The organism is Mesorhizobium sp. WSM4840, assembly GCF_055811755.1.
Map to the genome: position 1 here is coordinate 163,603 of NZ_JBVVQD010000001.1, position 53,131 is coordinate 216,733.

Below are 53,131 nucleotides of genomic sequence, written 5' to 3' on the forward strand. Positions count from 1 at the left end.
CTTGGTTGCAAACCCCTCCTCAGCCTCGAGCTGTTGGCGCTGCAAGCCGTGGTTTGCAGTGACGTGGCCCATCTCATGCGCGATGACCGCGGCGAGCTCGGCCGAATCGTTGGCCAGCGCCAACAGGCCGCGCGTGATGTAGAGATAGCCGCCCGGCAGCGCGAAAGCATTGACGTTGGGCGAATTGAGGATGGTGATGCGGTAGGTCTGGCTCGGGTTGGCCGACACCACGGTCAGGCTGCCGACGACCTTGGCGACCATGCGCTCGAGCTTGGGATCGGAATACTCGCCGCCATAGGTGGCGAGGATGCGCGGATGCTGCGCCTTCGCCATTTCGGCGAGCTTGCTGTTGGCGGCGACATTGTCGACCGTGATCGGTTTGCTGGAAGGTTGGAAGCCGGATTCCTGAACGTCCGGAGGCGTGAACATCTGGCAGCTTGCCAGCGCCATGGCAAAGCCGGCCAGCGCGAGGAAGCGCGCCAGCGGTTTCCTTCTCACTCTGTCGGTGCCGGTCGGCAGAACAGCTTCCTTTCGGGTCTCAGCACATGGCCCCGAAAATCGGGCATCGATTTTCAGAAAGGATCATGCGCACAATCAACTGCCACAGCGTCCTTCGCGGCCATGAGCACGCATGGCACACCGTAGTGGCAAATCACAACCTATGCCGGACCAGTATCGGAGGACCTAGTCACACTACTTTGACCATGGCAAGCAAGCACCACATCGCCTGAAGCCGGTTTGGCCGTAAATTATGTCCGCTTCCGGGCAACATCTCGTGATCCCGCGCCAAACGGACCTGCACCGATATAGCGTCGGAAGGCCTCCGGTCCAGCCTTGGTAAAAAAATCGGCGACAGTCCCGGTTGCGGCAACCGTGCCATTGTCCAGGAACACCATGTCCTGGCCGATACGGTGGGCATCCTCCGGCTGATGCGTGACGAACAGCACCGTCATGCGCCGCTCCGCATGGACGCCGGCTACCAGATCGAGCATGTCGTCGCGCAAGGCCGGTCCGAGCGAGGCGAACGGTTCGTCGAGCAAGAGCACCGGCCGGTCGCGCACCAGGACGCGGGCGAGCGCGACGCGCTGCCGCTCGCCACCGGAGAGTTCGCGCGGCAGGCGCTGTTGCTTGCCGGCAAGGCCGACGCGCTTGAGCGCCCCGGCGATTGCAGCGTGGTCGCCCTCGGCCAGCCTGAGCGACGGCGAGCGGCCAAGGCCGACATTTCGTTCGACCGAAAGATGGGCAAAGAGATTGTTTTCCTGGAACACCATCGACACTGGCCGCGCCGACGGCGGTTTGGCGCCGACATCGGCGCCGCCGATCAGCACGCGGCCCGATCGCGGCGTCTCGAAGCCGGCCACCAGATTGAGCAGCGTCGATTTTCCCGAACCGCTCGGCCCCATGATGGCGGTGATCTTCGAGGCGGCGAACTCGACATCGAATAAAAACGGCGCTTCGCGATAGCTGAACGAGACCTTTTCCAGCCGCACGGCCGTACCGCTTTCCGCGCTGTTGAGCATCATGATTTTTCTCCCTGCCCCAGCCAGTCAGCGGCCAGGACAAGCGCAAGACAAACCAGGCCGAGCAGCAACGCCAGGCCTGCCGCGTCCATCGTGCGGTAGCTGCCCATGCGCGCCAGCAAGAGGTAAGGCAGTGTCTGCAGGGAGTCGCTGCCGAACAGGGCAATGACGCCGAGATCGCCGAGCGACAAAGCCATGGCGAACGCGAAACCGGTGGCGAGCGGCCGCCGCAGCGACGGCCAGTCGACCAGCCGGAACCGGTTCCAGCCCGAAATGCCAAGCAGCAAACAGAGCCGTTCGTGGCGTTCGCTCGCCGCATCATAGCCGGGGCGAATGGCGCGGATGGCAAACGGCATCGCCATTACCGCATTGACGGTGACGACCATGACAGGGGCGATGGCAAAGACGTCGCTGACAGCACGCAGGAGCAGGAACCAGCCGGCGCCGATGACGATGGGCGGCACGACGAGGACGAAGCCGGCGCCGGTATCGGTGGCGTATTCGAGCAGCGTCCTGGCGCCGACGCGACGCCTCAAGGCCAGCGCCCGTCGTGCCATGACGAGCGACAGCGACAGCGCCACTGAAAGCAGCGCCGCCAGCAGGGCGAGCACGGCGCTGGTCAGCGTCGCCTGCCGCACCGCGATCTCGCCCGCCAGCCGGCCGAGATCGGCGCCAAGGCCTGACGTCACCATGGCAGCCATCGGCCCGGCGACGAACAGCAATGCGAGAGCGATCAATGCTGTATTCAGCACGGTCTCGGCCGGGCCGGCCGAAAGATAGCGGCGCGGTGCCACCGGCAGGTTGGCGTCGCCGACGATGTTGGCGCCAAGCCGCATCAATGCCAGCACAACGACGAAGGTCAGCGCGATCTGCAGCAGTGTCAGCGTCACCGCGCGGGCAGGATCGAAATCGAAACGCAGTGCCTGGTAGATGGCGACCTCCAATGTCGTCGCACGCGGCCCGCCGCCCAGCGTGAGCACGATGGTAAAGGATGTGATGCAGAGCATGAAGACAAGCCCAGCGACGCCCGGCAGCGCCGCACGCAGCGTCGGCCATTCAATCAGCCGGAAGGCGGGTCTGGCGCCCATGCCGAGCTGGCTCGCCAACCGCCACTGGTCGGCCGGCACTGTCGTCAGCGCTTCAAGGAACAGCCGCGTGGCCAGCGGCAGATTGAAGAAGACATGGGCGATGAGGATGCCGGACAGGCCGTATATGCCCGGCCAGCCCAGACCGCCAATCGCGGTGAGCACGCCGGCGAAATAGCCGGCACGGCCATAGAGAGCCAGAATGCCGAGTGCGGCGACGATGGCCGGCAGCGCAAGCGGCACGGCGAAGAGCTGCAGGATCAGGCCGCGACCAAAGAAGCGCGGATGCCGCGACAGCGCCCGCGCAACGAACAGCGCCGGCACGACGGAAAGCAGTGTCGACAGCAAAGCCTGCAACAGCGTGAAACGGGCGACCCGGAAGAGGTAGGAATCGAAGGTCGACGCGGCGCCGGACGGGTCGCGGGCGCCTTCGACGATGAGCCCGGCGAACGCTCCGCCGACCAGCAGCGCAACAGCGGCAAGCGCGATGGTGCCGGCGGTGACGCGGGGATCGGCAGGATATCCGGTATGCATGCCGCCCTGCCTAGTTCAACGATCGTCGAAGCAGAAAATATGGCTGAGGTCGAGTTCCCGGGCGCCGTAGAGTAATCATCTTTCAATCACAAGCTACTTGCTCATCACCGACAGCCATTCGTCGACCCAGGCCTTGCGATTGGCGGCGACCTCTTCCGGGCTGAAAAGCAAAGTCTTGGTCGGCTTGACGAGCTTGTCGAAAGCCGGATTGAGCGGCTTCTCGGTCTTGCCGGCCGGGAACATCCAGTTGGTCTCGGGAATGACATCCTGGAATTTCGGTCCGGTCATGAAAGTCAGGAACTGTTTCGCCAATGGGTTCTTCGCGCCTGACGTGGTGATGCCGGCAACCTCGATCTGCAGATACGCGCCCTCCTCGAAGGACGCCGCCTGATAGCGTTCGGTGTTTTCGGCGACCATGTGATAGGCCGGCGACGTGGTATAGGACAGCACCATCGGCGCCTCGCCCTTGGTGAACAGGCCATAGGCCTCGCTCCAGCCCGGCGTCACGGTGAGCACCTTTGCCCTAAGCTTGGCCCAGGCTTCCGGCGCCTTGTCGCCATAAACCGACCTCACCCACAACAACAAGCCGAGACCGGGCGTCGAGGTGCGCGGATCCTGGATGACGATCTTCTCATCGGCATTGCCCTCGACCAATTCCTTCAGGCTCTTCGGCGGCGTCTTCAGCTTTTCGGTGTCGTAGACGACGGCGAAATAGCCATAGTCGAACGGCACGAAAACATCGTCGCTCCAGCCGCCCGGCACATTGACATCGATGACGGCACCATGCGGCGAAAACAGGCCGGTGGCCTTGGCTTCCGCAGTCAGATTGGTGTCGAGGCCGAGCACGATGTCGGCCTTGGTCGCGGCCCCTTCCAGCTTGACGCGGTTGAGCAGGGCGACGCCGTCGGCGACCGCGACGAATTCGAGAGTACAGCCGCATTCGGCCTCGAAGGCCTTCTTCACCGCGGGGCCTGGACCCCAGTCGGCGGTGAAGCTCTCATAGGTATAGACGGTGAGTTTTTCCTGCGCGGATGCCGGCCCGATGCCGGCGGGAACAGTCGCCGCAAGCAGCACTGCCGAAACTAGAGTGTATAAAAACGTGCGCATCGGCGCCTCCTTCGTTCGCGTTGAAAGGAATTGAGGCGTCGGGCTGTCCGAAACGTCTAATCCCTCCGCCGGTACAAACCGGATCAGGTTCAGCGGGTTGGCATGGTCGCCTCTCAGCTGGTTCGCGAAGATCGCGTCCAGCACCCCGTTAGAGCGTTTCGACACATAGGCCCGGCCTGGTTGCGGCGCAAGCGGAAGTTTGCCGGGCATCTGGAACGCGGCCTTCCGTTTGGCAAGCAGGGCTGGTAAGGGCCACGCATATGAGCAAATTCACCATCCTGCTTGGCGGCGATCTAATCCGCACGCCGCTGCTCGACCGCCAGGTCGAAGGCTCCCGTGTCATCGCCGCCGACGCCGGCATGAGCCATGCCCGGACGCTGAACCTGACGCCGGAACTCTGGGTCGGCGACTTCGATTCGGTGCCGGCGGACTTGCCGGACGAGCTGGCCGCCGTGGCCCGCCAGGTGTTTCCGGCAGAAAAGGACAAGACCGACGGCGAACTGGCTATCGCCGCCGCGCTCGAACGCGGCGCGACCAGTCTCGTGCTCGCCGGCGCGTTCGGCGGCAAGCGCACCGACCACGCCTTCCTGCACCTGGCGCTCAGTGTCCGACTGGCCGAGGCAGGGACGGAGGTGCTTTTGACCAGCGGCGCACAGGAAGGCACTCCCTTGCTTCGCGGAAAGGCCGGCTTCGACTACGCCGATGGCACGCTGTTTTCGATTCTCGGCTTTTCCGACCTTACCGGCCTGACCGTGACCGGCGCCAAATGGCCGCTGAACCATATCGAGATGGCGTTCGGTTCGTCGCTGACCATTTCCAACGAGGTCAGGGGCCGGCTGGAAATTGCGCTGAGCAGTGGCCGCGCGCTGTTGCTCGCCCACCCATTCCCCTTACCTGGAAGCTGACATGGCGCCGCCACTTCTCAATCTCGACGGCATAAAACTGACCTTCGGTGGCACGCCGCTGCTCGACGGGGCGGAACTGACGGCGTCGGCGGGCGACAAGATCGCTTTGGTCGGCCGCAACGGCTCGGGCAAATCGACGTTGCTCAAGATCGCTGCGGGATTGATAGAGCCGCAGGACGGCGAGGTGTTCCGCCAGCCCTCGGCGACAGTGCGCTACCTGCCGCAAATGCCCGACTTGGATGGTTTCGCCAGCGTCCGCGCCTATGTCGAGGCGGGGCTCGGACCCGCCGACGATCCCTACCGCGCCACCTATCTGATGGAGCATCTCGGCCTGTCCGGCGACGAGCGGCCGAACGATCTCTCCGGCGGCGAGGCGCGCCGTGCCGCCCTTGCCCGCGTCATGGCGCCGGAGCCCGACATTCTCCTCCTCGATGAGCCGACCAACCATCTCGACCTGTCGGTCATTGAATGGCTGGAGGAGGAGCTTGCCCGCACCTCTTCGGCGCTGATCGTCATCTCGCATGACCGCCGCTTCCTCGAGCGCGTGTCGCGCGCCACCGTCTGGCTCGATCGCGGCCAGACCCGCAGGCTGGACAAGGGCTTTGGCCATTTCGAGGAATGGCGCGACACCGTTCTGGAAGAAGAAGAACGCGAGCAGCACAAGCTTGGCCGCCAGATCGTGCGCGAGGAGCACTGGCTGCGCTACGGCGTGACTGCAAGGCGCAAGCGCAACATGCGCCGGCTCGGCGAACTGCAGACCATGCGCCAGCGCTTTCGTGGCCATCGCGGCGCCGAGGGTGCGGCGACCATGGTGGCCAGCGACGCCGCCGAATCCGGCAAGCTGGTGATCGAGGCCAAGACCATCGAGAAGAGCTTTGGCGACCTCACTGTGGTCAAGGGCTTCTCGACCCGCATCCAGCGCGGCGACCGCGTCGGCCTGGTCGGCCCGAACGGTGCCGGCAAGACGACACTGCTGAAGATGCTGACCGGCGAATTGAAGCCGGACTCAGGCACGGTGCGGCTCGGCACCAATCTGGAGATCGCCACGCTCGACCAGAAACGCGACGCGGTCGATCCGCAAGAGACACTGGCGCAATACCTCACCGACGGGCGCGGCGAGAACCTCGTCATCAATGGCGAGCAGCGCCACGTCGTCTCCTACATGAAGGATTTCCTGTTCAAACCGGAACAGGCGCGCACGCCGGTGCGCGAGCTTTCGGGCGGCGAGCGGGCGCGGCTGCTGCTCGCCCGCGTGTTGGCGCGGCCGGCGAACCTGCTGGTGCTCGATGAGCCGACCAACGACCTCGACATGGAGACGCTGGAATTGCTGCAGGAACTGGTCGCCGGTTTTGCCGGTACGGTGATCCTGGTCAGCCACGACCGCGATTTCCTCGACCGCACCGTGACCAGCCTGATCGCGCCGGACGGCGGCGGCCGCTGGATCGAATATGCCGGCGGCTATTCCGACATGCTGGCGCAGCGCGGCGGCACCAGGCTGGACGACCGCAAGGCACGGCCAAAGGCCGAGACCAGCGAAGTGGTGGCGGCAGGCAGGAGCGAAGCACCCGCGCCGAAGGGCTCAAAAAAACTGTCGTTCAAACAAAAATTCGCGCTGGAATCGCTGCCGAAGAAGATCGAGGCGGTGAACGCCTCGATCTCACGGCTGGAGAACAACATCGCCGACCCAGCCTATTACGAGCGCGATCCGGCCTCGTTCCAGAAGACCATCGCCGCCCTCGACAAGGAGCGCGCCACGCTGGCAGCGCTCGAGGAGGAATGGCTGGAACTTGAAATGTTGCGCGAGGAGATGGAGGGGTAGGCATTGCATGCGTGCTTTTATGCGCCTATCTTATGCGCATAAATGGGAGCTGCTCCATGCTTCAGTCGACTCCAAAAGCCCAACGAAAATCGGTCAATACCTCGATCGACTCCAGATTGATCGAGGACGCCAAGGCGCTCGGTATTAATATATCTCGCGCCGCCGAGGAGGGTATCGCCAAGGCGATTTCAGCCGAAAAAACGCGCCGGTGGCAGGAGGAAAACAGGGAGGCGATCGAGAGCTCTAACGACTATGTCAGGCGCAACGGACTGCCACTGGCCAAGTACCGGCCGTTTTGATGGCGCGTTACGATTTCTACCGGAGAGCTGAAGGCGACGGCTATCTGCTCGACGTTCAGGCTGATCTTCTTGAAGGTCTAAACACAAGGATTGTTATCCCGTTGATGCCGCCCAACATGGCCCCGGTGCCGGGGCGCCGGCTAAACCCCACCTTCACGATCAACGGCAGTGACCATGTCATGGTCACTCAATTCATGTCAGCCTTGATGGCTTCTGAATTGCGTGCCGCCGAAGGAAATCTTTCCAGCCGCCACGACGACATCGTGGCCGCGCTCGACATGCTATTCCAGGGCTTCTGAGAGGGTTGAGGCTGGTGAGCCCCGGCCTCAGCCCGCCTCTTTTGTTTGCCAGGCCTTCAGCGCCTCGTCGAACACCTTCTCGCCGGGAATGCCCTTTTCCATGGTGAGCAGCGCCCGCCGTCCGGTCTTGTAGACGACCGGTACGTCGATCCATTTCTGGCCCCGGAGCAGGGTCAGATTGGCGTCTTCGTCCGCCTTGGTGTCGTTGAGAGCGACCAGGAAGAAGCCGTCCGCGATTTTCGCCGGGATGCCGATCAGCGGGCTGCCGGCATCCTGTTCAGAGCCCTTCATGGCGACGCGCAGGATATTGTCGACGCCGCCGCCGTCGAAACCATCGGGCGTCAGGAAAATCATCTCGATGATGTGGCTGGCCGGCAGCGTTTGGTCGGTGTTGCGGCGGATGGTCATGCGCAGCTGCACGTCCTTACCCGGAATGCTCGCCTCGGCGCGGATTGCCGGCTCGGGCGGCAGATTGCCGCCGGGCGATTCCTGTACCAGCGACCAGACGATGCTGCCGGGCTCGGCCGAGCCTTGGGCGGTGCTGGTGCGCTCCTCGTAGAAGATCGCCTTTTGGCCGACCGCCAGCGCGGTTTCCGCAGGCGCGGCTGTCGGCGCGGCCGGCGCAGCACCGGGGGCCGGCGCTGCCGGGGCGGCTGCGCTATCGGTCGGCGCCGCCGGCGCCGGCGTGGCGCCATCGGCAGGCGGCGTTGCGGGGGCAGCACCCGGCGTGGCGGGCGCAGTCGTGGCTGGCGTGTCGCCGGCCGGCGCGGCAGGCGCAGGTGCAGCCGGCGGCGGCGTGGTCAGTGCTGCGACGGATTCGCCCTCTCCGATACCGCTTTGTCCTGGAGCGGGGCCGGGATCGACCTCACCGCCCTCGGGCGTCAGCCGCTGGGTGAACTTTGTGCCCTCGGCATCCGTTGGAGCCGCAGCTGCCGGAGGCCTTGCCGCGGCATCGGTAGCCGGCTCGGCCGGGGTCGGCTTCACTAGCGGCTCTATGGTTGCGACCGTCGTGCTGTTGAGACCTAGCATATTGCTGAACGCGTCCTTGTTCAGCCAGATGCCATAGCCGCCGCCGGCGACGACGAGCAAAGCGACGACAGCGGCGATCAGCCCGCCAGAGCTGCGCCTCCGCTCGGCAGGACGCAGACGCTGAAAGGTGTCCGGCGCCGGCTCCTCGTCGTTGGGAAAGACATCGTCTCTAAAGGTATCGCTCTTCTCGTCCTCCGCTGGAAGATCCGCGACCGAAGGCACCGCATCGGTGTGCTCTGGAGGAGAAGCAACGGATGGCGGTTTTTGCCAATTCGGCGCGGCTTTGGCGGCAGGCGCCGGCTGCCTTGCCGGCTCAGTCTTTACCGGCTGCCATGCCGGCTCAGTCTCTGCCGGCTGCCATGCCGGCTCGGTCTTTGCCGGCTGCCGAACATGGCTGGGTTGGTTCTTGTTGCGGTCGATGGAGGAGAAGATGTCTTCCAGCTCCGACAGCGGATCGGATGCCGGCACGCTCCTGGTATAATCCCGCTCGACGCTGGCGATGGCGTCTTCCAGGGTGCGCTTATGCTGGGCAACGACCGAAGGCGCCAGCGGCGGTGTGATCTTGGCCAGCTTGTCCGCGATCGTTGAACGGGCCTTGTCATAGACCCTCGCGCGTACCTCCGGCGACGGCTCGCCGAGACCATTGAGCGTCTTTTTCAGAGCACCAACAAAATCTGCCATGCTTCAGTCGACCTGCATTTCGTTTCTGGGCCGGCCCCGCAAATCGGCCGCGATGCCCGGAACGGCTGAGAATCTAGTCTTGAAACGGATCGGTCACAAGTATTGTGTCGTCCCGTTCAGGGCTGGTGGAAAGGAGTGCGACCGGCGCGCCGATCAGCTCCTCGATGTGACGGACATATTTGACTGCCTGGGCTGGCAGATCGTTCCAGCTTCTGGCGCCCGCGGTGGTGCCTTTCCAGCCCTCCAGCGTCTCGTAGACCGGTTCGACGCGCGCCTGCGCACCTTGGCTGGCCGGCAGATAATCGATCGCCTCGCCATCGAGGCGGTAGCCGGTGCAGACCTTGATCTCGTCCAGCCCGTCGAGCACATCGAGCTTGGTCAGGGCGATGCCCTTGATGCCGTTGACGGCGACGGCCTGGCGGACCAGCACGGCATCGAACCAGCCGCAGCGGCGCTTGCGGCCGGTGACGACGCCGAACTCGTGGCCGCGCGTGCCCAGGAACTCGCCGATCTCGTTCTTCTGTTCGGTCGGGAACGGACCTTCGCCGACACGCGTCGTATAGGCCTTGGTGATGCCGAGCACATAACCGATGGCGCCCGGACCGACACCGGATCCGGCGGCCGCTTGACCGGCGACCGTGTTCGACGAGGTGACGAACGGATAAGTGCCGTGGTCGATGTCGAGCAGCGTGCCTTGCGCGCCCTCGAACAGGATGCGTTCACCGGCGCGGCGCTTGTCGTCGAGGATCTTCCAGACGCGGTCCATATAGGGCAGGATCTCGTCGGCGACCGAAATCAGCTCACTCATGATGGCGTCGTGCGTGACCTCGGCGTGGCCGAGCCCACGACGCAGCGCATTGTGATGCGTCAGCAGCCTGTCGACTTTCAAGGGCAGCGTTTCCAAATCCGCCAAGTCCATCACCCTGACCGCGCGCCGGCCCACCTTGTCCTCATAGGCGGGGCCGATGCCGCGACGGGTCGTGCCGATCTTCGTTCCGGAATTGGAGGCGGCGTCTTCGCGGAATCCGTCCAGCTCCCGGTGCAAGGACAGGATAAGCGCGGTGTTTTCGGCTATTTTCAGGCGCTCGGGCGTCACCTCGACGCCTTGCGCCTTCAATTTCGCCACTTCCGCGACGAAGGCGTGCGGGTCGAAGACGACGCCATTGCCGATGATGGACAGCTTGCCTTGTCGCACCACGCCGGACGGCAGCAGCGACAGCTTGTAGACCCTGCCGTCGACGACCAGCGTATGGCCGGCATTGTGGCCGCCCTGGAAGCGCACGACGACGTCAGCGCGTTCCGATAGCCAGTCAACGATCTTGCCTTTGCCCTCGTCGCCCCATTGCGAGCCGACGACCACCACGTTGGCCATGTTTCTTTTCCCTTGAGGCGCCGCTCGGAGCGGCTTGAAATGGTTCGAAACGACAGGCTTCTATCGCATAGGCCCGAAAATCGGAATCGATTTCGGAAAGCACGATGCGGACATTCAAGCCTTGAGACGCGTACTTTGTCCGTCCAAGTGGACGCACGTCGCTCTATAACGTCAAGACCCGGCGAGCGCGACCATTCTTTACCGCCGAAAGCGCCCTCAGGCACAACAATTTTCGCCTTTGACATCATTTACTTGGGCGAACCACCACAATAGCTCGGCATAGACCCTCCGCCTGCCCCTCGCCCGGCTGGAATTTCGCGATGCATCGAACCGCCTATCTGTTCTTGCTGTTCACCACCTTGCTGTGGGGCGGCAACTCCGTGGCCGGCAAGCTGGCGGTCGACCACATTTCGCCGATGACGCTGGTCTTCCTGCGCTGGGTTCTGGCCGTTCTGATCATGCTGCCGATCGGCTGGCGAGCGCTGCGCGAGGATTGGCCGGTGGTGCGCCGGCATTGGTTGCTGCTTGGCGGGCTCGGCGCCTGCGGCTTCACCTTCTTCAACGCGATCTTCTACACGGCGCTCAATTACACGACGGCGATCAACGTCTCGATCGAGCAGGCGGCGATCCCGATCGTGATCATCCTAGCCAATTTCGTGCTGTTTCGCCTGCGTGTGAACCAGGTGCAGATCGCCGGCGTCGTGCTGACGATCATCGGTGTCGCCCTGACCGCCAGCCATGGCGATCTGCGCCAGCTTCTCAAGCTGGATCTCAACTTCGGCGACGCCATTATGCTGATCGCGGTGCTTTGTTACAGTTTCTACTCGGTCGGGCTGCGGCTGAAGCCGGCCATACGCTGGCAAAGCCTGATGCTGGCGCTGTCGATTGCCGCACTTGTCACCTCGCTGCCTTTCTTCCTGTGGGAATTGGCCGCCGGCAAGGTCATCGTCCCCGATGCGCGCGGCTGGGCGATAGCGTTCTACACCGCGATCGGCGCCTCAGTCGTCTCGCAGATCTTCTATATCAGGGGCAACGAACTGATCGGCGCAAACCGGGCCGGCCTGTTCATCAACCTGGTGCCGATCTTCGGTACGCTGCTGTCGGTGCTGATCGTCGGTGAGACATTCCAGCTCTATCAGGGTCTGGCCCTCGTGCTGGTGCTCGGCGGCATCAGCCTCGCCGAATACAGCGGAAGGAAGCTGGCGATTTAGCCGGCAAATGTTCGGGATCGGATCAGAATGGTGCAATCCAGAGCCCGTCGCAGCCATTATTGTCGAAACGCCCCGTGTGCTTGTAGAGCACGCGGGGCGCGCGCGGGCATGTTTCAGGCGCCGCCCACATCGAAATGCAGCCGCTTGGCGGAGTCGATCGACTTGTGCGCCCGCACCTGTTCCAGCACGTTTTCCGGAAACGGAGCATCGAGATAGAGCAGCGCGATGGCATCGCCGCCAGGCCGGTTGCGGCCGAGCTGGAAATTGGCGATGTTGACGCCGTTCTCGCCGCAGACCGTGCCGAGCAGACCGATGATACCGGGCGCGTCGGCATTCGTCGTGTAGAGCATATGCTGGCCGACCTCGGCGTCTAGGTTGATGCCTTTGATTTGGATGAAGCGCGGCTTGCCGTCCGAAAAGCAGGTGCCGGCGATCGAACGCGTCCTATGCTCGGTCTTGACCGTGAGCTTGATATAGCCGTCGAACACGCCGGATTTGTCGCGCTTGACCTCGGCGACGATGATGCCGCGCTCCTTAACCATGATCGGCGCCGACACCATGTTGACGTCGGAGACCTGCGGCCGGATCAGCCCGGCAAGGGTGGCGCTGATCAGCGCGCGCGTGTTCATCGTCGCGGTCGAGCCGTCGAAAAGGATCTCGACCTCCTTGATCGGGTCCTCTGTGACCTGGCCGACAAAGGCGCCGAGCACTTCGGCCAGCTTGACGAAAGGTTTTAGGCGCGGCGCCTCCTCGGCGGTGATCGACGGCATGTTGATGGCGTTGGAAACGGCGCCCTTGATCAGATAGTCGGCCATCTGCTCGGCGACGTGCAGGGCGACATTCTCCTGCGCCTCCATCGTCGACGCACCGAGGTGCGGCGTCGCCACCACATTCTCCATGCCGAACAGTTCGCTCTGCTCCGCCGGTTCGACCTCGAACACGTCGATGCCGGCACCTGCCACCTTGCCGCTTTTCAGTGCCGCGATCAGGTCGGCCTCGACGATCAGCCCGCCACGAGCGCAGTTGATGATGCGCACGCCGGTCTTCATTTTGGCGATCGCCGCAGCGTCGATGATGTTGCGCGTCTTGTCGGTCAGTGGCGTGTGCAGGGTGATGAAATCGGCGCGGGCGAACAGCTCGTCGAGTTCGACCTTCTCGACGCCGAGTTCCTCGGCACGGCTGTCCGACAGGAAAGGGTCGAAGGCGATGACATGCATCTTCAGGCCGACGCCGCGCGTGGCCACGATCGAGCCGATGTTGCCGCAGCCGATGATGCCCAGCGTCTTGCTGGTGATCTCGATGCCCATGAAGCGGTTCTTTTCCCACTTGCCGGCATGGGTCGAGGCATTGGCTTCCGGTATCTGGCGGGCCAGCGCGAAGATCATGGCGACGGCATGCTCTGCGGTGGTGATCGAATTGCCGAAGGGCGTGTTCATCACGATGATGCCCTTGCGGCTCGCCGCCGGGATGTCGACATTGTCGACGCCGATGCCGGCGCGGCCGACCACCTTCAATTTGGTGGCGGCGTTGATCAGCTTCTCGGTGACTTTCGTCGCCGAACGGATGGCGAGGCCGTCATACTGGCCGATCACTTCGAGCAGCTTTTCCTTGTCCTTGCCGAGGTCGGGCAGGTAGTCGACGTCGATGCCGCGATCCCTAAAGATCTGCACGGCAGTGGTGGAGAGTTTGTCTGAGACGAGAACGCGGGGCATTGGCTTGGTCCTTTGCGATTGGCGCCCCTCCCCCTTTGAGGGGAGGGTCGGCGCGAGCGCCGGGTGGGTCGTTGCGGCCGGACGCCGCCGAAATCTTTTCTTTCTGGATGGCGGACCGTTGAGTTGGTGGAGGCAACCCCACCGGCCCTTCGGGCCACCCTCCCCTCAAGGGGGAGGGGTCAGGCGGCCGCCTTGAGCGACGCCTTTTGTGCGGCAAAGGCCCAGTCGAGCCACGGCAGCAGCGCTTCGAGATCGGAAGTCTCGACCGTCGCCCCGCACCAGACGCGCAGGCCGGGCGGCGCGTCGCGATAGGCGCCGATGTCGTAGGCGACGCCTTCCTTGTCGAGATCCGAGACAATTGCCTTGGCGAAGGCCGCCTGTCCGTCGGCGTCGAGTGCCGCGATATCCGGGTCGGTGAAGGAAAGACAGACGGACGTGTTCGACCGCGTCGCCGGGTCGGTGGCCAGATGGCCGAGCCATGCGGATCTGCCGACGAAGCCGTCGAGAACGGCGGCATTGGCGTCGGCGCGGGCGATCAGCGCATCGAGGCCGCCGATCGACTTCGCCCAACGCAGTGCGTCGAGATAATCCTCGACGCACAGCATCGACGGCGTGTTGATGGTCTCGCCCTTGAAGATGCCTTCGATGAGCTTGCCGCCCGAGGTGAGGCGGAAGATTTTCGGCAGCGGCCAGGCCGGCTTGTAGCTTTCCAGCCGCTCGACGGCGCGCGGGCTGAGGATCAGCACGCCGTGCGCCCCTTCGCCGCCGAGCACCTTCTGCCAGGAGAAGGTGACGACATCGAGCTTCTGGAAATCGAGCTTTTGAGCAAAGGCCGCCGAGGTCGCATCGCAGATGGTCAGGCCCTTGCGGCTGGCCGGGATGAAATCGCCGTTCGGCACACGCACGCCTGATGTCGTGCCGTTCCAGGTGAAGACGACATCGCGGTTGAAGTCGATTTTTGCCAGATCCGGCAGCGCGCCGTAACCGGCTTCGATCCTGCGCACGTCGGCGAGCTTCAGCTGCTTGACCACATCGGTGACCCAGCCGGAACCGAAACTCTCCCAGGCGACCATGTCGACGCCGCGTTCGCCGAGCAGCGACCACAGCGCCATCTCGACCGCGCCGGTGTCCGACGCCGGCACGATGCCGATGCGGTAATCTGCGGGAATCTGGAGGACCTCTCGCGTCAGCTCGATCGCCTGTTCGAGCTTGGTCTTGCCGATCTTGGCGCGGTGCGAGCGTCCGAGCGCGGCATTGGCCAGCGCCTCGACCGACCAGCCGGGACGCTTTGCACAGGGACCTGAGGAAAAATTGGGATTTGCCGGACGCGGTCCGGGCTTCGTATGCGTCGTCATCGTGGTCTATCCTTCCAGATAGTGGCCCCTCGTTGGGGAGGGGTGGCCCACGGACGGCGATATGCGTTCAGGCTTCCGGCGTCAAGAGGAAAGTTTTTGTCGCTGACGGGATACTGATCACCTGTGATGAGAATGTCATGGCCTCGAAACACGAACGGCGGCCCCGAAGATCCGCCGTCAAGATTGTCGCGTGCGCAGCTTCTACCAGAGGTCGTAACGCAACCCGAGCTTGACTTGATGATTGCTGATCCCTTTGTCGATCGGATAGGAAGTCAGGCTCTCGGCAGTCGCATATTCGGCGTCGGGCGCGGAAAAATACTGATAGCCCAGATCTACGGAAAAATTCTTGGACACTTGATAGGCAAGGCCTGCATTCAGCGTGTAAGCGAAGGAATACTGGGTCTTGTCGTCCTGCAGAACGAAATCGTCGGTAGGGTCATTGTTGTCGGTGAAATAGCTCGCTGAAAGCTTGCGGTTGCTCTGGACGACACCGATACCCGCGCCGAGATAGGGCGTGATCCCGACATAGGTGCCAAGATCGACATAGCCGTTGAGCATGCCCGAGAAGGCGTAGTTCTTCAGGGACGCTGATGCCACGGTCGTTCCGTCATCATAGCCGACGCCGATCTTATTGCCGGGCAGATAGCCGAAATTGAGATCGGCACGCAGATAGTCGTTGAAATGGTAGCCGAAGCCGATGCTGGCAAAGATCGGATCCTCATTGTCGCTGAAGCTCGCCGGTGTGAAGGCGAAATCCTCATCTTCGAAGCTCTTTTCCGGCAAATAGGCGACATCGCCGCGCAGATACCATCCCGAACCGACTTCGACCGGCACATAGTCCGGCGCCTGGTCGACATAGATCGGCGGATCGTAGTCGGCGCCAAGCGCTTGAGACAGCGGCATCAGGGCGATTGCTGCAAGCGCCAGCGCTATACGCGATTTGACTGTCATGATCCCGGCTCCCGAAGGTGGCGCCATTCGCGATCGCGAGCGCCGTTTCAGGAAGCATTGTTAACCATAGTGGTTAAGTGGCGGTTAAGGATAACAGGACGTTAGCGAATTGATTTTGATGCGCTTTCCCGACACAAACGGAAACCGCCCGGCTTTTGCCGGGCGGTCTGCAAACCTGCTCTCGAAGTGATTACTTGGTGTAGACCGGTTCGGGTTCGTAGGCGATCGGCACCGGCTGGGCGCAGTCCGAGTTGCCGAACTGATAGCGCAGGCCGCCGCGCACTTCGTGCACATTGATGCCCTTGTCATAGCCGGGACCGACATTGCTGTCTGAAGCGTAATCGAACATCTTACCGCCTTCGATATGACTGAAGCGGTAGCCGACATCGAGCTTGACGCGATCAGTCAGGCAGTAGGATGCGCCCGCCATGGCAGCATAGGCAAAACGCCAGTCCTTGCCGCCATGATGCTCGAAATCGCCGTCGATATCGCTGTTGTGCAGCGTATCCCACTTGACCCAGGCGCCGCCGATGCCGGCACCGACATAGGGCGTGATGCCGTGCCAGGTGCCGATATCGACGTAGGCATTGGCCAGGAGCAGCAGCGCCGAATAGGACGAGGTGTCGGTCGAGGTGCAGGGCGTTTGATTAATGCCGCAGAAGCCGCTGGTCGAGCCACGGAAATCGGATTTGCTCATCCAGTCCAGAGTGAGATCGGTGCGAAAATGCTGGTTGATCTGGTAACCGACGCCGGCGCCGGCCGAGAAGGCGCCGTCCAACTCGCCGCTGTCGAAGCTGCCGGGATTCTGCGGCGGGGCCGCGCTATAAGTGATGTAGTCGCCGCCGCGGAACTCCGACCAGTGATAGTCGATGTCGCCGCGAATGTACCAGCCGCCATATTCGACCGGCGGCTCGTAGACCGGCAGCGGCGGAGCCGGCTCGACCACGGGCGGCTCGACGAAGTCGGCGGCGAACACTGGTCCGGCCGCGCCCGCGAGCAGCGCGGCAAAGAGGGCCGTTCTTGCTGTATTCAACATGCTTGTCACCCCTGAGAACCCTCGGCACAGCGAACGCGTCCGAATCTGATTGGCTTCAGTCGTGGATAATGAATTGGAAAAGTTAAAAGGCGTTTAACCTTATCGCTTAACCATGAATCTCTAAATCTTTCAGGATTTCGCGTCATTTCCCTGGATTAATTGGAATGCAACCCAATAAAAAAGCCCGCCGGGAGGCGGGCTTTCGAACTGGCAAAGCTGCAGGATCAGGCGGCGCTGCGCGTTTCCGAAATGACCCCGACAATGTCGTTGACGACGGCCTCGACCAATTGCTGGTCATCGCCTTCCGCCATGACGCGAATAAGTGGTTCCGTGCCGGATGGCCGGATGACCAGGCGCCCGGCCTTGCCCAGCCGGTGGCGTGCATCTTCGATCGCCGCCTTGACCGGGGCTTCCTCGAGCGGCTTGCCGCCGGAAATATGGACGTTCTTCAGCAGCTGCGGCACCGGCGCAAACTTCTTCGACAGTTCGCTGACCGGCTTGTTCTGCCGCTTGATGCAGGCGAGCACCTGGAGCGCCGAAACGAGGCCGTCGCCGGTCGTGGAAAAATCGGACAGCACGATGTGGCCCGACTGTTCGCCGCCGACATTCAGGCCGTGCGCACGCATGTGCTCGACGACATAGCGGTCGCCAACCTTGGTGCGGTGCAACTGCAGGTTCATGTCGCCGAGGAAGCGTTCGAGGCCGAGATTGGACATCACCGTCGAAACGACGCCGCCTCCGGCCAGCCGTCCGCTCTGATGCCAGGCCTCGGCGATCAGCGCCATGATCTGGTCGCCATCAACGATCGCGCCGTTCTCGTCGACGATGACGACACGGTCGGCGTCGCCGTCGAGCGCGATGCCGATATCGGCGCGCACTTCGTGCACCTTCCTCTGCAGGCCTGCCGGATGGGTCGAGCCGCACTCCTTGTTGATGTTGAAGCCGTTGGGCTCGACATTGATGGCGACGACCTCGGCGCCGAGTTCCCACAGCGCCTCGGGCGCCACCTTGTAGGCAGCGCCATTGGCGCAATCGACGACGATGCGGAGGCCCGACAGTGACATCGACCGTGGCAGCGTGCGCTTGGCGAATTCGATGTAGCGGTCATGAACGCCGTCGACGCGCTTGGCGCGGCCGAGCCCGTCCGAATCGGCGAGCGCCAGGTCGATATCCTTGTCGAGCATCCCCTCGATGCGCTCCTCGATCTCGTCGGAGAGCTTGTAGCCATCTGGGCCGAACAGCTTGATGCCGTTGTCGTAGTAAGGATTGTGCGAGGCCGAGATCATCACGCCGATGTCGGCGCGCAACGAGCGTACCAGCATGGCGACCGCGGGCGTCGGAATCGGGCCGAGCAGGAACACGTCCATGCCGGCGGCGCACAGGCCCGACACCATCGCATTCTCGATCATGTAGCCGGAAAGCCTGGTATCCTTGCCGAGCACGACCCGGTGGCGATGGTTGCCGCGCTGGAACGAAAGGCCGGCGGCCATGCCGACCCTCATGGCGACCTCCGCCGTCATTGGAAACCTGTTGGCGCGCCCGCGAATGCCGTCCGTACCGAAATAACTTCCTGCCATGCTAGCCAGCTTCCCGATGGTTCTTTTCCGGCACGTCATGCCACAAATTGGCCCGAGCCCTATCATCACAATGCATTATTGTACGTCGCCAATCCTTAGAAAATTGTTGGTTTGTGTGTTTTGTGTCACGCTAGTGTGTTTGCCTGCTCCGGTTGTGGCAGCAGCCTTCAGGAACTTCAGACCGTATCTGCATTCTTTGGTGTGTCGTCAGTGTCCGGGCAATCAGGTCCGCCGCACCGGCCGACCCGATCAACCTGTCGTGAGGCCGTTCCTGACTGTGGCCGCTCTATACGCGTTTTCCGTGCAAACGCCCGGAAAAATTGCATCTGGCGGACAGTAGCTGCCGGCGATTCCATCATTCTCTTGGAAATAATGCACTTTCAGGCGGCTTTTGCGCTATTTAGCATCTGGCGCAACCAGTCGTTGAGTGCTATTGCTTGCATGGGACATATCGTGAACACATGAGGGAGAAGACGCATGCTCATCCATCGACTTGCCACTTTGACGGGTCTTGCCGTCGTGACTTTATTCCTGGCGGCGCCTGCCAATGCGCTGACCATGGCCGAATGCAGCACCAAGTATAACGCGGCAAAGGACGCCGGAACACTTGGCGGCCAGAACTGGAACCAGTTCCGCAAGGCAGAATGCGGCACCGAGGCCGCCGCAGCCGACGCCACGCCAGCCAAGGCGGACAGCACCAGCGCTGCAACTATCGATGCGGCCGCTGCAGCGACGACCAAGGCAGCGGCAACTGTCAACGCCGGCAACGGCCTCAGCAGAGCGGATTGCAGCGCCAAATATCAGGCGGCCAAGACCGGCAACACGCTGAACGGCATGAAGTGGAACGACTTCCGCATGAGCCAGTGCGGTGCCGGTGCTTCCGACGACACCGTGCCGGCAGCCGATCAGGCAAGCCTCACCAGCAACCCGGAAACGCCGACCCTCATCGCTCCCCAGGGAGTGACGTTTCCGAAGGCGATCTCCACCAAGTATAGCAGCGAAACTCCGGCCAAGGCCCGCATGCACACCTGCCGCGACCAGTACCACGCCAACAAGGATGCCGGGACGCTGGGTGGCCTCAAGTGGATCCAGAACGGTGGCGGCTTCTACAGCCTTTGCAATGCCGCGCTGAAGAGCTGATCGGCATCAACATTCGAAGATAGCAAGGCCCGCGAGCCGCAAGCTTCGCGGGCCTTTCTTGCTGCCGGCGATAAATTGCGCCTGCAGTGCTGAAGGTTTGTAAAAGCGGAAGTGACGGCCGATCTCCCCCCTTGCGTGGGAGATCGGCCCTCATCACGGCACCTCCTGAACGGAAAACGCCGCGGTCAACACCGCGGCGTTTTCGAAATCAACCTCTTGGGCGGGCCTAGCTTGACGGCTGAGGCTCCATGCCGCCTTCGGGCTCCGGGCCCTTCTTGCGGCGGCTGCCGGACTTCGGCACGGCCGAGCCACGGCTCGGCGGCGTGTCGTCGCCGAGATCGCGCGCGGGCTTGTGGCCGGCGATCAACTGCTTGATCTCCTCGCCGGACAGCGTCTCGTATTCCAAAAGCCCCTGCGCCAGCGCGATCCATTCCTTCTTCTTCTTGGTCAGGATGGATTTCGCCGTCGAATAGGCCTCGTCGATCAGCCGGCGCACTTCGGCGTCGATGATCTGCGCCGTCTCTTCCGAGACGTTCTGCGTGCGCGCCACCGAATGGCCGAGGAAGACCTCTTCCTGGTTATCGCCATAGGCGACATGGCCGAGCTTGTCGGAGAAGCCCCAGCGCGTGACCATGGCGCGTGCCAGCTTGGTTGCCTGCTCGATGTCCGAGGAGGCACCCGAGGTGATGTTCTCCTTGCCGAACTTGAACTCCTCGGCGACGCGGCCACCCATCATGATGGCGAGGCGCGAGATCATGTATTTGTAGCTCATCGAATAGCGGTCGCCTTCCGGCAGCTGCATGACCATGCCAAGCGCCCGGCCACGCGGGATGATGGTCGCCTTGTGCAGCGGATCGGCCGACGGCACGTTCAGCGCCAGAATGGCGTGGCCGGCCTCGTGATAGGCGGTGAGTTCCTTCTCGGCCTGGGTCATGGCCGACGAGCGGCGCTCGGCGCCCATCATGATCTTGTCCTTGGCGTCCTCGAACTCGGCCATGGTGACAAGGCGCTTGTTGCGCCGCGCCGCCATCAGGGCGGATTCGTTGACGAGGTTCATCAGGTCAGCTCCGGAAAAGCCCGGCGTGCCGCGTGCAATCACCTTGAGGTCAACATTGGGCGCCAGCGGCACGTTGCGCACATGCACCTTCAGGATCTTCTCGCGGCCGACGATGTCGGGATTCGGCACCACCACCTGGCGGTCGAAACGGCCGGGCCTGAGCAGCGCCGGATCGAGCACGTCCGGCCGGTTGGTGGCGGCGATCAGGATGATGCTTTCGTTGGATTCGAAGCCGTCCATTTCGACCAGCAACTGGTTCAGCGTCTGCTCGCGTTCATCGTTGCCGCCGCCGAGGCCGGCGCCGCGATGGCGGCCGACCGCGTCGATTTCGTCGATGAAGATGATGCAGGGCGCATTCTTCTTGGCCTGGTCGAACATGTCGCGGACGCGGCTGGCGCCAACGCCGACGAACATCTCGACAAAGTCCGAGCCGGAAATGGTGAAGAACGGCACGTTGGCCTCACCGGCGACCGAACGGGCAAGCAGCGTCTTGCCGGTTCCGGGAGGGCCGACGAGCAGCACGCCGCGCGGGATCTTACCGCCAAGCCGCTGGAACTTCTGCGGATCACGCAAAAATTCGACGATCTCTTCCAGATCTTGCTTGGCTTCGTCGACGCCGGCAACGTCCTGGAAGGTGACGCGGCCATGCGCTTCGGTCAAAAGCTTGGCCTTCGACTTGCCGAAACCCATGGCGCGGCCGGAGCCGGATTGCATCTGGCGCATGAAGAATATCCAGACGCCAAGGATGAGGATCATCGGCAGCCAGGAGATGAGATAGCCGAACAGCGAATTGGAACCGTCGGATTCGGGGCGCGCGTTGATGGTGACGTTCTTGTCCTGGAGTCTCGAAACCAGCGACGGATCACCCGGCGAATAGGTCTGGAAGCCGGTAGAGGTGTCGGTATAGGTGCCCGAGATGCGGGCACCCGCTATGGTCACCGTCTTGACCCGGCCGGCCGCGACATCCTGCAGGAACTGCGAATAGGGGACATCGCTCGCTGCTCCGCGCGTCTGCGGCGTCTGGAACAGATTAAAGAGAGCGATGAGCAGGACCGCTATGATCGCCCAGAGCGCGAGATTGCGATAATTCGGATTCATCAATTGTCCCGTTGGCGTCCGCTGGCGGACACGCGTCGTGAGAGGAAACTTGGGTCTAACATAGGGATGGCGCCTTCCCTTGCCAAGCAGAACAGCATGTCGCGGTTAAGCTTTCGCCCATGATCAACCGGCAGTGTGGCCGCTGAAAGGCGAGGCAGGAAGAACCGGCGCACCGATCAGCGCGGCGACCGTTCCGGCCGGCGTCAGATCGAATGACGGCAGGAAGCGGGCAAAGGGCGCGACGACCGGCGATACCGCCATTCCTGGCAATCCCGGGCTGTCCTGCGCCGAACCGAGGCATTCGCCAAGATATTCGCTTGCGCGCCACAGCACCGGCTCGGCCGCCAGAGCCGCGCGGACAAGGCTTGGCGGCGTGCCGTCTTCGGCAATTGCCTGTTTTGCGGCACGAGCCGCGCCGAGCGGCGCGATCAAAAATGCACCGGGTTCGTCGCCCAATGTGATCCTCCGGCGGCCGTCCCAGAGGGCATTGTCCACGGCAGGAGCGGCGGGCGGCAGGTTGCGGGTTTCGCGACGCAGGAAGATGCCGGCACGCCGTGCATCGATCACCGTCCGCGACAATGTAGCGCAAAATGGCGCGGTCCTCAGCCGGTCGAGCAGCGCTTCGCTGCGAGCCTGGTCGGGCAGAAAGGCAACGCCGCCGACAGTCGCCAGCAGGATGCGCAGCGCGTAGACGGCCGCCGGCTCGTCGCCGGCCGTCGCAAAGCCCGGATCGAGACGGATAAGGCCGGCGGCGGGCCTGCTGGCAAAGCCACGGATCAGCGCGGCGGCGTGATGGCCAAGCTGTTCGCGCTCGACCGCAGCCCGCGCGGCCAGCGCCACCGCGTCTTCCACGCGCTGCGCGCCATTGCCGTCGGCAAGCGCTGCGCGGATACGCGGCCGCTCGAAAGCCTCGTCTTCATTGGTCGGGTCTTCGGCCCAGCCGACATTTGCGCGCCGCAGGACTTCGCGCAGCGCCGCACGTCGTGTGCCGAGAAGCGGCCGTGCGATCCAGATCCGCCAATCATAGAGGGTGGCCGGTGCCATGCCCGCAAGGCCTCGCCCCTCTTCGCGTGCCCCATAGCCGCGCGCGTGCCGCATCAGCGCGGTCTCGGCCTGGTCGTCGGCAGTGTGGCCGGTCAGGATCAGGCCGATACCTTCCGCCTGCGCTGCCTCGGCCAGCAGCCGGTAGCGGGCCTCACGCGCGGCAGCCGGCAGGCCGGTCGACGGCTTGCGTCCGGACCAGACCAGGATGCGGTGGGCAATGCCGCGCCCGGCACAAAGCCTGGCCACGGCTTGCGCCTCAGCGGCCGCGCCCGGCCGCAGACCGTGATCGATCGTCACAGCCAGCAATTTCGTTGCGGGCGCGGTACGGTCGAGGTGATCTTTGAGGAGAAGGAGAAGGGCGGTCGAGTCGCTGCCGCCGGACACGGCCGCAACAGCGCCGTTGGTAAAATCGATCTGCGAAAAAACCGAAAGGTCAGGCTCGGTTTCGAGCATCAATGCATGTCGCCCAAAAGTGGCCCCGGTTCTGGGGCAACGACATGCAAGAAAAAAACTAGCACGCCGCGAGCGCCCTTTCCTGCTTGACGCGTTCCTTGAGCGCGCCGGAAACGTTGGGATAGCGCTTGCCGATCTCGCCAAAAGTGGCGCAGGCCACGTCGCGCTGGTTCAATCCGACCAGCGACACACCGAGCTTCAGCAGCATGTCGGGAGCCTTCTTGGCCTTCGGATAATCCTTGCTGGCGGCGAGGAAGGTCTCGGCCGCGTCGCGGTATTTCTGCTGGCCGAGCAGTGACTCACCCAGCCAGTAATGCGCGTCCGCCGTCTTGGCGTCCTTGGGGAAGCGGGCGATGTGGTCGCGAAAACCCTGTTCGGCAGTGCCGTAGTCGCCCGACAAGATGAACTGATAGGAGTTGCGGTAAAGCTCCTCCGGGTCGTCGGTGGCGGGCAGTGCCGCAACCACCGTATCGTCGGACTTGCCGGCCTGCGTGCCGGCGGCCTGGTCGCCGGCGCCTTGGGCGCCGGTAGCAGGAGCGGTGTTCTGCGCCGGTGCATGTGCCTGCGTGTTGCCGTCGGCGTCGATCACATTGCCGTTCTTGTCGACCGTGATGGTGCCGAACGTCTTCGGCGGCGTGCCCTGGATCACCGTGCCGGGTTCGCCTGTCGGCGATTCGACGATGACCTCCCCGCTCTGGTCGCCGGCTGGCGATGTGCCCGCATCGGCCGGCGCGTGCGTCGCCGGAGCCTCGGCGACGCTGCTGTCGGGGTTGGTGGTGGCGTCCGACTTTTTCTGCTCCGCTGGTTGCTGCGCGCCTTGCGAACCGCCTTCCAGCTGCTGGAAGCGGAACTCGTTGTCTTCCTGCTGCTTGCGGATCTGCTCCTGCATCTGCAGCACCTGGAAGTTGAGTTCCTCAATCTTGCCGTTCATCTGGCGGAGCTGTTCCTCCAGCGCCGTAGCGCCGGTGCCATCCTGCGCAAATTGAGCCTGATCCGGTTTCTTTTTTTCACCGAAAATGCCCGGCTTTTCACCGAAAATGCCGAGCGTCGGCAGGCGGAAGGAAAAACCGCTTTTTTCTGCAGCTTGCTCGTCGCCGCTTGCCGGGGCGGCGACGCTTGATACGAGCAGCAGCGCAAGCGTGCCGCTCAAGACCGATCTGAAATGCATGTGCCTCTCGCCGTGAAATTGTTTGCCTGTTGCATGCCTTCCGATCGGAGTGGACCGTCAGGCGCCTCGGCTCTTACCAGGACGCAGGACTTCGGCCAAATTTTGTTTCAAGTCCGATATCCGGGCGCCGGACATGAAAAAGGCGGCCGCGGCCGCCTTTCGCACATATGTGTTGCATTTCTGCCGATCAAGAATTGCCGATCAAGAACCGGCGCCGCTGATCGTGGTGACGGCGCGGCGGTTCTGCGACCAGCAGGAGATGTCGTCGCAAACCGCGACCGGACGCTCCTTGCCGTAGGAAATGGTCTTCAGGCGCTGGGCGGAAACGCCCCTGGCGACGAGGAAGTCGCGGGTGGCGGCGGCACGGCGGGCGCCGAGCGCCAGATTGTATTCGCGCGTGCCGCGCTCGTCGGCATGGCCTTCGATGACGATGGCATACTGCCTATACTGGTTCAGCCATTGCGCCTGGCGCGAAAGCGTCGTCTGCGCGTCGGCGCGGATCGAGGACGAATCCGTGTCGAAGAAGATGCGGTCGCCGATGTTGACGGTGAAGTCCTGGGCCGATCCGGGCGTTGCCGCCCCGGCGCCACTGAGACCAAGATCGGCGGCGCTGTTCAGGTTCTTCTTCGAGGCGCAACCGGCGATGGCGAGCAACGCCACCAGCGCGATCATCGCCGGGTTTCTGGTAAGTGCTGCGATACGGCCCATGCCGCCTCTCCTTCGCAATTCGAGTGATTTCGTTGATCGTCCAGTAACCACGTTTGGGTTAACCGGCGTTCAAGAAACACGGTTAAAATTTGGTTTCGGCTGCCGTCCGCAGCCGTTTTGCCAGACGCCACCAGAGGGGCAACAATGTGCGCGGACCGTAGGCGGAAATGCGGCTAAAACGCGACGAAGCCGTGGAAAGGATCGAATCGAAGAGTTGAGGAATCCCGTTTTCTCCATCTCTTCAATTCTTCATTTCTCCAATTCCTCTCACTCGAGCAGCGGCGACCAGGCCGGGTCCGATGCGAAATTCGCCGTCGGGATCGACTGTTCGTTGCGGCCGGTGAGATCGACCGAAACGAGTTTCGGCCCGCCGGCTGAATCGCGGAAGAACATCAGCACCCGGCCGTTGGGCGCCCAGGTCGGCCCCTCCTGCTGGAAGCCGGTTGAGAGGATGCGCTCGCCCGAACCGTCGACGCGCATGACGCCGATCTGGAACTCGCCGGCAGTCTGCTTGGTGAAGGCGATGAGATCGCCGCGCGGCGACCACACCGGCGTCGAATAGACGCCATCGCCGAAGGAGATGCGGGTCTGGCCCGAACCGTCGGCGCCCATCACATAGATCTGCGCGCGGCCGCCGCGGTCGGAGGTGAACACCACCTTGCTGCCATCCGGAGAATAGGATGGCGACGTGTCGATGGCCGTCGAATTGGTGAGCCTTGTCGTCGAGCGGCTCCTCAAATCCATGGCGAAGATGTTGGAATTGCCGTCGTCGCGCAGCAGGCTCATGATCACCTTCTGGCCGTCGGGCGAGAAGCGCGGCGCAAAGGTCATGCCGGGAAAGTCGCCGACCAGTTCGCGCTGCCCGGTCTCGATCTGCAGCAGATAGACCTTCGGCTGGCCGCTTTCATAGGACATGTAGGTGATTTCCTGCCGGTTTGGCGAGAAACGCGGGGTCAGCACGATCGACCTGCCATCCGACAGGTAGCGGATATTGGCGCCGTCCTGGTCCATGATGGCGAGGCGCTTCTTGCGCGCGTTCTTTGCGCCCGATTCGTCGATGAAGACGACGCGCGTGTCGAAATAGCCCTTCTCGCCGGTCAGCCGTTCATAGATCGCGTCGGCGATGATATGGGCGACACGCCTCGTATTGGCGTCGTTGGCGAAGAACTGCTCGCCGGACATCTGCTGGCCGGCAAACGTATCCCACAGCCTGTACTGGGCGCGGACGCGGCCATCGGCCTCCTTGCTGACGCTGCCGGTGACCAGCGCTTGGGCATTGATCACTTTCCAGTCCTCGAAACGGGGCGTGGCATCCGGATTGGAGATCTTTTCTATGAAGGCGCTCTTGTCGATCGGCGCGAACAGGCCGGAGCGTTTCAGGTCTGCGCTGACGATGCCGGAAATCTCCGCACCCAGCGCATCGCCACCTTGAAAGTCGGTGATGGCGATCGGCAGCGGCTCGACATTGCCTTTGTTGACGTTGAGCTCAACGAGCGCCCGCGCCGGCAAGGTGGCGGCGGCAGTCATGCCCAGCGCCATCGCTATGATCATCAGGAGCGGCTGGAGGATGGATTTCATGTCTTCTCGCTTCTCTTTAATATTCTACGGGGCGCCAGGCCTATAGGCCCAGCATCTCCCTCGGATCGAACGTGACACGAACGTCGGCCCAGATGTCTTGTTTGCCTGCGGGGACCTGCAGACCGGCCACATCGCATTTCTGAACCGCGCGCACGGCACTTTCGTCGAACGGGCGGCTTCCGCTCGACTTTTCGACAGATGGCCGTCCGTCCAGCTTGCCGGAGGCGTCGAGGTTGAACCGGACTACGACGATGAAATTCTCGGAACCCTCGAGCCCCACCGGCAGGGTCCAGCAACCACCAAGTTGAGCCTCCAACGCCCCCTGCTCCGACCTTGAAAGCTTCTGGCCCTGGTTTTTGTCGGCGCCGAGAGACGCCTGCTGGGTCGAGCGCTTGGCACCGCCGCCGGACGGCTTTCGCTTGTCGAGCAAAGCGGAAATCTCGTCGGCGTTGAACTGCTTGTCTTCCGATTTTGGCTTGGACGAGGCTTCTTTGACCGGCTTGTCGGCATCCTTGCGCTCCGGCGCCTTTGCGCTTTCGGCCTGGGCCGGCTGCGGCTTCGGCCGCGCCTGCGGGGCAGGCGCAGAGTCCGGAAGCTGCGTCGTCTCGGTTGGCGGCTCCTGGGCGATGGCCTCGGCGACGGCGTCCGGCTTGACCTCAGGCTTCGGGTCGATGGCGGCGGTCTTGTCCTGCGGCGGCGTCGGCGCCGGCTCCTTGGCCGGCGTCGGCTTAGGCTCCGCCTGCTTGACCGGCTCGGGCTTGACCTCTTCCTTCGGCTGCGGGACCGGTGCGACCTCCGTCGCCGGGACTGGCTTGGGCTGCTCCTTCGGTTTCGGCACGTCCTCGGGCTTCGGCTTTTCTTTCGGCGTCGGCGCGGGCGGCGGCGCCTCAGCCATATCGACCGGCTGGGGCTTGGGTTCCGGCGTCGGCGGCTTGTCGGTATCGACGCTGTTGTCGCCGACCGTCTGCGCGTCGGCCACGATGTCGGGACGCTGGGTCGGCAATGGCGCCGGCTTTTCGCTCACCGCAGCTTTCTTGTCGCCTTGCTGTATCTGCGCGATCGCTTCCATCGGCACGATTTCGACCGCCAGAGACTCGGCATCGGACGCCGGCAATGCAGCCGGCGCCGACAGCGTGAACAGGCCGAAGCCGATCGCGACCGCATGCAAGATCACCGATGTGGTGAGGCCGGTCCTCATCTTGCGTCTATTGATCCTGTTCCTGCAGTGAAACGAGGCCGATATTCTTGTATCCGGCGGCCGAAATCCGGGCCATCACCTTCATCGCGGTGCCATAGTCGGTGGACTTGTCGCCGCGAATGAAGATGCGCTCATCATAGCCGGTCTTCGAAACCGCCTGCAGCTTCGCCACCAGCTCCTCAACCGGGATTTCGGTCTCCTGGAGATAGATCTGGCCGGCGGAGTTGATGGAGACGGTGATCGGCTGCGTGTCGACATTCATCGCCTTGGCCTGCGTGTCCGGCAGGTCGATCGGCACGCCGACCGTCAGCAAGGGCGCCGCGACCATGAAGATGATCAACAGCACCAGCATCACGTCGACCATCGGCGTGACGTTGATTTCCGATATCATCGCGTGATGGCGGCCGCGCCGCCTGTGGCCGCGACCACCGCGTCCTCCGCCACCCGCGCCTACAGACATTCCCATGATTGTTCCTCAGGTCTTCTGCGCGACTTTTTCATCGATTTGGCGCGAGAGTATGGCGGAGAACTCGTCCGCGAACCCCTCCATGCGCACGGCGATCTTGCTCGCGTCCGACGACAGCTTGTTGTAGGCGATGACGGCGGGGATGGCCGCGAGCAGGCCTATTGCGGTGGCCAGCAGCGCCTCGGCAATGCCGGGTGCGACCACCGACAGGCTGGTATTCTTGGATGCGGCGATCGCCTGGAACGAGGTCATGATGCCGATCACGGTGCCGAACAGGCCGATGAAGGGCGCCGCCGAGCCGGTGGTGGCGAGAAAGCCAAGCCGTCCTTCCAGTTTTTCCATTTCGCGGGTCAGCGCCAGGTCCATCGCCTTGTCGATGCGGGTCTGCAGGCCAAGCGGCGATTTCGCCCCCTTCTCGAAGCTCTTCTTCCACTCGCGCATGGCGGCGACGAAAATGGCGCCCATGCCTGACGTCTTGCGGTCGGCGAGCGTGCGGTAGAGTTCTTCCAGCGACTGCCCCGACCAGAACACCTGTTCGAAGCGATTGAGCGCGAGCCGCATACGGCCATAGGCGACGAGCTTGTCGACGATGATCGCCCAGGTCCAGATCGAGGCGCAGAGCAGCCCGATCATGACCAGCTTGACCACCCAGCCGGCCTGCGTAAACAGCGCCCAAATCGACAAATGCGCGCCCGGTTCGGCGAGTGCGATATTTTCCATGGTTACGTCCTTAAGATTTTCCGGGCACGGCTGGCGGCTGGCCCATGGGCATCCCTTGTGGTCCGTTCGCGCAACGCTTGCGGAATAACCCCAAAATGCACCGTTGCCGGCGTTTTCGGAGCAAATCTTGGTGAAAGGAAGGCGCTGGATTCTCCAATCTCCACCACCCTCTTCATGAACCGTTATGGTTAAGGATGGGTTAGGACGGACAGCGCGGCGCATTGCCGCGCCTTGGGCGAGCCGCCCGGCATCGTCATCGGATCATTGGGTGGTAACTTACCGATTTGAACTACCGACTTGTCTTGGGCATGAAGGCTGCGATCCATTCCTTCGGAAAACGTCTTGGCCGGCCGTTTTCGCCGATAATCGCCGCCTCGACCCGCGCCTCGACCAGCACCTCGCTGCCGCGCTTCAACTGCTGCGCCATGAAGATGCGGGCGCCCGAAATGTCCTCGGTGCGCGTTTCGATGGTCAGGATGTCGTCCATGCGGGCGGATCCACGGAAGTCGATCTCCATGCGCCTCACCACCCAGATTATTTTTTCGCCATGCTTGCCCTCGGCAAGCTCGGTGTGATGGACGCCGGCAAGCCTGAGATAATCGGAACGGCCGCGCTCGAAAAATTCGAGATAGCGCGCGTGGTAGACGACGCCGGAGAAATCGGTGTCGGCATAATAGACCCGCGCCATCAGCCGGTGGCCGAATTCCGTCAGCGCGCCGGAAAGCCCGGCGCAGAGCGTCGCCGATTCACCATGATCGTCCATTGCGCTTTCCTTTTCGGGCTGACCGGGCACCTGAAGCGCGACGCGCTTTAGGTGGTTGTTTCCGTGCGTGTCGTTGTCCCAAAACCGCTACACACTTTTTGGGCGACACGCATTAGCTTGGCGCATGAACCCGATGGCACTGTTGACGGCGATGATCAAGACCTTGATGGCGGCGCTGCTTGTGCTGGCCGCGCTGGCGCTGCCGGGCCAGGCGGCGAGCTTTTCGATGAAGCGCGGCCTCAACCTCGACCAATGGACGACCTGGCCGGGCGAGGACAAATGGGGCGACCGGCGGGCAATCCTGCCCTAGCCGGAATGGCGCAAATTCCTCAGCGACGATGACCGCTGAAGAGCGCCGGCTTCGATTTCCTGCGCATGCCGGTCGACCCGTCGCCGTTCCTGTCCGGTCAGACGCTGGCGCTGCGCGACGATCTCTATGTCAGCGTGCTGGACTCGGTGCGCATGATCAATCGCGCCGGGCTGAAAGTCATCGTCGACATGCATCGCGCGCGCGGAAGCCCATGGCTTCGCATGGTCGGTCTGAAACTATGGCGGCGCCTTCGGCATCGTCGAGGCGTTTGATGGCGACAAGGCCGAGCCGGATGTGATGGACGCGATCAAGTCACTTCATTGACGGTCAGGCTGAACCCAGTTCGATCGAAAGAATCTCTGGGCGCATCCCAAAACGCACCGGCAGAATGCTGAAACCGAGCCCTCCGGAGACGATCAGGTGCCGGTTCTCCTCCACGACATGGCCATAGGCAAAACGGTTGCCGAAGCGGGATGGCACGACCGGAGAATAGCCGAACAGCCGCACCTGTCCGCCATGGGTATGACCCGAAAGAGTCAACGATACCCGTGACGGGACCTTCGGGAATATGTCCGGCTCATGTGCGAGCAGAATAACGGGAGCCTTGTCGCTTACTTTTGCCAGCGTGCCGCGCAGGTCGTCCAGTCCTTTGAATCCGCTGCGGCCCCAGGTTTTGCCCGGCCGCAGCGCAAGTTGGTCCGCAAGTCCGGCGATCCAGAAGCCATGCCCGTCCTTTTCCAGGCGGACGGCATCGTTTTCCAGGACCGGGATGCCGGCGTGCTCGAGCGCCCGGCGCGCCACCGTCGGCCCCAACCCGGCCTTCTGCGCGGAAAGGTCCTCCCACCAGTCGTGATTGCCAAGGATTGACCACACGCCGAGCGGCGCCTTCAGGCCGGACAGGGCCGGTGCCCATTCGGAGGAATCCACCCAGTCCGTAACCAGGCGTGTGCCGGCTGCATAGTCGCCAAGCAGGACAATCAGATCCGGCTGCAGGGTGTTCGCCCGTTCGGCAAGCGACCTGATCCGCTCCGGCGTCATCCATGGCCGGCAAGCATGAATATCGGCGAGAGCGACAACGCGAAGCCGCAATCCTGCAGGCCAGTTTGGCGGCGTCAATGAATAGCGCTTTACATGCGTCAGCAACATCGGCTCGAGGCCAACCGCATAAGCGCTGAGCGACACGGCCGATAAGAACGAACCGCCGATGAGGCGCAGGAAGCCACGTCTGGTGATCATCGCTCAGCTCCGTCGTTCGCGGGATCGTCGTCCCACAGCGCGAGGCTTCGCGTTAAAATCCGCAAATGTGCCGGCAAGCTGACCAGGATTAGGAGATTTTGCGCAGCTAAAGCATCGGACCCAAAAGTGGGTACCGGTTTTGGGAAAATCCGGTGCTCAAACATTGAGATAGAGCCCCATCCCGCTGTCGGGATGGACCAGGCTCAAAGTGCGCCGCGTTTGAAAGGATTCATGCGACGCGCTTCAAATGTTTGTTTCCATGCATGTCGTTGCCCCAAAACCGCTGCGCACTTTTGGGCGACATGCATCAGGGCGTGGCTGGCGCCGCTGTCTTCATTGCGTCGGCATCCGCGACCTTCTCCATCGTATTGATGCTGACATGGGGCCATCTTATCAGGCCCGGCAGACCATCGCGACGCGGGAAGAAATCGAGAAGCACGATTTGCAGATATTGCAGAATGAGGCGCGGCGTTCCCGCGGGCGTCAGCTCGTCCAATTCCATTATCCAGAAAGTCGAAATCATTTCGGCCGCGTTGGCCTGCCTTACGATGAAGGGAATATTGACGATCCCGGCGGTCTCGACAGTCGTGCTGACCTGCAGCTTTGTCGTTCTGGTTACGGTTCCCGGAGCGCCGCCGACAAGAAGCAGATGTGGCTTTACCGGATCGAAACCCGGAAAGGTGGGATCGGCCACAACACCCTTGAACGGAGCGAGATGAAAATGATTGTAGGGCGCCAGATAGGGACTGGTGAGATTCTGATTGACGCCTATCGGCAACCCGTTGATTGGCGGAATTGTCGGCGGCCCGTTGGTGACCTCGCCCGCACCTAATGCAAGCAGTGAGTCGCCGTGCGGAATGGTCCCAAGGCGTCCAATGTTGCTGGTTTTCTCTGCCTCATTGGTCATGAACAACCAAAGGCCCGGCTCGTGGTGAATCGTCGTGTTCGGATCTCCCTGCAAACCGCTCGCCGGAAAATCGTCGGCAAGCAACTGCTCGATCCGTTGCTCGTAATCCAGTGCGACCACGACCTGGTCGGTGTTGATCGAAGTTCCGTTCCTCTGTATGCCGCGATTCTTGACGCCCTTGTCCACCAAGGTGAATTTGAGCACCTCATCATATTGATTGACCAGGAGCCGGTAGTCGATCCCGCTGCCCGATGAAGCGAATGGCAAAGCGATCGCATTCCAGCCGCGCCCCTTCATGCCCGGGCAATTCTTCCACGTTCCAGGAAGTAACTTGAGTACATCGAGATCGCTATCACCCTGTCTGGCGATATCGATGTAGCGGGGTTCTGTCTTAAGCTCGGCCACTCTGCTTGCTGCAATCATAGCTTCCCCCTGCCATATTGAACAATTGACAATATATTTCTTCACCGCTGTCAGCGGCGTAGAAAGCCAGAACTTCAATGCATATAGTTATGCGTGAGCGCTTAATGTCGCATATTACGCGGTGCCTGAAATAACGCTATACTATTTGAAAAAAGTCAAATCGAAATTTGACTGAACTTCTATGGTTAAGAAATGAGCAGCATGATGAGGATTATAATCCTTGTCAATCATCACACCTTGGACCCGACGAAGACACAGAAGCATTCGCGACTGAGAGGCGCGCCTGCAGACTTCGTCATTCCTCCTGGAACAGGCTGATCTGCTGCTGCGCCAGATCCTTCGGCGCGTCGAGTCCGAGATGCCGCCAGGCATTGGCGGTCAGCACGCGGCCGCGCGGCGTGCGCTGAATAAAGCCCTGCTGGATCAGATAGGGCTCGATGATATCCTCGATGGCGTCGCGCGGCTCGGAAAGCCCTGCCGCGATGGTCTCGATGCCGACCGGCCCGCCGCCAAAATTCCGCGCGATCATCGAGAGATAGCGGCGGTCGAGCGCGTCGAGGCCGAGCGCGTCGACCTCGAGCCGCGTCAGCGCCTCGTCGGCGATCTGGCGATCGACATGACCGTCGCCGGCGACTGATGCAAAATCACGCACGCGGCGCAAAAGGCGGCCGGCGATGCGCGGTGTCCCACGCGCGCGTCGCGCGATCTCCAGCGCGCCATCGTCGCCGAGCGGCATCGCAAGGATGCGGGCGCCGCGCCGCACGATCTGCTCCAGTTCCTCGACGGAGTAGAAATTGAGGCGGACTGGAATGCCGAAGCGGTCGCGCAGCGGATTGGTCAAAAGGCCGAGCCGGGTGGTAGCGGCGACGAGGGTGAAGCGGGCAAGATCGATCTTGACCGAGCGCGCCGCCGGCCCTTCGCCGATGATCAGGTCGAGCTGGAAATCCTCCATCGCCGGATAGAGAATTTCCTCGACCGCCGGGTTGAGCCGGTGGATCTCGTCGATGAACAGCACGTCGCGGTCTTCGAGATTGGTGAGCAGCGCTGCGAGATCGCCGGCCTTGGCGATGACCGGACCGGAGGTCGAGCGGAAATTGACACCGAGCTCACGCGCCATGATCTGCGCCAGCGTCGTCTTGCCGAGGCCGGGCGGCCCGACGAACAGCACGTGGTCAAGCGCCTCGCTGCGGCCCTTGGCAGCCTCGATGAACACTTTGAGATTGGCCCGCACCGCCGCTTGGCCGACGAAGTCGCCGAGCGTCTGCGGCCGCAAGGTCTGCTCGGCATCCTCGCCGCGCTTGTCGGGAGCAATGAGGCGTGGCGAAAGGCTCATGCGGCCTTCCTTGCACAGGGCAGGGAACGGGACAAGCGCAGACTCACCGCGCCAGCTCCTTCAGCCCGAAGCGGATCAGCTTCGAAGCATCCGCATCCTCGCCGGCGCTCTTCAGCGCCGCCGCCACCGCATTGGCGGCGGTATCGCGCGAATAGCCGAGATTGACCAGCGCCGAGACGGCGTCGGTGATCGGCGCCGGCGCGACGCCATCGCCGAGTTCCTGCTTCAGGCCGATGGTGCCGGAGGCAGTGCCCGCATAGGCTGGCGCCTTGTTCTTCAGTTCGGTGACGATGCGCTCGGCCACCTTTTTGCCGACGCCGGGCGCGCGGCTGACCATGGCAATATCACGTAGCGCGATGGCATTGGCGAGATCGGCCGGCGCCAGCGTCGACAGAATGGCCAGTGCCACCTTGGCGCCGACGCCCTGCACATTGCTCATCAACAGCCGGAACCACTCGCGCTCCAGCACCGACTGGAAACCGTAGAGCCGCAGCATATCCTCGCGCACATAGGTCTCGATGAACAGCACCACCGCCTCGCCGGGTGCCGGCAAAGCGGCAAGCGTGCGCGCTGAGCAGTGGGCGACATAGCCGACGCCGTGCACATCGACGATGCAGAAATCCTCGTCGACCTCGTCCAGCGTGCCTTTGAGCTTGCCGATCATGTGTGGTCCCTCATGCCAGCGCCGCCATCCTGTAGACAACACTCTGCCGGTGATGCGCGTGGCAGATGGCAATGGCCAGCGCGTCGGCGGCATCGTCGGTGTCGAACGTCGCCTTCGGCATCAGCACCTTGACCATCATGTGGATCTGCTTCTTGTCGCCATGGCCGACGCCGATCACCGCCTTCTTGACGGCGTTGGGCGCATATTCGGCAACGACCAGACCTGCCAGCGCCGGCACCAGCATGGCGATGCCGCGCGCCTGGCCAAGCTTCAGCGTCGCCGCCGCATCCTTGTTGACGAAAGTCTGCTCGACCGCCGCCTCGTGCGGCATGGCGGTATGCAGGATCTCGGCGAGCCCATCATGCAACTGGCAAAGCCGTGTCGCCAGCGCCGCCTTGTCGTCGGAACGGACGGTTCCGGAGGCGACGAAGCGCAGCGAATTGCCGAGGCTCTCGACGATGCCCCAGCCGGTGCGCCTCAGCCCCGGATCGATGCCGATAATGCGAATCGTTTCCCCCATCCGCCAAGTCTACCCTTGGCGGACAGCGATGCCAGCGAAATGTGAACAAACCAGAAACAGGCTCCGCTGCTTGCAGGAAGAGCCAAAGAGACTGTTTCGAAAGTCGCTCCGGCGAGTCATATGGTGGTGGTTTCGAGAACGGAGCGGAGCGGACATTTGGGTCCGTGAGCCCACGCATGACCCCGAAAATCGGAACCGATTTTCGGAAAGGATCATGCGCAAAAATCAAAGTGCTACAGCGTCCTTTGCGCGTCCAAGAGGACGCGCGGCGCTGTAGGTAAGCGCAGAAAACGCCATCAGATGCCGCCAGAGTAGAGTTTCCAAACGGTCTCTCAGCCGCGGGCGAAAGCCGTGTTCAGCAACGTGATCTGATCGGAAACCGGATTGACGCGGCGGCCGGATGGCGACACGTCGGCCACGGCGCCGCCGTAGATCTCCTCGTCCATGCGACGCACCAGCGCCTGCAGGCGCAGCGAGCGGTCGATGAGGTCAAGAAAATCCTTGGGCAGTTCGACCCAGCCTGCGGCATCGTTGTTGGCGGAAGCGGTGTCGAGGCGCACCTTGGATTTTTCGGAAGCAACCTGATCGCGGGTCATCTCGCCGGAATTCGCCGCGCGCTGCAATAGCAGCCAGGAGGCGACCTGCATCAGCCTCGTGGTCAGTCGCATCGATTCGGCCGCATAGAGCGTCGCCGCCAGCCTGGACAGTTTCTTCGCTTCGGCCCGGCCCTTGCCGTCCAGATATTCGGCCGCCTGCTCGACCAGGCCCATGCCTTCCTGGTAGAGCGGCTTGAAGGATTGGGAGAAAACCCGGCGCTCCGCCAGCTTGATGGTTTTCGCGCTTCCCTTCGAAGAGTCGTTCATCGATACGCCCTGCACTTGCCTTACAGCCGGCCGAATCGGCGTCATCGCCGTTACGCCCTGCAGCCTATATGACCGAGGTTTGAAAATGCGCTTCGCCGCCGGCGAAGGCAAGCACATGTTTAACAAACGGTTAATGGCGGCGCAGACGTTGGCAATCCGGATCGCGGACAAAAAAAGAGCCGCGGATAAGGCGGCTCTCAGGAGTTTAACAGGGAGGCGTCAAACAAAGTGGCTCCAACCACTCGGTAAGAATCCAGATCACTGGATGCACATAGTAAACGCCTGTAAAGCTTAATGAGGCCTTAACGGCGCGGATATTTTTTGAACAAGCGTCGCCCGCCTGTGCCGTAACAGCACAATATTCAGGCCTTTTGGGCCTCAGGGAGCCGCTCGGCTTTCCACACCACCGGTAGCGCGATGTAGGCGAACAGCAGCAATCCTGCATAAAAACCCATCGACGACGTTGCCACCAGCGGCTCGATCGCCGCGTTGCCCCCAAGCATGATGTAAAGGCCGATCAACAGGCCGATGCCACTGATTGCCGTCAACCAGAAATGGACGGTGGCAAGCGTCTTTTGCCCGATTGCCGGAAACAGATGGTAGAAGAAGGCAAACACCGCCGACATCAGCCATCCGGCCACCATTATGTGGGCGTGGGTCGGCATCTGCGCATGATCTTTGCTGATCGCCATCTGAAGGCCGAGCGCCATCCCGAACAGTGCGTAGACGACGGCTAGTGTGAAGAAATTTCGTGCTACCTTTTGCATAGTATCCCCCGTTTTGCCTTTTCCCGTCATGGGAATGGGTTGAGTTCAGGCGGTTGACCCGCCACCGGGTCCCCGGCATCGGTGCATTAGCATCGGCAATGTTTCTGGACGATGCCGCATGGCGCCCGACCCTTCCCGGCGCCGTCAGAATAGCAGGAAACAGCGCGACACGCTCGCGCAATCGCTGAACGATGCCGTCACGGCCGTGTCTCCTAGGACACCGAAACAAAGCCGCCTCCGACGCGACATCGTTCCGAAACAGGCGCCGCGCTAAACGCCCGCTCCTCGCAGCGAGACGGAGCAAAATGTGCGCCGCTCGCAATCGTCAAACATTCAAGGAGGGAACCATGGATTGGTACTCGATCGTCAAGTTTCTGCATGTCGTCTCGGCGATCCTCTGGGTCGGCGGCGGCTTTACGCTGATGGTGCTTGCGATGCGCGCCGATCGCGCTGGAAACATCGAAGGCATGCTGCAGGCGATGCGCGCCACTGGCGAACTGGGCAACAGGTTCTTCGCGCCGATGTCGATGGCGACGCTCGCCTTCGGCCTCATCATGTGCGGGTTCTGGGTCGGCTTCTCCGCCCTGTGGATCCTGATCGGCCTTGCCGGCTATGCGACGACCTTCTGCATCGGCATGTTCATCTTCAAGCCGACCGCCGACCGCATGGCGGGGATGATCGCCAAGGACGGCGTGACGCCGGCGGCCCTCGCCCAGGGCCAGCGCATCCTCAACGCTGCACGCGTCGACTATTCGGTGATGCTGGTGATCATAGCCGACATGGTGCTGAAGCCGACGCTGAACGATGTCACCATCCTGGGCTGCATGGCGCTGGTCCTGACCACCGGAATTGCTCTCGCCCTCGGCGGAACGCGTCGGTTGGTGCCGAGCGCCGCCTGAAATCTGCCATGACGCTGACGGCGGCTCGGGCTGCCGGCAGCTTCCATGGCTGACGCTTTAGAGAAGGCCGGCAATCCCGTCCCACAGAAGCTTGACTGCGACGACCGCGACGGTTGCGTAGGTGAAGGGGTAGAACAGTTCCGGCCGCATCCGCCGGACCAGCCAGGCGCCGGCGATGGTCGAAAGCGGCGCCAGCGGCACCAGAACCGCCGACGCGGTCAGGTTGGTGGTGTCGAACTGTCCCAGCGCAAAATAGGGGATGAGCTTCAATGCGTTGGTGGCGGCAAAGAAGATTGCGGCGGTGCCCGACAGCACTTTCGGATCGAGCCGGATCGGCAGCGCATAGACCTGGAAGGGCGGGCCGCCGACATGGGCGACGAAGCTGGTGAAACCGGCGACCGTCCCCCAGAAGGCGGCAGCCGCGCGGTTGGGCTCGGCCGAGTGGCCCGCACCGTGCCGCATCTGTAGAAAGACCCAGCGAAGCACGAAGATCATGGCCACCGCGCCGACGATCAGCCGCACCATTTCCGCTGTCACCAACGCCGCGGTCAGCCAGCCGAGGCCGATGCCGATCACCGCCCCCGGCATCATGTCCGTAAGCATCTTGCGGTCGTAGACACCCCACCACGTCCACACCGAGACGATGTCCATCAGGCACAGTATAGGGAGCAGGATGGCGGCGGCCTGCACCGGCGGCATGGCCAGAGCCATCAGCGGCACCCCGACGAAGCCGACCGCACCGCCAAAGCCGCCCTTGGACAGACCGACCAGGATGACGGCTGGAATGGCGGCGGCATAGAACCAGGGATCGAGCAAAAGACCTGACATCGGCGGGGAACAGTTGGAGGGAAAGCGTGTAGACGTGGAATAGCCGATAAACCTTCGCGCCGCGACTGCAAATGTACACACAATGCGATGCGTCGTGAGTGCCGTCGCCTGTTACGGTTTTGAGATGGCGGTTGCAGCGAGCGGCGGTGGGCGCCTGCGGATCGGCTGCGCCTTGATGATGGCTGTGCTGGTTTCGGCCTTGTCGGCGATACGGTCGAGAAGCTTGTCGAGATCGCCGATCGAGCGCACGAACAGCCGGGCAACAAAGCAGTCGTCGCCCGTCACCTTGTCGCATTCGCCAAACTCCGGAATTTCCTCGATCAGCTTCTGCACAATATGCAGCTTGCCCGGCAAGGGCCGGATGCGAACGATCGCCTGCAAGGTGTAGCCGAGCGCTTGCGGATCGATCTCGATGGTGAAGGCGCGGATGACGCCGCGATCCTCAAGACGTCGAAGCCGCTCCGAAACGCTTGGCGATGACAACCCGACCTGCTGGGCCAGTTCCTTCAACGAGGTTCGCGAATCCTTGATCAGGATTTCGAGAAGGCGTCGGTCCAGATCGTCCAGCATTTGACATTCCCAAGGAAAAGGCCGTCATCACCTTATTTAATTAGGCGCGACTGGCATATCACCTGACGCAAATTATAGAAAGCGCTGATGCGGCATGGAATTATCAACCATCAGCGTTTCAAGAGGCAATATTCATGGACAGCACGGTGCGTGGCACGGTCGAAATGACGGCCGCAATGGCGATCCTCGGCACGATCGGATGGTTCGTCGTCATGTCGGGCGAGCCCATCATGGATGTCGTCTTCTGGCGCTGTGCTTTCGGCGCGATAACGCTGCTGATCATCTGCGCTGCCCTGGGGCTGCTGCGCGGCAGGCTGTCGCTGCGCATCGTGGGGATCGCGGCTCTCGGGGGCGCTGCCATCGTCGTCAACTGGCTGCTGCTGTTCAGCTCGTTTTCCCGCGCCTCGATCTCGATCGCCACGGCAGTCTACAACACGCAGCCCTTCATGCTGGTCGGCTTTGGCGCGCTCTTCTTCTCAGAGCGGCTGACCCTGACAAAGCTGGCCTGGCTTGGCATCGCCTTCGCCGGCATGCTGCTGATCGTGCAGGCCTCGCCTGATGTGGGTCCCGGTGCAGGCCCCAATACAGGCATAGGCAATGTCGGTACGGATTATTTTATCGGCATCGCGATGGCGCTGGGTGCGGCTTTCTTCTGGGCCGTCGCCGCCATCGTCACCAAGAAGCTCAAAGGCACGCCACCACACCTGATCGCCCTGATCCAGGTCTGCGTCGGCGTCGTCATGCTGGCACCCTTCGCCAACCTTTCCCACCTTCCCGCCGATGCGTGGAGCTGGAGCATGCTGGCGACGCTTGGTGTCGTCCATACCGGTCTGATGTACATCCTGATGTACGGCGCCATTCAGAAACTGCCGACGCATCTGCAGGGGTCGCTGTCCTTCATCTACCCTGTGGTCGCGATCCTGGTCGATGTCGTCGCCTTCGGCCACCGGCTGCATCCGGCCCAGATCGTCGGCGCCGCCGCCATCCTGGTCGCCGCCGCCGGCATGAATCTCGGCTGGACACTGTGGAAATCGAAGGCCCCAGCCGAGAGCACCCAGGCAATCAAGTGAGGCAGTAACGTCACCGGACGACAATCCTGCGCCAATGATCCTGCCCCGCCCGCCTGTTCAAGGCCGGCTCTTTGCTCTATGCCGCAATGCAACCATCTTCGCCCGGCATAGGCGAAAACCGGGATCGAAAACCAATGAACCACGCAACGCCTCCAAATCGCTGCCGCATCGTGCTGATCGCGCCGCCCGGCGTGCCGGCTGAGCGCATCGGCGCGGCGTTCGAGGGCGGCGACGTCGCCTCGCTGATCCTGCCCGAGAACGGCATGGACGAGGCCTCCTTCCAGGCGTTCGCCGAACAGATCGTGCCGGCGGGGCAAGCGGCAGGCGTTGCCGTCGTCATTGCCGGCGACACTCGCATCGCCGGCCGCGTCCAGGCCGATGGCATCCATGTCGAGGTCGGCAAGGCCGAACTCGCCGAGACGATCGAACGTTTTCAGGCAAAAATGATGGTCGGCACCGGCGGCGCCAAGACCCGCGACGATGCCCTGGAACTCGGCGAGCTCAGGCCCGACTACATCTTCTTCGGCCGCTTCGGCTACGACAACAAGCCGGAGCCGCACCCACGCAACCTGTCGCTGGGGCAATGGTGGGCGGATGTGATCCAGATCCCTTGCATCGTCATGGCCGGATCCGACATCGCCTCGGTGGAAGCGGTGGCTGCCACCGGCGCCGAATTCGTGGCGCTGTCCAGCGCCGTCTTTGCCGACGGCGTCGACCCAAAGATGGCAGTCGCCAGCGCCAACGCGCTGCTCGACGAAACCGCGCCGCGTTTCGAGGACTGACGTGCCGGCGCGGACAATCCTTTTCAGTGCTTTGCTTGCGCCGCTCACGGTGCAGGCCGCCGTGGCGGAAACCGTCCCGTTGCCGCAACCCAAGCCCGACATCGGTGCAAACACGGACAAGCCGATCGCCACGCCGCTGCCGCAGCCTGCCACCACGGCCCCGCTGCCGTCGGCCGACGCCATCAATCCCGACCGCTTCGGTGCAAAGCCGTCGGATTCTGCCTATGGCGCCTTCCAGCGCGGCCTTTACAAGACGGCCTACAACCTCGCCTTGGTTCGCGCTCAGAACGGCGATCCGGCGGCGCAGACATTGATCGCAGAAATATTGTCGCGCGGCCTTGGCGTGCCGGTCGACGCGGCGGAGGCGGCAAAGTGGTACGCGCTTGCCGCAGAGCAGGGCATACCGGAATCGCAGTTCCAATATGCGCTGATGCTGCTCGACGGCCGCTACGTCAAGAAGGACGAGAAAGGGGCCTACGCGCTGATGCAGGCCGCCGCCGAGGCCGGCAACCGTCTGGCGCAGTTCAATTTCGCGCAGCTGCTGGTCCAGCAGGACCCCGGCGATGCCGGCATCGCAAAGGCGGTGTCCTATTATCAGCGCGCCGCCGCGACCGGCCTTGCCGACGCGCAATATGCGATGGCGCAGGTCTATGCCAATGGCGTCGGCGGCAAGCCGCGCGACGATGTCCAGGCGCGAGGCCTGCTGGCGCAGGCAGCACGGCAGAACTATGACACGGCGCAGATCGATCTCGCCGCGTGGATGATCGAGGGACGTGGTGGCGCCCGCGACCTCAAGTCTGGCTTCGGCTGGATGAAACAGGCCGCCGAGGGCGGCAATGTCGCCGCCCAGAACCGCCTCGCCAAGCTTTACATGGGCGGCATCGGCGCCGATCCGGATCCGATCCTTGCCGGCGCCTGGTACGTCGTCGCCCGTCGCGCCGGGCTCATCGATCCGCAGATGGACGATTTTCTGCAGGGCCTGACTGACGACCAGACGAAGCAGGCGCTACAGAGGGCCAACCGCCTTCCGTAAAGCGCACGGGCGGTGAATATCTGGCAGCGGCGCGGGTTGGATGCTGGCGAGGGAATGACTCCGCCCCTCGCCCCTCCTGCCCACTCCCTTGCCTCTCCTGGCGATTTGTGGTCTTGGAGGCGCCAAATCGCTTTCATCGCGAAAATCTCATTCCGGATCACATCATCATGGCCAAGATCAATGGCAACGAAATCCGTCCCGGCAACGTCATCGAGCATGACGGCGGCCTGTGGGTGGCGGTCAGGACCAACGCTGTCAAACCAGGCAAGGGCGGCGCCTATAACCAGGTCGAGTTGAAGAACCTGATCAACGGCACCAAGCTCAATGAGCGTTTCCGCTCCGCCGAAACCGTCGAACAGATCCGCCTGGAGATGAAGGATTTCTCCTTCCTCTACGAGCAGGGCGACGCGCTGGTGTTCATGGACACCGAAAGCTACGAGCAGCTTGAGTTGCAAAAGGATTTCGTCGGCGATCGCGCTGCCTTCCTACAGGACGGCATGATGGTGACGGTCCAGCTCTATGACGAAAGGCCGATCGGCATTTCACTGCCCGACCAGGTGACGCTGACCATCACCGAGGCCGATCCGGTGGTGAAGGGTCAGACGGCCGCCTCATCCTATAAGCCGGCGATGCTGGAAAACGGCATCCGCGTGCTGGTGCCGCCGTTCATCGGTTCAGGCGAACGTATCATCGTCGACACCAACGAAATCACTTACGTGCGCCGCGCCGACTAAAGCGCCCGGCAGCAGGAAGAAGCGCAGCAGGAAGAACTACAATGGCGCGTTCCGCAATCCTCAATGTAATGGTCCAGGCCGCCATGAAGGCCGGCCGCTCGCTGTCGCGCGATTTCGGCGAAGTACAGAACCTGCAGGTCTCGATGAAGGGGCCGGGCGACTATGTTAGCCAAGCCGACCGCAAGGCAGAAGAAATACTCTTCACCGAGCTATCGAAGGCGCGGCCGGGCTATGCCTTCCTGATGGAGGAGCGCGGCCTGATCGAAGGCGACGACGGCCAGCACCGCTGGATCGTCGACCCGCTCGACGGCACCACCAATTTCCTGCACGGCATTCCGCTGTTCGCCATCTCGATCGCGCTGGAGCGCCAGGGCCAGATCGTCGCCGGTGTCGTCTACAATCCGGCGATGGACGAACTCTACACCGCCGAGCGCGGCGGCGGCGCCTTCATGAACGACCGCCGGCTGCGGGTCGCCGGCCGCACCAAGCTGATCGACGCGGTGATCGGCTGCGGCGTGCCGCATCTCGGGCGCGGCCAGCATGGCAATTTCCTGGTCGAGCTGCGCAACGTGATGGCCGAAGTCTCCGGCGTGCGCCGCCTCGGCTCCGCCTCGCTCGATCTCGCCTACGTCGCTGCCGGCCGCATGGACGGGTTCTGGGAAACCGGCCTGTCTGCCTGGGACGTTGCCGCCGGCATCCTGCTGATCCGCGAGGCAGGCGGCTTCATCTCCGACTTCGCCGGCGGGCAGAACATGCTGGATGGCGGCTCGATCGTCGCCGGCAACGAGATCATCCAGCGTGCGCTGTTGAAGACCGTCAGGAAGCCGGTGACGCCGCGCTAGGCTCTAGCGTGCTTGGCGCGCTGAACCGCCGCAGTCGCAAAACCGCAACCAAAGCTTGAAATACTGTCCGGCATCCGCCCAGATAGGGAGATGCAGGATCATTCATGACGCACATCGGCCCCGAATCCCAGATCGAAATCCCCTTCATGGGACGCTGGCACTATTCGCGCGCCGAAATGATCGCCGACGGCATCGTCCATGCAGTGGGCATCGTGCTCGCCATTGCCGCCGGCTCGGCGTTGCTGGCGCTGGCCGCCTTCCATGCCGGTCCGGGTGAATATATCGCCGCTGCTTTCTACGTGGTTTCGCTGCTCACCGTGCTGTCGGTGTCGCTGGCCTACAATCTGTGGCCGGTGTCGTCGCCAGCCAAGTGGATATTGCGGCGCTTCGACCATGCCGCGATCTATCTGCTGATCGCCGCGACCTACACGCCTTTCCTCGCCCAGCTCGACGGCTCGCCGCTGGCCGTCTCGATGATCGTCCTGGTCTGGGTCGCGGCAGCGCTCGGCATCGCCATCAAAGTGCTTCTTCCCGGTCGCTTCGACCGGCTGGCGATCGTCTTCTATCTCGCCATCGGCTGGAGCGGCATCGTTCTTGTCGAGCCGCTCGTCCAGACACTGCCGACGACGTCGATCGCGCTGATCGTTGCCGGCGGCATCGTCTATTCCTGCGGCGTCATCTTCTTCGCCTGGAAGGGCCTGCGCTTCCACAACGCACTGTGGCACGGCTTTGTCGTCACCGGCGCCGGCCTGCACCTGGCTGCCATGGTCGACTGCCTGGTCATCAACCGGCTCTGACGCCGATGTCCGCTTGGCAATATTGCCAAGCGCCATTCAATTTGGTCACAATTGCGTTTAGAGTCGCCGTCAAACGTGAAGTTGCGGCAGCGGCATCGGAAACGGGGCACGGATGGCTTTTCTCAAATCCTTCGGCAAAGGCAGGCGCTCCGACGTTTTGATGTACGATCCGCACAAACTGTCGAGCCCGCAGGTCTTCCTCCTGACCATGGTCATCTTCCTGATGATCGTCGCCTTCATCGCCGCCATCCTGACCCGTCAGATCTCGAGCGCCTTCGCCGCCAATCCCGGTCTCAACGGCCTGATCATCGGCGTGCTTGTGGTCGGCATCCTGCTGGCCTTCGTGCAGGTCGGCCGGCTGTTTCGCGAAGTGCGCTGGGTCAACTCCTTTCGGGCCGGCTCCGAAACCACCGAGCCGGTGCTGCTGGCACCGATGAAGGCGATGATCGGCCGCTCGTCGACGATCGCCTTCTCGACCAGTTCGATGCGCACCATGCTCGATTCGATCGCCACCCGCCTCGATGAAAGCCGCGACACCTCGCGCTATCTTGTCGGGCTGCTGGTGTTCCTTGGCCTGCTCGGCACTTTCTGGGGCCTGCTAGGCACGATCGGCTCGATCCGCGAAACCATCGAGTCGCTCGATCCCGGCAGCGGCGATGCCGCCGCCGTGCTCGAATCGCTGAAGCAGGGGCTTTCCGCGCCGCTGGCCGGCATGGGCACCGCCTTCTCGTCCTCGCTGTTCGGCCTGTCCGGTTCCCTGGTGCTCGGATTCCTCGACCTGCAGGCTGGCCGCGCCCAGACACGCTTCTACACCGAGCTCGAAAACTGGCTGTCCTCGGTCACCGACCTGTCGTCCGACATCGTCGTCGCCGAACCGGCCAAGGCCGAATCCTCCGACGAGATCCGCGTCCTGTCGGAAAGACTGCGCAGCATGCAGGAGAATGGCGGCGGCGCCAATCCGCGTGTCGCCACCGCCATGGCCAACCTTGCCGACGGCATTTCGGGCCTGGTCAAGAACATGCGCTCGGAGCAGCAGATCATGCGCGACTGGGTCGAGGCCCAGTCGGACGAGCAGAAGGCGATGCGCGGCACGCTGGAGAAGATCGCCGATGCCCTGAAGAAGACTGGAGTCCATTAGCATGGCTCTCGCCAGGGGCCGGCGTACCGATCGCCGTATCGATTACTGGCCGGGCTTCGTCGACGCGCTGTCGACGTTGCTGCTCGCGATCATGTTTTTGCTCACGGTCTTCGTGCTGGCGCAGTTCCTGCTCGGCCGCGAAATCTCCGGCAAGGACACTGTGCTCAACCGCCTCAATTTGCAGATCAACGAACTGACCCAGCTTCTGGCGCTGGAGCGCTCGACGACGCAGGACAAAGAAGATTCGCTCGCCAATTTGCAGGCGTCGCTGTCGGCGTCGGAGGCGGAAAAGAGCCGGCTCGAGCAATTGCTGGCGCAAGGCGCCGGTGCCGGCGACGCGGCCAACCAGCGCGCCACGGCACTTTCGGGTGAACTCGACAACCAGCGCCAGATCAGCCAGCAGGCGCTGAGCCAGGTCGAAATCCTCAACCAGCAGATCGCGGCGCTGCGCAGGCAGATCGGAGCGCTCGAAGAAGCACTCAACGTGTCCGAAGCGCGCGACCGCGAGTCCAACACCAAGATCGCCGATCTCGGCCGCCGCCTGAACGTCGCGCTGGCCCAACGGGTGCAGGAACTGAACCGCTATCGGTCCGACTTCTTCGGGCGCCTGCGCGAAATCCTCGCCGACCGCGAGAACATCCGCATCGTCGGCGACCGCTTCGTCTTCCAGTCGGAAGTGCTTTTCCCGACAGGCTCCGAAGTGATCAACGACGCCGGCAAGGTCGAGATGAAGAAGCTCGCCGGAGCCATCATCGACCTGCAGAAGGAGATCCCGCCGGAGATCAACTGGGTGCTGCGCGTCGACGGCCACACCGACGACAAGCCGCTATCGGGCACCGGCCGTTACCGCGACAATTGGGAACTGTCGACGGCGCGCTCGACCTCGGTGGTGAAGTTCCTGATCGAAAACGGCGTGCCGGCCAACCGGCTGGTTGCGGCCGGCTTCGGCGAATTCCAGCCGCTCGACCCCGCCGACACCGAAGACGCGCGCAACAAGAACCGCCGCATCGAGCTGAAACTGACCGAGCGCTGATCCGGGCTGGCCTCAAGGCGAACGCCCGGATTTAGAGCGCCCGTGCGGGCCGGCAAGGCCTGAAAAGATTACCTTTTTTTAATTACACTTTGCCGAGAACCGTTCCTAGGTTGTGCCACGGGGCCGAGAACCGCCGGCGGTGGAACCGTCCATCGCGACGCGACGGAACCGGACGGCCCAAGGCCGGAAGGCGGCGTCCTAACCGCCGCCTTCCCCAGTAAAAGGAGACGCAACCATGCGCTCTTTCACTCCCAAAACCCTCAGGCCCAAAACCCTCAGGCCCAAACCCTCAGGACTGCAACGCTCGCTGCCCTTCTCGTCACCGTTCCGTTTGCTGGCGCCTACGCCGGCCCGCGTGAGACAGCTTTGATCAACCGGATACAGAGCGTGGATACGGGTATACGATCCGCGACGCATGCGAACCAGCTCGAGCCGGACGAGGCGCGCGACTTGCGCACGCAGATCGCTCAACTCGATCGGGCCGCCCAGAGGGCCGCGCGAGATGGAACGATGCCAACCACCCAATATCAGCAGTTGCTGGCGCAGCTCGATGATGTGAGCCAGAAGCTGCGGGCAGCCACCGGCAGCGCCTTCCTCATCGGCAGCGGCGGCGATGGCGGATATTATCCAAACGGCTACGGCCCAACCTATCCAAATGGCTGAAACCATCCATCAGAGCGCCGCAGTTGATCTTGCGCATGATCCTTTGATTTTTGCGCAAGATCCGTTCCGCACCGAACGCCGGCGCGTAGATCCGTTCAAGAACCTTCCGAAAATTGATTCCGATTTCGGGGTCATGCGCCCAGCCAAAGTACGATCAGAGCAGCTGCCGCCGGTACGGTCTGGATGTAGAGGATTTTCCTGCCGACCGTCGCCGCGCCGTAGAGGCCGGCGATGGCGACGCAGAGCAGGAAAAACACCTTGATCTGGAAACCGGCCTCGCCGAGGTAAAGCCCCCAGATCAGCCCGGCTGCGAGAAAGCCGTTGTAAAGACCCTGGTTGGCCGCAAGCACCTTCGATGCGCTGGCGAATTCCGGCGTCAGCTTGAACAGCTTGTGGCCGCGCGGCGTATTCCACAGCACCATCTCCAGATAGACGATGTAGAGGTGGATCAGCGCCACCAACCCGACCAGCACATTGGCGATCATGCTTCGTCTCCCGTCGCGGCACGCGCCGCCTCGCGATATTGATCACGCACGCCGCCGCTCCCGCAAGACGCATTGCGGCGTGCATCGTGCTAGCAACCAATGTGCCTATCGCCGACGGCCTTCAGGGTTGCCAATGCCCACGCATTGGTATCTTTTCCCGCCGTTCAGATTCAGCGGAACCCGCCATGTCCTTTCAAAAACTCGACGACCTCGGCCACAAGCTCGAAGCACTGGAGCATGCGCTCGCCATTCTCGGCGCCGACGAGGCGACCCAGATGGCCGTCGGCGGCGGCGAAAAGCGCGCCGAGGCGATGTCGGCGCTGGCCGGCATGCATCACGCCAGAGCGACAGCGCCGGAGATCGCCGACTGGATCGCAGCCGCCGAACAGGAAACGCTGAACGAAGAACAGCAGGCAGCGGTCAAGGAGTTCCGGCGGCAATACACCAACCTGACCTGTTTGCCGGTCGAATTCGTCGAGCGTCAAACGACCGCGCGCATGCGCTCCGAGCAGTTGTGGCGCGACTTGCGTGCAAAGAACGACTGGGCAGGTTTTTTGCCGGCGCTCGAAGGCGTCGTGGCGCTGGTGCGCGAGGAAGCAGCACTTCGCGCCGACGTGCTCGGCCTCTATCCCTATGACGCGCTGATGGAGCAATACGATCCCGGCAACCGCGCCGCCGACATCACGCCGGTCTTCGCCGAGCTGAAGACCTTCCTAAGAGATTTCGTGCCGGAGGCACTGGCCGTGCAGGAAGAGCGGCTGGCGAAACATCCGCTGAAGCCGCTTTCGGGCAGCTATGCGATCGAAAAGCAGCGCGAGCTTGGTCTCGCCATGATGGCGGCGGTCGGCTTCGACCTCACCCACGGCTCTCTGTCGGTATCGCATCATCCGTTCTGCGGTGGCGTGCCGAGCGACGTGCGCATCACCACCCGCTACAGGACCTCCGATTTCCTGTCGGCGCTGATGGGCGTGCTGCACGAGACCGGCCATGCGCTTTACGAACAGAACCTGCCGAAGGCGTGGGCGCACTGGCCGCTCGGCAAGGCGCGCGGCATGGCCGTGCATGAAAGCCAGAGCCTGTTCGTCGAAAAGCAGATCGGCCGCAATCCCGAATTCTGGCGCTGGGCGCTGCCTGTGGTCGAACGGCACCTCGGCGAGATCTGGTCGATCGACGACATCCTGCCGCATGTGCATCGGGTTGAGCGCGGCCTGATCCGCGTCGACGCAGACGAGGTGACCTACCCGCTGCATGTCATACTGCGGTTCGAGCTGGAGCAGGAGCTTGTCTCGGGGCGGCTGGAGGCCGCCGACCTGCCGGAGGCCTGGGACGCCAAGATGCGCGACTATCTCGGCCTGTCGACCATCGACAACCCGGCCGACGGTCCGATGCAGGACGTGCACTGGCCGGGTGCCGCCTTCGGCTATTTCCCCTCCTACACGCTGGGCGCCATGATGGCGGCGCAGCAATGGGCGGCGCTGACCAGAGATCATCCTTCGGCCAACGAAGACCTCGCCAAGGGGAATTTCGCGGCGATCAACGACTGGCGCAGTGACAGGATCTGGTCGCAAGGCTCGCGCTGGTCGACGCCCGAACTGCTCGAACGCGCCACCGGCGAGAAACTGAACGCCGCGCATTTCACCGATCACCTGAAAAAGCGGTATGGCGCCTAGGGCCGCCCCCTCCGACCCATACCGCCTGACCGATCATTGGTGTTCTCCAGAGATACCGCCTGATCCGCCGTTCTCGGTCCCAGCCGAGCCACCCTGCCTTGCAGGACGCAATTTACTTTTCTATCACTAATGGTGTTCGACTGTAATCTGGCGGGGCGTACAGGGGCATGGGGCGGGCAGGGCATTTTCACGCGGCGACAACAGTGGTCGCCAGACTCACTGTATTGGCAAGACTCACAGTATTGATTGTCATTTGCACGGTCTGCTGGCCGGCCATGGCCGGTACGAACGTGCACAAGGGCAGCCTTGGCAACTGGATCGAGCAAGTCGCGCTTCCCAAGGCCGATCCACAATTCGACAGCCAGATCAAGAACGGCATATCCAACCTGCTGTCGGATTTTCAGATCCGGAAGCGCCCCGGCGGATTGGAGATCTTCGACCGCTATGCCTACAAGATCGTCGACCGCACTGGCCTGGAACGCGGCGCTGCCATAAGTTTTGAATTCGATCCTGCGACGTCCGAGGTCACCGTGAACTGGATCGACATCATTCGTGACGGCGTGGTGATCAAGCACCTTTCCGATGCTGAGTTCGACGTGTTTCGGCGCGAGAGGGATGCGGAGAGGGCCTCTTCGATGGTTGGCTTACCGCTTACGTGAACATCAACGATGTCCGGGTCGGAGACATCGTCGACTATGGCAAGACCACGGTCAGGACTCCGATCATCGGCACGGATCTTCTTTTCCACTCCTTTGCCGTGGCTTGGGATGAACCAATCGCTCTGATCCGCGAAAGAGTGACGTGGCCAACCGTGCAGCCCCAGAATTTCCGACAGGTCAGGACGGACATACGCCCGGATGTCGAGTCCACCGGAGAAACGACTACCTATCTTTGGCAAAGCGCCAACCCGACGCCCGTGAAATCGCAGGAATATCTGCCGCCGGACTTTCGCACATATCCATCCATCGAAATCTCCTCGACATCGAAATGGCAAGATATCGTCGACACGGTGCTTCCGTATTATCGGCTGGACCAGGAGCTGCCGGCAGAGTTCGCATCGAAGCTCGATGCCATTGCCGCCAAGTACGATGCGCCCGAAGACAGGATGATCGAGGCAATGCGGTTGGTCCAGGAAACCATCCGCTATGTCAGCCTGTCCATGGGCCGTGGTTCCTATATCCCGCGCAGCCCGACGACAGTGGTGGCAAGCGGCTTCGGCGATTGCAAGGACAAGGCGCTGCTTCTCGCCTCCAGCCTGCGGCGACTGGGAATCCAGGCGGACGTGGCTCTCACGGATCTTGATGAAGGGCTTGCTCTCGCCACGATACTTCCGACGATAAGGGCGTTTGACCACATCATCGTAAAGGTCGTCATCGACAGCCAGAAGTACTGGATCGACGCGACCAACTATCTGCAGGGAGGCAGGGCAGGTAATCTTGTGCCGCCCGACTACGGCTTTGCGCTGCCCATTGCCGCCGACAACGCGGCGATGGAAAAGATAGACCGAAACGAGCTCTACCAGCCGACCACCTTTGTGAACGAGGTGTTCGATTTTCCCAAACGCAAAGGCGAGCCGCTCAAACTGACGGTTACCACTACCTATTGGGGCGCGGATGCCGATAGCATGCGTTATAAGCTTGTCTCGCAATCGGCGGCAAAGATCGCGGACGACTATCTCAAATATTACAATCGCCAGTATCCCGGAATGAAAAGCCTGGGGCCGTTGGTGACGAACGACAGCCGCGACAAGAATCTGGTGTCGGTAACCGAATCCTACGATCTGTCGGCAGACGATCTCGACGCCGATAACCTCGCCAAGGAATTTGCTCTGAAATCGGATGTCGGCATCAGATATCTGCCGGAGCCCGACCTCCTCGAAAGGAGCGCGCCAATCTGGCTAGGCAGCCCGATCTTTCGACGACACCGGTGCACGGTCAGAAATCTGAAGGCCCACTTCGTAGGCCCCGAGGACAATGACGACGTGATTACGCCCCACCTTGCATTCAAGGCTCGTTGGACGAGCACCTCCACCGAATTTCAGGTCGACTGGTTTCTCAAGACCATCAACGGTCAGGTTCCCGCCAAGAGCATCGGCCCCTATTTGAAATCCCTCAAGAAGATCAATGACAATTCGGCTTGGAACTACAATTTCGCCTATTCGGACGCCGAAGCGAACTGACGCCAGTGGAAAGGCCTACTCCGCCGCACCCTTGAAAGCATTCGCCCCGGTTTCGAACTGCAGCTTGGCCAGCCGCGCATAGATGCCCCCCTTGCCAACGAGGCTCTGGTGGGTGCCTTCCTCGACGATGCAGCCGCCATCCATAACCAGGATCCGGTCGGCCTTCAGCACCGTCGCCAGCCGGTGGGCGATGACGATGGTGGTGCGGTCCTGCATCAGCCGCTCCAGCGCCGTCTGCACCAGCGTCTCGCTTTCCGCGTCCAGCGCCGAGGTCGCCTCGTCGAGCAGAAGGATCGGCGCATCACGCAGAATCGCGCGGGCAATCGCCACGCGCTGGCGCTGGCCGCCGGACAGCGTCACGCCGCGCTCGCCGACCTGGCTGGCATAGCCTTTTTCGAGCTTCAGGATGAACTCGTCGGCAAGCGCATCCTTGGCCGCCGCCTCGATCTCGGCGTCGCTGGCGTCCGGACGGCCGAAGCTGATATTGTCGCGCGCGCTGGCCGCGAAGATGGTGACATCCTGCGGCACGATGGCGATGCGCTCCCGGATCGCGGCAGGGTCGGCCTCGCGCACATTGACGCCGTCGATCATGATCTTGCCGGTCTCGGGGTCGTAGAAGCGCAGAAGCAGCGAAAAGACGGTGCTCTTGCCGGCTCCCGACGGGCCGACGATCGCCACCGTCTCGCCGGGCTTGACCTGGAAACTCAGACCGTGGACGGCGGCGCGGTCGGGCCCAGCGGGATAGGAGAAGGACACGTCGTCGAAACTTATTGCGCCTCTGGCCGTCGCCGGCAGCTGTTTCGGATGCGCTGGGGCCTGGATCGCGGGCTTCTCGGCCAGGATCTCGGTCAGCCGTTCGGCAGCACCCGCCGCCTGGGAAAGCTCGCCCCATACTTCCGACAGCGCGCCGAGCGCGCCGGCGGCGAACACCGAATAGAGCAGGAACTGGCCGAGCGTGCCCGGCGACAGCGTGCCGTCGAGCACGTCGCGCGAGCCGAACCAAAGCACCGCCACCACCGAGGAAAAGATCATGAAGATGGCGAAGAAGGTGAGGAAGGAGCGGGCAAAGATCGAAGATCGCGCCGCCTCGAACGCGGCTTCCACGGCAGATGAAAAATGCCCGGTGACGAGCTTCTCGTTGGTGAAGGCCTGCAGCGTGCGCACCGCGCCGATCTGCTCGCTGGCATAGGCCGTGGCGTCGGCCAGCGTGTCCTGCGCCAGCCGCGATTTGCGCCGCACCGAGCGGCCGAAGGCGACCAGCGGCAGCACGATCACCGGGATGGCGGCGATGACAAGACCCGACAGCTTCGGGCTGGTGAAGACCATCATCGCCACGGCGCCGAGACCCAGGATGACGTTGCGCAGCGCCACCGATGCGGTGGCGCCGAGCGCCGCCGTGTCCGGCGGGGTGTGGGCGGCGGGGCGGGGGGCGGAGAACCCCCCCGGGGGGGGGGGGGATGATGGTTGGGGCCGGCGGGGGGCAATGGGGGACCAAAAGCA

48 protein-coding genes, 2 pseudogenes and 1 riboswitch (1 of these 51 cut by a window edge) are annotated in these 53,131 nt (G+C 62.8%); of the genes and pseudogenes, 19 read left to right on the forward strand and 31 right to left on the reverse strand.

The annotated features are described in order from the left end of the window. The 4 genes from AC0L3I_RS00905 to thiB all read right to left on the reverse strand — a co-directional run. Nucleotides 1–450: the beginning of a M48 family metalloprotease gene (locus AC0L3I_RS00905; RefSeq protein ID WP_473525983.1), read on the reverse strand. The gene continues 978 nt to the left of window position 1, outside the view; 450 of the gene's 1,428 nt are visible here — the first part of the coding sequence; its start codon is at nt 448–450; the stop codon falls past the left edge of the window. A 299-nt stretch (nt 451–749) separates the two neighbouring features. Next, entirely contained in the window at nt 750–1,520 is a 771-nt protein-coding gene (gene thiQ, locus AC0L3I_RS00910) for a thiamine ABC transporter ATP-binding protein (RefSeq protein WP_473486387.1), read from the reverse strand. Continuing rightward, on the reverse strand, nt 1,520–3,139 hold the full coding sequence (gene thiP / locus AC0L3I_RS00915; protein WP_473525656.1) for a thiamine/thiamine pyrophosphate ABC transporter permease: 1,620 nt from the start codon (nt 3,137–3,139) through the stop codon (nt 1,520–1,522). The genes thiQ and thiP overlap by 1 nt, the downstream gene beginning before the upstream one ends. 93 nt (nt 3,140–3,232) lie before the next feature. Continuing rightward, nucleotides 3,233–4,246 carry a thiamine ABC transporter substrate binding subunit gene (gene thiB / locus AC0L3I_RS00920; RefSeq protein ID WP_473525657.1) on the reverse strand — a complete coding sequence of 338 codons (1,014 nt, stop codon included), beginning with the start codon at nt 4,244–4,246 and terminating at the stop codon, nt 3,233–3,235. Nucleotides 4,247–4,289: 43 nt separating this feature from the next. Beyond that, nucleotides 4,290–4,404: riboswitch (TPP riboswitch) on the reverse strand. 102 nt (nt 4,405–4,506) lie between these two features. Between thiB and AC0L3I_RS00925 the strand changes: the two genes are divergently transcribed. From AC0L3I_RS00925 to AC0L3I_RS00940, 4 genes are read left to right on the forward strand one after another with little or no spacing between them, the layout of a single operon-like run. Continuing rightward, complete coding sequence (locus AC0L3I_RS00925) at nt 4,507–5,151, forward strand: thiamine diphosphokinase (protein WP_473525658.1); 645 nt, start codon at nt 4,507–4,509, stop codon at nt 5,149–5,151. Nucleotide 5,152: 1 nt separating this feature from the next. After that, nucleotides 5,153–6,970, forward strand: coding sequence for an ABC-F family ATP-binding cassette domain-containing protein (locus AC0L3I_RS00930; protein ID WP_473486358.1), 1,818 nt, complete (start codon nt 5,153–5,155; stop codon nt 6,968–6,970). Between the two features lie 56 nt (nt 6,971–7,026). Then, nucleotides 7,027–7,269 (forward strand): type II toxin-antitoxin system CcdA family antitoxin, encoded by a 243-nt coding sequence (locus tag AC0L3I_RS00935; RefSeq protein ID WP_123150288.1) that lies wholly within the window; start codon nt 7,027–7,029, stop codon nt 7,267–7,269. Continuing rightward, complete coding sequence (locus tag AC0L3I_RS00940; RefSeq protein ID WP_123150144.1) at nt 7,269–7,568, forward strand: CcdB family protein; 300 nt, start codon at nt 7,269–7,271, stop codon at nt 7,566–7,568. The genes AC0L3I_RS00935 and AC0L3I_RS00940 overlap by 1 nt, the downstream gene beginning before the upstream one ends. A 27-nt stretch (nt 7,569–7,595) precedes the next feature. On the opposite strand, the gene AC0L3I_RS00945 is transcribed toward AC0L3I_RS00940, so the two are convergent. Together AC0L3I_RS00945 and AC0L3I_RS00950 are read right to left on the reverse strand one after the other, a co-directional pair. Continuing rightward, nucleotides 7,596–9,278 carry a hypothetical protein gene (locus AC0L3I_RS00945; RefSeq protein WP_473486357.1) on the reverse strand — a complete coding sequence of 561 codons (1,683 nt, stop codon included), beginning with the start codon at nt 9,276–9,278 and terminating at the stop codon, nt 7,596–7,598. A gap of 73 nt (nt 9,279–9,351) precedes the next feature. Further along, entirely contained in the window at nt 9,352–10,650 is a 1,299-nt protein-coding gene (locus tag AC0L3I_RS00950) for an adenylosuccinate synthase (protein WP_473486356.1), read from the reverse strand. 320 nt (nt 10,651–10,970) lie between these two features. Here AC0L3I_RS00950 and AC0L3I_RS00955 point away from each other — a divergent pair, with 320 nt between their 5' ends. Then, a complete protein-coding gene (locus AC0L3I_RS00955) occupies nt 10,971–11,861 on the forward strand; it encodes a DMT family transporter (protein ID WP_473486355.1) in 891 nt (296 codons plus the stop codon). Nucleotides 11,862–11,974: 113 nt separating this feature from the next. Here AC0L3I_RS00955 and serA read toward each other — a convergent pair whose 3' ends face one another. The 5 genes from serA to glmM all read right to left on the reverse strand — a co-directional run bounded on the left by serA (nt 11,975) and on the right by glmM (nt 18,492). Beyond that, entirely contained in the window at nt 11,975–13,573 is a 1,599-nt protein-coding gene (gene serA, locus AC0L3I_RS00960) for a phosphoglycerate dehydrogenase (protein ID WP_123150140.1), read from the reverse strand. Between the two features lie 179 nt (nt 13,574–13,752). Further along, nucleotides 13,753–14,928 carry a phosphoserine transaminase gene (locus AC0L3I_RS00965; RefSeq protein WP_473525659.1) on the reverse strand — a complete coding sequence of 392 codons (1,176 nt, stop codon included), beginning with the start codon at nt 14,926–14,928 and terminating at the stop codon, nt 13,753–13,755. Between the two features lie 201 nt (nt 14,929–15,129). Further along, complete coding sequence (locus AC0L3I_RS00970) at nt 15,130–15,879, reverse strand: outer membrane protein (RefSeq protein ID WP_473486353.1); 750 nt, start codon at nt 15,877–15,879, stop codon at nt 15,130–15,132. Between the two features lie 190 nt (nt 15,880–16,069). Then, nucleotides 16,070–16,915 (reverse strand): outer membrane protein, encoded by an 846-nt coding sequence (locus tag AC0L3I_RS00975; protein WP_473525660.1) that lies wholly within the window; start codon nt 16,913–16,915, stop codon nt 16,070–16,072. A gap of 224 nt (nt 16,916–17,139) precedes the next feature. Then, nucleotides 17,140–18,492, reverse strand: coding sequence for a phosphoglucosamine mutase (gene glmM / locus AC0L3I_RS00980; protein WP_473525661.1), 1,353 nt, complete (start codon nt 18,490–18,492; stop codon nt 17,140–17,142). Between the two features lie 477 nt (nt 18,493–18,969). Here glmM and AC0L3I_RS00985 point away from each other — a divergent pair, with 477 nt between their 5' ends. Further along, complete coding sequence (locus AC0L3I_RS00985) at nt 18,970–19,632, forward strand: hypothetical protein (protein ID WP_473525662.1); 663 nt, start codon at nt 18,970–18,972, stop codon at nt 19,630–19,632. Nucleotides 19,633–19,858: 226 nt separating this feature from the next. Here AC0L3I_RS00985 and ftsH read toward each other — a convergent pair whose 3' ends face one another. From ftsH to ybgC, 9 genes are all read right to left on the reverse strand, one after another. Next, nucleotides 19,859–21,787: an ATP-dependent zinc metalloprotease FtsH gene (gene ftsH / locus AC0L3I_RS00990; RefSeq protein ID WP_065011263.1), complete on the reverse strand. Its 1,929-nt coding sequence runs from the start codon at nt 21,785–21,787 to the stop codon at nt 19,859–19,861. 123 nt (nt 21,788–21,910) lie between these two features. Then, the gene (gene tilS / locus AC0L3I_RS00995; RefSeq protein WP_473525663.1) at nt 21,911–23,284 is read right to left on the reverse strand and encodes a tRNA lysidine(34) synthetase TilS; all 1,374 of its coding nucleotides are present in this window, start codon (nt 23,282–23,284) and stop codon (nt 21,911–21,913) included. 58 nt (nt 23,285–23,342) lie between these two features. Next, a complete protein-coding gene (gene ybgF, locus AC0L3I_RS01000; RefSeq protein ID WP_473525664.1) occupies nt 23,343–24,452 on the reverse strand; it encodes a tol-pal system protein YbgF in 1,110 nt (369 codons plus the stop codon). A gap of 201 nt (nt 24,453–24,653) precedes the next feature. Further along, nucleotides 24,654–25,160: a peptidoglycan-associated lipoprotein Pal gene (gene pal, locus AC0L3I_RS01005; RefSeq protein WP_027152911.1), complete on the reverse strand. Its 507-nt coding sequence runs from the start codon at nt 25,158–25,160 to the stop codon at nt 24,654–24,656. A gap of 267 nt (nt 25,161–25,427) precedes the next feature. Beyond that, entirely contained in the window at nt 25,428–26,711 is a 1,284-nt protein-coding gene (gene tolB / locus AC0L3I_RS01010; protein WP_244602968.1) for a Tol-Pal system beta propeller repeat protein TolB, read from the reverse strand. A gap of 67 nt (nt 26,712–26,778) precedes the next feature. Beyond that, entirely contained in the window at nt 26,779–27,936 is a 1,158-nt protein-coding gene (locus tag AC0L3I_RS01015; RefSeq protein WP_473525665.1) for an energy transducer TonB family protein, read from the reverse strand. A gap of 7 nt (nt 27,937–27,943) precedes the next feature. Next, nucleotides 27,944–28,402, reverse strand: coding sequence for a protein TolR (gene tolR, locus AC0L3I_RS01020; protein WP_095495377.1), 459 nt, complete (start codon nt 28,400–28,402; stop codon nt 27,944–27,946). A gap of 9 nt (nt 28,403–28,411) precedes the next feature. Further along, nucleotides 28,412–29,122 (reverse strand): protein TolQ, encoded by a 711-nt coding sequence (gene tolQ, locus AC0L3I_RS01025; RefSeq protein WP_023799988.1) that lies wholly within the window; start codon nt 29,120–29,122, stop codon nt 28,412–28,414. A 289-nt stretch (nt 29,123–29,411) separates the two neighbouring features. Continuing rightward, a complete protein-coding gene (gene ybgC / locus AC0L3I_RS01030; RefSeq protein WP_473525666.1) occupies nt 29,412–29,885 on the reverse strand; it encodes a tol-pal system-associated acyl-CoA thioesterase in 474 nt (157 codons plus the stop codon). Between the two features lie 133 nt (nt 29,886–30,018). Between ybgC and AC0L3I_RS01035 the strand changes: the two are divergent. Then, nucleotides 30,019–30,389, forward strand: a pseudogene (locus tag AC0L3I_RS01035) (glycosyl hydrolase); the annotation flags it as partial. Between the two features lie 133 nt (nt 30,390–30,522). Here AC0L3I_RS01035 and AC0L3I_RS01040 read toward each other — a convergent pair. The 7 genes from AC0L3I_RS01040 to AC0L3I_RS01070 form a co-directional block, all read right to left on the reverse strand. Beyond that, on the reverse strand, nt 30,523–31,431 hold the full coding sequence (locus AC0L3I_RS01040) for a metallophosphoesterase (RefSeq protein WP_473525667.1): 909 nt from the start codon (nt 31,429–31,431) through the stop codon (nt 30,523–30,525). 307 nt (nt 31,432–31,738) lie between these two features. Next, complete coding sequence (locus AC0L3I_RS01045; RefSeq protein ID WP_473525668.1) at nt 31,739–32,761, reverse strand: heme-binding protein; 1,023 nt, start codon at nt 32,759–32,761, stop codon at nt 31,739–31,741. Between the two features lie 295 nt (nt 32,762–33,056). Further along, nucleotides 33,057–34,094 carry a Holliday junction branch migration DNA helicase RuvB gene (ruvB, locus tag AC0L3I_RS01050; RefSeq protein ID WP_027152903.1) on the reverse strand — a complete coding sequence of 346 codons (1,038 nt, stop codon included), beginning with the start codon at nt 34,092–34,094 and terminating at the stop codon, nt 33,057–33,059. 43 nt (nt 34,095–34,137) lie between these two features. Beyond that, the gene (ruvA, locus tag AC0L3I_RS01055) at nt 34,138–34,758 is read right to left on the reverse strand and encodes a Holliday junction branch migration protein RuvA (protein WP_473486340.1); all 621 of its coding nucleotides are present in this window, start codon (nt 34,756–34,758) and stop codon (nt 34,138–34,140) included. A 10-nt stretch (nt 34,759–34,768) separates the two neighbouring features. Further along, a complete protein-coding gene (ruvC, locus tag AC0L3I_RS01060) occupies nt 34,769–35,278 on the reverse strand; it encodes a crossover junction endodeoxyribonuclease RuvC (RefSeq protein WP_473486339.1) in 510 nt (169 codons plus the stop codon). Nucleotides 35,279–35,610: 332 nt separating this feature from the next. Beyond that, complete coding sequence (gene rcdA, locus AC0L3I_RS01065) at nt 35,611–36,141, reverse strand: protease adaptor protein RcdA (RefSeq protein WP_473525669.1); 531 nt, start codon at nt 36,139–36,141, stop codon at nt 35,611–35,613. A gap of 362 nt (nt 36,142–36,503) precedes the next feature. Further along, a complete protein-coding gene (locus tag AC0L3I_RS01070) occupies nt 36,504–36,908 on the reverse strand; it encodes a hypothetical protein (RefSeq protein ID WP_473525984.1) in 405 nt (134 codons plus the stop codon). A 347-nt stretch (nt 36,909–37,255) separates the two neighbouring features. Between AC0L3I_RS01070 and AC0L3I_RS01075 the strand changes: the two genes are divergently transcribed. Then, a complete protein-coding gene (locus AC0L3I_RS01075) occupies nt 37,256–37,807 on the forward strand; it encodes a DUF2269 family protein (protein ID WP_473525670.1) in 552 nt (183 codons plus the stop codon). A gap of 57 nt (nt 37,808–37,864) precedes the next feature. Here AC0L3I_RS01075 and AC0L3I_RS01080 read toward each other — a convergent pair whose 3' ends face one another. After that, entirely contained in the window at nt 37,865–38,635 is a 771-nt protein-coding gene (locus tag AC0L3I_RS01080) for a sulfite exporter TauE/SafE family protein (RefSeq protein ID WP_473525671.1), read from the reverse strand. A gap of 111 nt (nt 38,636–38,746) precedes the next feature. Next, nucleotides 38,747–39,205, reverse strand: coding sequence for an Lrp/AsnC family transcriptional regulator (locus tag AC0L3I_RS01085; protein ID WP_473525672.1), 459 nt, complete (start codon nt 39,203–39,205; stop codon nt 38,747–38,749). A 134-nt stretch (nt 39,206–39,339) separates the two neighbouring features. Between AC0L3I_RS01085 and AC0L3I_RS01090 the strand changes: the two genes are divergently transcribed. The 9 genes from AC0L3I_RS01090 (at nt 39,340) to AC0L3I_RS01130 (ending at nt 47,297) form a co-directional block, all read left to right on the forward strand. Then, the gene (locus AC0L3I_RS01090; RefSeq protein ID WP_473525673.1) at nt 39,340–40,275 is read left to right on the forward strand and encodes a DMT family transporter; all 936 of its coding nucleotides are present in this window, start codon (nt 39,340–39,342) and stop codon (nt 40,273–40,275) included. A gap of 134 nt (nt 40,276–40,409) precedes the next feature. Further along, the gene (locus tag AC0L3I_RS01095; RefSeq protein WP_473525674.1) at nt 40,410–41,057 is read left to right on the forward strand and encodes a thiamine phosphate synthase; all 648 of its coding nucleotides are present in this window, start codon (nt 40,410–40,412) and stop codon (nt 41,055–41,057) included. A 1-nt stretch (nt 41,058) separates the two neighbouring features. Then, on the forward strand, nt 41,059–42,090 hold the full coding sequence (locus AC0L3I_RS01100) for a tetratricopeptide repeat protein (protein WP_473525675.1): 1,032 nt from the start codon (nt 41,059–41,061) through the stop codon (nt 42,088–42,090). A 167-nt stretch (nt 42,091–42,257) separates the two neighbouring features. Next, complete coding sequence (gene efp / locus AC0L3I_RS01105) at nt 42,258–42,824, forward strand: elongation factor P (RefSeq protein ID WP_258121595.1); 567 nt, start codon at nt 42,258–42,260, stop codon at nt 42,822–42,824. Nucleotides 42,825–42,865: 41 nt separating this feature from the next. Further along, nucleotides 42,866–43,666: an inositol monophosphatase family protein gene (locus AC0L3I_RS01110; RefSeq protein ID WP_473525676.1), complete on the forward strand. Its 801-nt coding sequence runs from the start codon at nt 42,866–42,868 to the stop codon at nt 43,664–43,666. Nucleotides 43,667–43,770: 104 nt separating this feature from the next. After that, a complete protein-coding gene (trhA, locus tag AC0L3I_RS01115) occupies nt 43,771–44,463 on the forward strand; it encodes a PAQR family membrane homeostasis protein TrhA (RefSeq protein ID WP_473525677.1) in 693 nt (230 codons plus the stop codon). A 112-nt stretch (nt 44,464–44,575) separates the two neighbouring features. Continuing rightward, entirely contained in the window at nt 44,576–45,601 is a 1,026-nt protein-coding gene (locus AC0L3I_RS01120) for a MotA/TolQ/ExbB proton channel family protein (protein ID WP_473525678.1), read from the forward strand. A gap of 1 nt (nt 45,602) precedes the next feature. Continuing rightward, nucleotides 45,603–46,634, forward strand: a complete 1,032-nt coding sequence (locus AC0L3I_RS01125; RefSeq protein WP_473525679.1) for a peptidoglycan -binding protein — start codon at nt 45,603–45,605, stop codon at nt 46,632–46,634. A gap of 450 nt (nt 46,635–47,084) precedes the next feature. Then, nucleotides 47,085–47,297, forward strand: coding sequence for a hypothetical protein (locus AC0L3I_RS01130; protein WP_473525680.1), 213 nt, complete (start codon nt 47,085–47,087; stop codon nt 47,295–47,297). Between the two features lie 131 nt (nt 47,298–47,428). Here AC0L3I_RS01130 and AC0L3I_RS01135 read toward each other — a convergent pair whose 3' ends face one another. Next, nucleotides 47,429–47,782 carry a DUF1304 domain-containing protein gene (locus AC0L3I_RS01135; RefSeq protein WP_192357513.1) on the reverse strand — a complete coding sequence of 118 codons (354 nt, stop codon included), beginning with the start codon at nt 47,780–47,782 and terminating at the stop codon, nt 47,429–47,431. 185 nt (nt 47,783–47,967) lie between these two features. Between AC0L3I_RS01135 and AC0L3I_RS01140 the strand changes: the two genes are divergently transcribed. Both AC0L3I_RS01140 and AC0L3I_RS01145 read left to right on the forward strand, forming a co-directional pair. Then, nucleotides 47,968–49,452, forward strand: coding sequence for a carboxypeptidase M32 (locus tag AC0L3I_RS01140; protein ID WP_473525681.1), 1,485 nt, complete (start codon nt 47,968–47,970; stop codon nt 49,450–49,452). Nucleotides 49,453–49,727: 275 nt separating this feature from the next. After that, nucleotides 49,728–51,631, forward strand: a pseudogene (locus AC0L3I_RS01145) (DUF3857 domain-containing protein). A 15-nt stretch (nt 51,632–51,646) separates the two neighbouring features. Here the strand turns inward: AC0L3I_RS01145 and AC0L3I_RS01150 are convergent. Continuing rightward, nucleotides 51,647–53,131: ATP-binding cassette domain-containing protein (locus tag AC0L3I_RS01150; RefSeq protein WP_473525682.1), on the reverse strand; the 1,485-nt coding region annotated here is incomplete at its 5' end.

Coding starts and splice junctions, on each gene's coding strand:
- thiQ (WP_473486387.1), bottom strand. CDS start 1,520: ATGCTCAACAGCGCGGAAAGCGGTACGGCCGTGCGGCTGGAAAAGGTC.
- thiP (WP_473525656.1), bottom strand. CDS start 3,139: ATGCATACCGGATATCCTGCCGATCCCCGCGTCACCGCCGGCACCATC.
- thiB (WP_473525657.1), bottom strand. CDS start 4,246: ATGCGCACGTTTTTATACACTCTAGTTTCGGCAGTGCTGCTTGCGGCG.
- AC0L3I_RS00925 (WP_473525658.1), top strand. CDS start 4,507: ATGAGCAAATTCACCATCCTGCTTGGCGGCGATCTAATCCGCACGCCG.
- AC0L3I_RS00930 (WP_473486358.1), top strand. CDS start 5,153: ATGGCGCCGCCACTTCTCAATCTCGACGGCATAAAACTGACCTTCGGT.
- AC0L3I_RS00935 (WP_123150288.1), top strand. CDS start 7,027: ATGCTTCAGTCGACTCCAAAAGCCCAACGAAAATCGGTCAATACCTCG.
- AC0L3I_RS00940 (WP_123150144.1), top strand. CDS start 7,269: ATGGCGCGTTACGATTTCTACCGGAGAGCTGAAGGCGACGGCTATCTG.
- AC0L3I_RS00945 (WP_473486357.1), bottom strand. CDS start 9,278: ATGGCAGATTTTGTTGGTGCTCTGAAAAAGACGCTCAATGGTCTCGGC.
- AC0L3I_RS00950 (WP_473486356.1), bottom strand. CDS start 10,650: ATGGCCAACGTGGTGGTCGTCGGCTCGCAATGGGGCGACGAGGGCAAA.
- AC0L3I_RS00955 (WP_473486355.1), top strand. CDS start 10,971: ATGCATCGAACCGCCTATCTGTTCTTGCTGTTCACCACCTTGCTGTGG.
- serA (WP_123150140.1), bottom strand. CDS start 13,573: ATGCCCCGCGTTCTCGTCTCAGACAAACTCTCCACCACTGCCGTGCAG.
- AC0L3I_RS00965 (WP_473525659.1), bottom strand. CDS start 14,928: ATGACGACGCATACGAAGCCCGGACCGCGTCCGGCAAATCCCAATTTT.
- AC0L3I_RS00970 (WP_473486353.1), bottom strand. CDS start 15,879: ATGACAGTCAAATCGCGTATAGCGCTGGCGCTTGCAGCAATCGCCCTG.
- AC0L3I_RS00975 (WP_473525660.1), bottom strand. CDS start 16,915: ATGTTGAATACAGCAAGAACGGCCCTCTTTGCCGCGCTGCTCGCGGGC.
- glmM (WP_473525661.1), bottom strand. CDS start 18,492: ATGGCAGGAAGTTATTTCGGTACGGACGGCATTCGCGGGCGCGCCAAC.
- AC0L3I_RS00985 (WP_473525662.1), top strand. CDS start 18,970: ATGCTCATCCATCGACTTGCCACTTTGACGGGTCTTGCCGTCGTGACT.
- ftsH (WP_065011263.1), bottom strand. CDS start 21,787: ATGAATCCGAATTATCGCAATCTCGCGCTCTGGGCGATCATAGCGGTC.
- tilS (WP_473525663.1), bottom strand. CDS start 23,284: ATGCTCGAAACCGAGCCTGACCTTTCGGTTTTTTCGCAGATCGATTTT.
- ybgF (WP_473525664.1), bottom strand. CDS start 24,452: ATGCATTTCAGATCGGTCTTGAGCGGCACGCTTGCGCTGCTGCTCGTA.
- pal (WP_027152911.1), bottom strand. CDS start 25,160: ATGGGCCGTATCGCAGCACTTACCAGAAACCCGGCGATGATCGCGCTG.
- tolB (WP_244602968.1), bottom strand. CDS start 26,711: ATGATCATAGCGATGGCGCTGGGCATGACTGCCGCCGCCACCTTGCCG.
- AC0L3I_RS01015 (WP_473525665.1), bottom strand. CDS start 27,936: ATGAGGACCGGCCTCACCACATCGGTGATCTTGCATGCGGTCGCGATC.
- tolR (WP_095495377.1), bottom strand. CDS start 28,402: ATGGGAATGTCTGTAGGCGCGGGTGGCGGAGGACGCGGTGGTCGCGGC.
- tolQ (WP_023799988.1), bottom strand. CDS start 29,122: ATGGAAAATATCGCACTCGCCGAACCGGGCGCGCATTTGTCGATTTGG.
- ybgC (WP_473525666.1), bottom strand. CDS start 29,885: ATGGACGATCATGGTGAATCGGCGACGCTCTGCGCCGGGCTTTCCGGC.
- AC0L3I_RS01040 (WP_473525667.1), bottom strand. CDS start 31,431: ATGATCACCAGACGTGGCTTCCTGCGCCTCATCGGCGGTTCGTTCTTA.
- AC0L3I_RS01045 (WP_473525668.1), bottom strand. CDS start 32,761: ATGATTGCAGCAAGCAGAGTGGCCGAGCTTAAGACAGAACCCCGCTAC.
- ruvB (WP_027152903.1), bottom strand. CDS start 34,094: ATGAGCCTTTCGCCACGCCTCATTGCTCCCGACAAGCGCGGCGAGGAT.
- ruvA (WP_473486340.1), bottom strand. CDS start 34,758: ATGATCGGCAAGCTCAAAGGCACGCTGGACGAGGTCGACGAGGATTTC.
- ruvC (WP_473486339.1), bottom strand. CDS start 35,278: ATGGGGGAAACGATTCGCATTATCGGCATCGATCCGGGGCTGAGGCGC.
- rcdA (WP_473525669.1), bottom strand. CDS start 36,141: ATGAACGACTCTTCGAAGGGAAGCGCGAAAACCATCAAGCTGGCGGAG.
- AC0L3I_RS01070 (WP_473525984.1), bottom strand. CDS start 36,908: ATGCAAAAGGTAGCACGAAATTTCTTCACACTAGCCGTCGTCTACGCA.
- AC0L3I_RS01075 (WP_473525670.1), top strand. CDS start 37,256: ATGGATTGGTACTCGATCGTCAAGTTTCTGCATGTCGTCTCGGCGATC.
- AC0L3I_RS01080 (WP_473525671.1), bottom strand. CDS start 38,635: ATGTCAGGTCTTTTGCTCGATCCCTGGTTCTATGCCGCCGCCATTCCA.
- AC0L3I_RS01085 (WP_473525672.1), bottom strand. CDS start 39,205: ATGCTGGACGATCTGGACCGACGCCTTCTCGAAATCCTGATCAAGGAT.
- AC0L3I_RS01090 (WP_473525673.1), top strand. CDS start 39,340: ATGGACAGCACGGTGCGTGGCACGGTCGAAATGACGGCCGCAATGGCG.
- AC0L3I_RS01095 (WP_473525674.1), top strand. CDS start 40,410: ATGAACCACGCAACGCCTCCAAATCGCTGCCGCATCGTGCTGATCGCG.
- efp (WP_258121595.1), top strand. CDS start 42,258: ATGGCCAAGATCAATGGCAACGAAATCCGTCCCGGCAACGTCATCGAG.
- AC0L3I_RS01110 (WP_473525676.1), top strand. CDS start 42,866: ATGGCGCGTTCCGCAATCCTCAATGTAATGGTCCAGGCCGCCATGAAG.
- trhA (WP_473525677.1), top strand. CDS start 43,771: ATGACGCACATCGGCCCCGAATCCCAGATCGAAATCCCCTTCATGGGA.
- AC0L3I_RS01120 (WP_473525678.1), top strand. CDS start 44,576: ATGGCTTTTCTCAAATCCTTCGGCAAAGGCAGGCGCTCCGACGTTTTG.
- AC0L3I_RS01125 (WP_473525679.1), top strand. CDS start 45,603: ATGGCTCTCGCCAGGGGCCGGCGTACCGATCGCCGTATCGATTACTGG.
- AC0L3I_RS01135 (WP_192357513.1), bottom strand. CDS start 47,782: ATGATCGCCAATGTGCTGGTCGGGTTGGTGGCGCTGATCCACCTCTAC.
- AC0L3I_RS01140 (WP_473525681.1), top strand. CDS start 47,968: ATGTCCTTTCAAAAACTCGACGACCTCGGCCACAAGCTCGAAGCACTG.